Source organism: Ruegeria sp. BHSC026, from assembly GCF_059613065.1.
Map to the genome: position 1 here is coordinate 55055 of NZ_JBXWRV010000008.1, position 53414 is coordinate 108468.

The following is a 53414-nucleotide window of genomic DNA, read 5'->3' on the forward strand; positions in this document are numbered from 1 at the left end:
AGCGCGGTTTGATAGGGTTCGGCATCCGAAGTCTGATCGGCGGCATCCTGCGCCGACAGGGTGATCCTGACCGGCAGATGCGCCCAGGGGTGCTGCGAGAAATCCTCGATAAGGTCCTCGGTGAAATCGCTGCGGTCGCCGGCGATCGGCATCGGCAGAGGAACGGTGATGGCCTCGCGCGGGTCGGGCACCGTGGCCAGGCCGTAACGGCGGTCGACCGCGGCAAGGTCCAGCTCAATCCGGGCCTCGCCCGAAACCACGCCGTAATCGTCGCGTGCCGCAAAGGGAAGTTTCATCTGCCCCCCCGCCTCGGCGGTCGGCGGCGCCGCCACGTCGATCTGCGGCCGCGTGTCAGCGATAATCTGGACCGACCAGTCGCGCCCGGCCGGACCTTCGATCGACAGGCGGCCGGATTGCTCGGCGATGAAATCCTGTTCCGGCTCCGTTGCGGCCTCAGCCCCGCCGCGCGAGGTTGTTTCCGTCAGGCTGTGCGCCCCGACCGCACCGTAGAATCGCAGGGTAACATGGCTGCCTTGCGGAATAGACAGGGTCGAGCCGGACTGATCGGCCAGATACAGGGTCGGCAAGCCGGTATAGCGGGGCGGCTCGACCCAGCCTTCCCAGCTGGGACCCTGACCCGCCGTCGCGGCACCCGGCGTCATTTCCGTCACCGACCCGATACGCCAGAACGAGCCGAACACCAGCCCAACCACCAGCGCCAGCATCGCGACGAAGCGCAGGCCAAAGGGATCTCTCCGGTTCAGGTCCAGATCCGGTCGGACCGGCCCGGCCTGGGCCGCTCGCGCGGCCATACGCGCCTGATGCGCTCGCCACAGCGCCACCGAATCCGGGTCCATCGCGCCGATGGCCTGATCGTCCATCAAAGCCTGGATAGGTCGTCCGGGCAGGGTTTCGTCCAACCGGACCAGTGCCTGCGCCCGGGTTGGCAGGTGAAACCTGCGCGCGCCCCAAATCAACGTCGCACACAGCGCCACGGCGGCCATCCCGCCCGCGATCCAGACCGTTTCGACGCCGACCATGTCCTGAACGCCCAGCATCAGCAGGCCCAGAACCAGCATCAGCAATGACAGGAAAGGCCAAAAGGCCCGCAACGCCTGCTCGGCCAGCATCCCGCCATGGGTCAGCCACAGGGACGCCTTGGGAATGGGCAGGTTCGATCTGTCGGTCACGGCGGGCCTCCGGGTCAGGCCCGCGCGGTCATCGCGTCAGAGCCACTCCGGTATGGTATCGCGGTTTATGATTTCGTCAAAGGTGGGCCGTTCACGAATAACCGCAAATTGATCGCCATTCACCAGAACCTCGGGGATCAGCGGGCGGGTGTTGTATTCGCTGGCCATCACCGCGCCATAGGCACCGGCGCTGCGAAATGCGACCAGATCGCCGGGGGTCAGCGGCGGCATGTTGCGCTGCTTGGCAAAGGTGTCGCCGGTTTCGCAGACCGGGCCGACGATGTCATAGGGGCGCTGCTCGACCCCCGGTGCGGGTTCGATGACGGGGACGATGTCATGATAGGCATCGTACATGGCCGGACGGATCAAATCGTTCATCGCCCCGTCCAGTATCAGGAAATCGCGCCCTTCGCCCGACTTTACATAGATCACCTTCGACACCATCAGCCCTGCGTTACCCGCGATCAGGCGGCCCGGCTCGATCTCGATCTCGCAGCCCAGATGGCCCAGCGTTTCCTTGATCATCGCGCCGTATTCGACCGGCAGCGGCGGCGCCTCGTTCGAACGCGCATAGGGGATGCCCAGGCCGCCGCCCAGGTCCAGCCGACGGATGTCGTGGCCTTGCGCACGCAGCTGTTCTGTCAGCTCGGCGACTTTGGAATAGGCCAGGCGGAACGGCTCCAGATCGGTCAGTTGCGAGCCGATATGAACGTCGATGCCCACCACCTTCAGCCCCGGCAGGTTGGCGGCATGGGCATAGACCTCGGGTGCACGGGCGATCGGGATACCGAATTTGTTTTCGGATTTACCTGTGGCGATTTTGGCATGTGTCTTGGCATCAACGTCCGGATTCACGCGAACGGTGATCGGCGCGATCACGCCCAGTTCCTGCGCGACGGCGTTGATCACCTCCATCTCGGGTTCCGATTCGACGTTGAATTGGCGAATACCACCTGTCAGCGCGGTGCGGATCTCCTCGGCCGTCTTGCCGACGCCTGAGAACACGATCTTTTCGCCCGGCACACCCGCTGCCTTGGCCCGCAGGTACTCGCCGCCCGAAACCACGTCCATTCCAGCGCCCGCCTGCGCCAGCGTTTTCAGGATGGCCTGGTTGCTGGCCGCCTTCATCGCATAGCAGACCAGATGGTCGGTGCCCGCCAGGGCGTCGTCGAACAGGCGAAAGTGCCGCAGCAGCGTGGCCGTGGAATAGACATAGAACGGCGTTCCGACCGCCTCGGCGATGTGGGCGATCGGGACATCTTCGGCGTGCAGCGCGCCGTCGCGGTACAGAAAATGATCCATGTCTGCGCGCTTAGACCATAACGGCCCTGCGGATCAACGGGGTTTGCGGCGCGGGCAGGCAAACAGGGCCTAGCCCGGTGGCGCCACGCCGCCCCTCAGGCCGGTCTCGAGCAGGGCCAACGTGGCATCGCGCCGGGCCTCAAAGACATCTTCCCCGACCCCGAAGATCGCCAGATGGATCACCAGCCCGTCCAGCATCGCCGTCACCGCCTGCGCCGCGGCCTGCGCACTCAGGTCGCTGCGGATTTCACCCGCGCGGATCAAGGGGGCCAACTGATCCGCATAGTGATCGGCCAGCCAGGCGAAGAACCCGCCGATGATCTCGGCCGCGCGCGGGTCCTGGAAACCGGGGCCCAGCACGTCAAAGAACAGCCGCGTCGCCGCCAGGCGGTCGGCAGGCATGGACAGACGCAGCCCGGTCATGAACTGGTCCAGCGTCTGCGGGGCCGGGATGTCGCTGATGCGAGCGCGGATATCCTCGAAATACCGCCGCAGCAACGCCAGAAGCAAAGCCTCCTTGCTTTGGAAATACAGATACAGTGTGCCCTTGGCCATCGCGGCCTGGCGGGCCAAGTCCTGCATCTTTGTGGCGTGATAGCCCTGATCCAGAAAGCATGCCATGGCCGCATCCAATATGCGCCCCTGCATCTCTTCTCGATCGACGATCTTCGGCATCTTGCCCCTCAATTTTCTTACGGCTTTCTTACGGCGCGCCCCTCTTGACGCAGACTGGACGCAGCGTCACGCAATTTCAATTTTTTGATGACTACCGGGTCATTAAAGCCGTCTCCATTTATGACCCACCAGTCATTAATAGGGTCCTGTCATGGCGCACTCGTCACAAATCAACGCCGGCCCAACGCGGCCTGGGCCATTTCTGAACCCGCCTCACACACCCGAACCAGAGCTTGGGCCACGCCACGACAGGCGCGGCACCGACGCCTGTTGAACATCCCAAACGAAAGGAAAATTCATGTTGTTCACGGAACAATTCAAAGTGGCGGCCTTGCCGCTGGCCCTGATCACGGCCACCTGCAGCGGCACCGGGCGCAACACCAACCCGTTCTGGCAGCCGAGCCGGGCCCGGCTTATGCCGCTGATCTGGACCAGTGCCGCGCCCTGGCCAAGTCCCAGAACCTGTGGAACCCGGAAACTCGGTAACAGGCCCTGATCGAGGCCGGAGTCGGCGCTCTGGCCGGTCTGTCGGACGATACGGTCGGCAACGCCGAAGGCGCTTTGGCCGGTGCGGCCGTGGGATCGGCGGCGGGGGCCGTCGCTGGCGCGGCCGAAATGCGCAATACCCGGCGCGACATCTTGATCGAGTGTCTGCGCCAGCGCGGACACTCCGTGGCCGGCTGACAAACGCAGGCAACCGATCAGAAGGTCTTTGAAATCCCTGCCCGCGCGTAACCAGAAACGGACACTCCAGCCCCTGAGCGCGCGGGCTCTTCCACAGGCTGCGACCGCTGTGCGCTCGTGGACTCGCAGGCCGCCAGTACAGCAAGCGACAAGATCAGGCCGATCAGTTTCATATCTATGCCTTTTCCTCGGGTCACATGCGACATGGTGGCTGGCGCGCCGCTTTCAAGCAGATTGCGGGATCAAATCCCGAAAAACACGCTGATCGGCCCCTTGTGCAAGCCAACCCCGCCACCGACATAAGCGCCACTGGTCGAAACGCCCACATTGGCGTTCAGGGTCGGCTGGACGGGCTCTCCGTCGGCGCCGCAGGCTGCCAAAGCCAAGGCGGCCGCGATCAGGGCAATCACGCGCAAGGTTGTCATTTCAGCAACTCCTTCCAACGGGCGATCTGAGCCCGGACCTGGTCCGGGGCCGTACCACCATAGGACTGGCGCGAGTTTACCGAATTATCCACGCCAAGGACAGAATAGACATCCTGCGTGATGCCCGCGTGGACCGATTGCATGTCCTCGAGCGTCAGATCGGGCAGGTCGCAGCCCTTCTTCTCGGCCATGGCGACCAGCGATCCGGTGACGTGGTGCGCATCACGGAAGGGCAGGCCCAGCACACGCACCAGCCAGTCGGCCAGATCGGTCGCGGTGGAAAAGCCCGAGCCGGCGGCAGCGGCCAGGCTGTCGCGGTTGGCGGTCATGTCCTTGACCATGCCTTCCATTGCGGCCAGCGCCAGCATCCAGTTGTCGGCGGCGTCAAAGACCTGTTCCTTGTCTTCCTGCATGTCCTTGGAATAGGCCAGCGGTAGGCCCTTCATCACCATCATCAGCGCCGTGTTGGCACCAAAGATCCGGCCCACCTTGGCGCGGATCAGTTCAGCGGCGTCGGGGTTCTTTTTCTGAGGCATGATCGACGAGCCGGTCGAGAACCGGTCGGACAGGGTGACGAAACGGAACTGGGCCGAGGACCAGATCACCAGTTCCTCGGCAAAGCGCGACAGGTGCACCGCGCAGATCGAGGCCACCGACAAAAATTCCAGCGCGAAGTCCCGGTCGCTGACCGCATCCAGCGAGTTGGCGGCGGGCCGGTCAAAGCCCAGCGCCTGCGCCGTCATGTGCCGGTCGATCGGGAAAGACGTGCCGGCCAGCGCCGCAGCACCCAGCGGGCATTCGTTCATCCGGGCGCGCGCATCCCGCACGCGGCTGAGGTCGCGGCCGAACATCTCGACATAGGCCATCATGTGGTGGCCCCAGGTCACCGGCTGCGCGGTCTGCAGGTGGGTGAATCCGGGCATGACCCAATCGGCCCCGGCCTCGGCCTGCGCCAAAAGCGCGCGGATCAGGGCCAGCAGGCCGGATCCGGCGGCGTCCAGCTGATCGCGGACCCACAATTTGAAATCGGTCGCCACCTGGTCATTGCGGCTGCGGCCCGTGTGCAGGCGGCCTGCGGGCTCGCCGATGATCTCTTTCAGCCGCGCCTCGACATTCATGTGGATGTCTTCCAGCGCAGTCGAAAACTGGAACTCACCGCGTTCGATCTCTGACAAAACGGTGAGCAGCCCTTCCCGAATGGCCTCGGCATCACTATCACTTATGACGCCCGTGGCGGCCAGCATGGCGGCATGGGCACGCGAGCCCGCGATGTCCTGGGCCGCCATCCGTCGGTCGAACCCGATCGAGGCATTGATCGCCTCCATGATCGCGTCTGGTCCGGCGGCAAAGCGGCCGCCCCACATCTGGTTCGAGGATTGTTCGGTCATGCTGGAAAACCCGGAGTTGATATGCGCCTGTTTCGTCTGATCCCCCTTTATATGGCCCTTGCGCTGGGTGCAAATGCCGCTTTGGCCGCCGATGTCGCATCCCTTGAAGCCTTGCGCCAAGGCAGCATGAAAAAGCTGATCCTGCATTCTGAACCCAAGCCGGTCTCGATGGCGGAGTTCCAGCTTGAAAACGACAAAGGCACCGCCACGCTGGCGGATTATCGCGGCAAATACGTTGTGCTCAACTTCTGGGCCACTTGGTGCGCGCCTTGCCGCAAGGAGATGCCCCAGATCGCCGAGCTGCAGGAGGAATTCGGCGGAGACCAGTTCGAGGTTCTGACGCTGGCCACCGGGCGCAACTCGCCCGCGGGGATCAAGAAGTTCTTTGACGAAAACGGCATCACCAACCTGCCTCGCCACCAGGACCCGAAACAGGCCGTCGCCCGCGAGATGGGCATCGTCGGCCTGCCGATCACCGTGATCATCGACCCCGACGGCCAGGAAATCGCGCGGCTGATCGGCGATGCCGAATGGAACTCGGACAGCGCCAAGGCGATCATCGCGGCCCTGCTGAACCCCGAAAGATGACCACCTGACGGGCCTTTTGTGCTAGACTGGAACCGGCCTGAACAGGGCCGGTTTTTCATTGGCAACAGACAGGAGGCTGAGATGAAACCGGTGGTTTTGCTGATCGGCCGGCTGCCCAACGTGATCGGCGATGTGGCGCGGCAACTGGACCACCTTCCGATCCGGTGGCTGGGCGCGCATGATCCCGACGAGGTGCGGCGGCAACTGGACGCCGAACCGCGCATCGCCTGCGCGATCATGGGCGCGGGCCTCGATGACAAGGTGCGCGGCGAACTGGTGGGTATCATCGCGGCGCGGCGGCCGGATATCTGCATTCACCTCAAGGATCGCGCCTCAGGGCCCGAGGGGCTGGTGCCCTTCGTCGAGCGCGTTGTCCGACACGAACTGCTGGAGCCGCACGACGGCACCTGACGCAACGCCACCTTTGACAGGGCCTGACCCCGCTTGCACTCTGCCTGCGGGAGGACATCATGCCGCTGGAAATCCTGCTGGTTCTGGTGGTCGGTGGCATTGCCGGCATCACCGCACTGCTGCATCTGACAGGCAAATCGCGCCTACGCGTGCTGAGCGCAGATACCGCGCGCGCCGAATGGGTGCGCCATTTTCCCGACGACACCATCATCGACGTCACCCTGACCCATGACGGCCACGCGGCGCTGGTGCGCACCGAGACCGGGCCGGGCCTGTTGTGGTCCTTTGGCGCCGACACGGTGGCCCGCCACCTGCGCGATTTCGACTGGATCGACCACCCCGAGGGCATCGAGGTCCAGTTCCACGACTTCGCCACCCCCGGCGTCACCGTCCGCCTTGACGAAACCGAGCGCCGCCACTGGCGTCACCTGCTGGAGCCCGCATGACCGACCAGATCAGTTTTCCCGATGTCGTCCAATGGGCAGTCCCGTTCTTCATCGCCGCCATCCTGGCCGAATTTCTATGGATCGCCATGAAGGGCCGTGGCGGCCGGTATGAAACCCGCGACGCCGTGACCTCACTGATTATGGGGGCAGGCAACATCGCGTCCGGGTTCCTGCTGGGCTTCATCGCCTATGGATTCTTCATGTGGCTGTGGAAGATCACGCCCTTGGATCTGGGCACATCGATTCCGGTGATCATCCTGTGCTTTGTGCTGGATGACCTGCGCTATTACTGGGTGCACCGGTTCGGGCATCGTATCCGCTGGGTCTGGGCCAGCCATGTGAACCACCACAGCTCGCAGCACTACAACCTGACCACCGCCCTGCGGCAGACCTGGACCTATACCTTCACCTTCATGATGGTCGTGCGTGCGCCGCTGATCCTGCTGGGGTTCCACCCGGCGATGGTGCTGTTCTGCGGCAGCCTGAACCTGATCTACCAGTTCTGGATTCACACCGAGGCCATCGGCAAGATGCCCCGCTTGTTCGAGGCGGTCATGAACACCCCCAGCCACCACCGCGCCCACCACGGCCGCAACGCGCGCTATCTGGATTGCAACTATGCCGGAGTGTTCATCATCTGGGACAAGCTGTTCGGCACATTCGTCCCCGAACAGGAGGACGACCGGGTCGATTATGGCCTGGTGCACAATATCGGCACCTTCAACCCGCTGCGCGTGGCCTTTCACGAATGGGTGGCCATTTGGCGTGACGCGACCCAACCGGGCCTGACCCTGAAACAGCGGCTGGCCTATTGTTTTGCCCCGCCGGGCTACAGCCATGACGGCAGCCGCGACAGCTCCGAGCAGATCAAGGCCAAGCACCTGGCCCGCCACCCTGAAGATCGCGGAACACCCGGTTTCGAGCAATTCGATAAAAATCTGTCCAACCAACAAGCGGAACGGGCCTGATCACGCGGCGGTGATGGCAGGCCGGCCTTGAATCTCCGCCCCCCGGAACCACGTCTCCTTGGGTAAATTTGCCCAACCCGGAGGTCCCGATGACACGATTCACAGTTTGTTCGACCATCGTCGGTCTGTTGGGTCTGGCCACCGCAATGCTCAGCGCACTGGCCGCGCAACCGCTGTCGGGGCTTCTCGTTCTGGGTCTGGCCGGTATGGGGTTCGGGATGCTGGGCGCTGTCATCGGCGCCGTCGTGGCAATGCAGCCAATCACCTCGTCCACCCGCTGAAGCGGCCCGCCCTTAACCGCAAATTCACCTGTTGCACGCGAAACTGAGAGGGAACCGATTTCGGTGTCTCAGAAGGATTCGGCGCGATGGGGAAAAAGGATTTGTCAGATCTGCCGGAAGGCGCGGACAGCCCGCTGAATTCGGCCGTCTCTGCGCGCGACAGATCGGCCGTACAAATGGCGACCGAGGCGGTCAGGCACAGGCAATGCCACCTGGCCTATCAACCGGTGATGCAAGCCCGGCCGCCCCACGGGGTCGCCTTCTACGAAGGGTTCATCCGCGTTCTGGATGAAACCGGCCGGGTGATTCCCGCGCGGGAATTCATGCCGCAGGTCGAAAACACCCCGATCGGGCGCGATCTGGATTGCGTGGCGCTGGAAAAAGGCTTGCGGGCAATGGCCCGCAACCCCGAAATCCGACTGGCCATCAACATGTCCGCACGCTCGATCGGCTATGCGCGCTGGTCGCGCGTGTTGGAGCGGTTTTTGAAACGCGACCCCACCATCGGCGAACGGTTGATCCTGGAAATCTCCGAGGATTCCGCCATGCAGGTGCCGGAACTGGTGATCGACTTCATGGACCGACTGCAGGACAAGGGGGTCGCCTTCACCCTGGATGATTTCGGGGCCAGCAACTTCAGCTTCCGCCATTTCCGCGAGTTCTTTTTCGACGCCGCCAAGATTGACGGACAATTCGTGCGCGGCATCAGCACCAACCCCGACAATCAGGCGCTGGTCCGCGCCCTGATCGCCGTGGCCCGCGAATTCGAAATCCTGGTGATCGCCGAATCGGTCGAGACCCGGGAGGACGCCGAGTTCCTGATGGCCAGCGGCGTGGATTGCCTTCAGGGATTTCTGTTCGGCGCCCCGTCGGTCAAACCACCGTGGGAACAGAAAAGCGCCGAGAAAACCGCAAGTTGAGCGCCTCATGACCGCGCCAGCCCGTCCCCCGGTCGCCGTCTGAGACAAGCTGTCCGTTGCTGCACATGCAGCGTTGCGCTATTGCAGAGGGGCTGGAGCGGGGGATCACGAGGCGCTCTTGCATCGTCAGAGAGGCTCTCTGCGACCTGCGCCGTCAGATTTCCCATTAGGACCATGACGGTAAAGGAATGACTCAATGACAAACGTTGTAATCGCATCCGCCGCGCGTACGGGCGTCGGCAGTTTTGGCGGTTCGTTCGCGAACACCCCCGCACATGATCTGGGCGCGGCCGTTCTGGAAGCCGTCGTCGAACGCGCCGGGATCGATAAGGCTGAGGTGAGCGAGACCATCATGGGCCAGGTCCTGACCGCGGCACAGGGCCAGAACCCCGCCCGTCAGGCCCACATCAACGCCGGCTTGCCCACGGAAAGCGCGGCTTGGGGCATCAACCAGGTCTGCGGCTCGGGGCTGCGCGCCGTCGCACTGGGCGCTCAGCACATCCAGCTGGGCGATGCCGAGATCGTCTGCGCCGGCGGACAGGAAAACATGACCCTGTCGCCCCATGCGGCATCGCTGCGCGCAGGCCACAAGATGGGCGACATGACCTATATCGACACGATGATCCGCGACGGTCTGTGGGATGCGTTCAACGGCTACCACATGGGTCAGACCGCCGAGAACGTGGCCGAGAAGTGGCAGATCAGCCGCGACATGCAGGACGAATTCGCCGTGGCCAGCCAGAACAAGGCCGAGGCCGCGCAGAAGGCCGGCAAGTTCAAGGACGAGATCGTGCCCTTCACCATCAAGACGCGCAAGGGCGACATCGTGATGGACAGCGACGAATACATCCGCCACGGCGCCACCATCGAAGCCATGCAGAAGCTGCGCCCGGCCTTCACCAAGGACGGAACCGTGACGGCGGCAAACGCGTCCGGCCTCAATGATGGCGCGGCGGCGACCCTGCTGATGTCCGCCGACAACGCGGAAAAGCGCGGGATCGAGCCGCTGGCCCGCATCGCGTCCTACGCAACCGCCGGGCTGGACCCGTCGATCATGGGCGTCGGGCCGATCTATGCCTCGCGCAAAGCGTTGGAAAAGGCCGGCTGGTCGGTTGACGACCTGGATCTGGTCGAGGCCAACGAGGCCTTTGCCGCACAGGCCTGCGCCGTGAACAAGGACATGGGCTGGGATCCCTCGATCGTAAACGTCAACGGCGGCGCCATCGCCATCGGCCACCCGATCGGTGCGTCGGGCTGCCGGGTTCTGAACACCCTGCTGTTCGAAATGAAGCGCCGGAACGCCAAAAAGGGCCTGGCAACCTTGTGCATCGGCGGCGGCATGGGCGTTGCCATGTGCGTGGAGCGTCTCTGAGGCCGAAGCCGGGTAGCCGGCCCTGCCGTACCGCCTTTGGGGTGGCCCTTGCGATCCAACGCGCAAGGGCCACAAGGATGACGCAACCCGGCAACTCTTCTGCGGCGCGGCAATTTTCCGGAGAAAGATTATTGCGTAGCTGTAGCGGTTTTTGTAGCAACATTATCAAGCCATATTTTCAATGGAGGAGTCCTAAATGGCACGAACAGCTCTCGTAACTGGCGGCACCCGCGGCATCGGCGCGGCGATTTCCAAGGCGCTGAAGGCCGAAGGATACAATGTCGCCGCCTCGTATGCGGGGAATGACGAGGCCGCGGCCAAGTTCACCGAAGAAACCGGCATCCCCACCTACAAATGGAACGTCGCGGACTATGACGAGTCCAAGGCCGGGATCGCAAAGGTCGAAGCGGATCTGGGACCGATCGACATCGTGGTCGCCAATGCCGGCATCACCCGCGACGCGCCGTTCCACAAGATGACCCCCGAACAGTGGCACCAGGTGATCGACACCAACCTGACGGGCGTGTTCAACACCGTCCACCCCGTCTGGCCAGGAATGCGTGAGCGCAAGTTCGGCCGGGTGATCGTAATCAGTTCGATCAACGGTCAGAAGGGCCAGTTTGCCCAAGTGAACTATGCCGCCACCAAGGCGGGCGATCTGGGCATCGTCAAGTCGCTGGCCCAAGAGGGCGCAAGGGCGGGCATCACGGCCAACGCGATCTGCCCCGGCTACATCGCGACCGAGATGGTCATGGCCGTTCCGGAAAAGGTACGCGAGGCCATCATCGGCCAGATCCCAGCCGGTCGCCTGGGCGAACCGGAAGAAATCGCCCGCTGCGTGGTGTTCCTTGCTTCCGACGATTCGCAATTCATCAACGGTTCGACCATCTCGGCCAACGGGGCGCAGTTCTTCGTCTGATCGCGCTTGAAAAACGAAATCGGGCCGACCCCTTGGGCCGGCCCTTCTTATATCCCGTAAGAACGCGCGCGCTGCGCTCAGCGGGAACCCGTGACCCATTTCCAGAAACTCCGGACCAGCGCGCCACGCTCTTGATGAGCGCGCAGAATCGCCTTTTGCGCGGCAGGGTTTGTCGTCATCTCGATCATGGCGGTCCCTTTCTGATTAAATTGAACTTGACTTGCACTAAATATGACTTTTGCTCTTAAAGGGCGCAAACGAGAGTTTTTCCCATGTCGCATAAGAATTTCTGAATCGAAATGAGTGATCGCCTTCCCCCACTGACCGCCCTGCGCGCCTTTGACGCCGCTGCCCGACACATGTCCTTTGCCAAGGCCGCGGACGAGTTGAACGTCACGCCGGCAGCCTTGTCGTTTCAGATCAAGTCGCTGGAGGAACACCTGGGCCAGCCGCTGTTCCGCCGCCTGAACCGCGCGGTCGAACTGACCGAGGCCGGGCGGACTCTCGCCCCCGGCGCGGCCGAGGGCTTTGCCCGGCTGCAAGCCGCCTGGGCCGCGACGCGCCGGTTGCAGGACAACACGTCACTGACGATCACTGCGGGTCCGGCCCTGACGGCCAAGTGGCTGGCGCCGCGCCTTTATGAATTCGCCCGTGCACATCCCGAGATCGACCTGCGGTTCTCGGCCACCTTGCGCAACCTGGATTTCGACCGCGACGACGTGGATGTGGCGATCCGGTTCGGCTATGGGCAGGATGACGGACTGTATTCGGTTCCGGTGCGGCCCGAGTGGTTGACCCCGGTCATGACACCCGAACTGGCCGAGCGGTATCCGACGCCGCAAAGCTTGACCGAGGCGCCCCTGATCCATGACGACTCGATCGGTTTCCTGAACCCGCCCTGTGACTGGCCCGCGTGGTTCCGTGCGGTCGGGGTGGACTTTACGCCGACCCATGGCACGCATTTTTCAAACGCCGACCATGCCATCGACGCGGCGGTGGCGGGGATGGGCGTTGCGCTTGGGCGGCGGCCCATGATCATCAAGGACGTGATCGAGGGCCGACTGGTCACCCCGTTCAGGATCGCTATCGAAACCAAGGCCCGGTTCCGGTTCTTGTGCCGCAAGGGCGAAGAGACCCGTCCTCAGATCGCAGCCTTTCGCGATTGGTTCCTTGCGGAAATCGAAAAAACTGCGCACATATCCGACGGTTTCACAATCATCCCGGTCGAGGACATTTCCCCCGCATGACCAAGAACCGTGCCACCGCCGTCGGTTTTGTCGCCGTATTGTTGTGGGCCTTGCTGGCCCTGTTCACCGTTGGCTCGGCCCCGACTCCGCCGCTGTTGCTGAACGCGATCTGTTTCAGCATCGGCGGCACGCTGGGGCTGATCTGGGCATGGCGCAGCGGCGGGTTGACCCAGTTGCGTCAGATCAGCTGGAAGGTATTCACCTTCGGCACCTTGGGGTTGTTCGGGTATCACGCGCTGTATTTCTCGGCCCTGCGCATGGCGCCTGCGGCTGAGGCAGGTTTGATCGCCTATCTCTGGCCGCTGCTGATTGTGCTGTTTTCGGGACTGCTGCCCGGAGAAACCCTGCGCGTGGGGCATCTGCTGGGGGCCTGTCTGGGCTTTTCCGGCGCCGCGCTCATCATCACCGGCGGCGGCAGCACCGGATTTCGGGCGGAATACCTGCCCGGCTATGCGCTGGCGCTGCTGTGCGCGCTGACATGGTCGGGGTACTCCGTGCTCTCGCGGCGGTTGGGCCGGACACCCACCAGCTCGGTCGCGGTATTCTGCGTGTTGACCGCGCTTGCCTCGTGGGCGCTGCATTTCGTCCTCGAGCACACAGTTTGGCCGCAAGGCACATTGGGCTGGGCCTCGACCGTCGCGCTGGGGCTGGGGCCGGTGGGGCTGGCCTTCTATGTCTGGGATATCGGAGTCAAGCAGGGAGACATCCAAATGCTCGGCACCAGTTCTTACGCGGCGCCACTGCTGTCGACCCTAGTGCTGGTTGTGGCCGGGATCGCCGCGCCCTCGTGGACGCTGGCGATCGCGGCCGTTTTGATAACCGGCGGCGCCGCGATTGCGGCGCGGGCCAGCCTCAGGCGCTGACGGAGAGACGCTCGATCTCTTCCTTCAGCTTCAGCTTCTGTTTCTTCAGTTGGGCAATGTGGAGATCGTCAATCCCGGGCGCGCGCTGGGCTTCTTCGACCTGGAGACTGAGGCTTGCGTGCTTCTTCTTCAGTTCACTCAGATGTGCGCTAACGCTCATGGCGATCCTCCTTCTCTGTTGATCTAACTGACATGGGAAGTTGACCACATCATTTCCACCCTGTCACGCCGCAGGCGCACAGAATCTGTCACAAATCCGACAATTTCGGCTGGTCTTTGCCTAAAGCTGCCCGGGCCAGCGCAGCGGCCGCCCGTGTCGCAGGACATCGGACACCGCGGGCGCATAGCTGTCCTCGTCGCGCTCATGGCGGTCGCCTTGATGCAGAATCAGCGGCGCATGCAGGCGAAACGCAGCCCGCCCGCCTTTGCGCGCGCGCAAGATCACCAATTCGGCGGCCCGTCCTGGGCGCGGCGCCAAGGGTAGGATTTCGAGCGACCCCAGCCGATCCGTGCAGGCGGCCATAAGGTCCGGCAGGCGGTCGGCGCGTTGTATCATGTGCAGATAGCCGCGCGGCGCCAGACGACGGGCCGCGGCCTCGACCCATGCGACCAGCGGGGTTTGTTCACCCAGCGCGATGCGCCGACCGGCATCCGCGGCGGCGCTGTGCGCACCGGCACGGTAATAGGGCGGGTTCGCGATGACGTGATCGAACTGAAGCTGGCGCAGCTCGGACGGCAACTGGGCCAGATCAGCGGCGTAGGCCGACAGGGCAATGCCGTTTTCGCGTGCGTTCCGCCGGGCCAGATCCGCATAGGCCGGCTGCAATTCCACACCATTCAGGCGTAGATCAGGAACCCGGGCACCGAGGCAAAGAACCGCAGCTCCGGCCCCGCACCCCAGTTCCAGCACGGACTGGCCGGGGCTGGCCGGAACCGCCGCGGCAAGCAGAACCGGATCGACCCCGGCCCGATATCCGTCGCGCGGCTGCAAAAGGCGCAGGCGCCCGCCCAGAAAATCGTTGCAGGTCAGATCGGTATCGGCAAACGCGGTCATCGCCCCAAGGGAATGTCGTTGTCGCGCATTACGCGCTGCGCGCGCGGGAGATCTTCGGTCCGGACCATCAGCCTGCGGGGGAAGATGCCGATGCCGCCTTCGAGCACGCTCATATTTACGTCCATCTCAAAGCAGTCTATATCCTCGCCCTCAAGGAGAGCGGACGCAAAGGCCATGACGGTCGGATCGGTGCTGCGCAGAAGTTCTTTCATGGGGATGGATGTAAGGGCAAGGCGGGGCGAAAGTCGAGCCTTGTGACAGGAGTGTGATGGACATCGGCACGATCTCGAAACCGCATGAGCGACTGGCCGAGCTGCTGGCCGGCGAAATGGACGCGGTGAACACGTTGATCCGCACCCGCATGGCCTCGGAGCACGCGCCCCGCATCCCCGAGGTGACCGCGCATCTGGTTGAAGCGGGCGGCAAGCGCCTGCGCCCGATGCTGACCCTGGCTGCCGCGCGGCTGTTCGGCTATGACGGCGATCATCACATCCGCCTGGCCGCCACGGTCGAATTCATCCACACCGCCACGCTTTTGCATGACGACGTCGTGGACGAGAGCGCCCAGCGGCGCGGCCGGCCCACCGCCAACCTGCTGTGGGACAACAAGTCCAGCGTGCTGGTCGGCGACTACCTGTTTTCGCGCAGCTTCCAGTTGATGGTGGAAACCGGGTCTTTGCGGGTTCTGGACATTCTGGCCAATGCCTCGGCCACCATTGCCGAAGGCGAGGTGCTGCAGATGACCGCTGCCACCGACCTGCGCACCGACGAGAGCGTGTATCTGCAGGTTGTGCGCGGCAAGACCGCGGCGCTGTTTTCCGCGGCGACCGAGGTGGGCGGCGTGATCGCCGGCGCCTCCAAGGAGCAGGTCCGGGCGCTGTTCGCCTATGGCGACGCGCTGGGCATCGCCTTCCAGATCGCCGACGACCTGCTGGACTATCAGGGCGACAGCGAGGCCACCGGCAAGAACGTGGGCGACGATTTCCGCGAGCGCAAACTGACCCTGCCCGTCATCAAGGCGGTTGCGCAGGCCACCCCTGAGGAACGCGCCTTTTGGGAGCGCACCATCGAAAAAGGCCGCCAGCAGGATGGCGACCTGCAACACGCGCTGGGCCTGATGCGCAAATACCGCACGCTGGACGCTACCCGCGCCGATGCGCTGGGCTGGGCCGCCAAGGCCAAGGCGGCGCTGGCGGTTCTGCCCGACCATGAAATCCGCTACCTGTTGCGGGATATGGCCGACTATGTCGTGGCGCGCCTCAACTGAGCGTCACCGCCCGGCACCACCAATCCGCCTGCGCAACGCCGATCTCGTAAGCTGCGAAATGCGCGGCCTTTATCGTTGGGTACAGCGCGAAACAGGTCGACCCCGACCCGGACATCCGCGCTAGCAGCACATCCCGCGTACCTGACAACGCATCCAGTACATCCGCGATTTCCGGAGCAAGACCAATCGCTGCGGGCTGCAGGTCGTTGCGCTGCCCGCGCAGCCAGTCGGCGCAGTGTTCAGGCCCGTCAAACGCCGGCAGGTCGGCCGGCATGGCAGGATTGTCGTGCGCGGCCAAGGCCTTGAACACCGGCCCCGTGGGCACCGGCACACCGGGATTGACCAACAAGGCGGGAAGCGGCGGCAAAGCGACCGGGCTGATCCGGTCCCCGATGCCCTGCATCCGCGCCGCGCGGCCCAAGGTGCAGACCGGAACATCGGCGCCCAGGGCCAGCGCAATGTCCAGCGGGATCTCGGCGCCTTCGGGTGACAGAAGCCGCAAGGTGGCCGCCGCATCCGACGACCCGCCGCCAATTCCGCCCCCGTGCGGCAGCACCTTGTCCAGATGAACCCGCCCCCGCCAGCCCATCGCCTGCGCCGCCTTCCAGACCAGGTTTCGCGCGTCGGTCGGCACGCCTTCGGCATGTTCGCCAGACACCGAGATTGAAAGATCAGGGCCTGGCTCTAGGGTCAGCCTGTCGCCCAGATCGGCGAAAGCCGTCAGCGAATCCAGCAGGTGATAGCCATCGGCGCGTCGGCCGGTCACATGCAGGGTCAGGTTGATCTTGGCGGGTGCGAAACCCTCAATTGCCATTGGCGACCTTCAGCGGTTCGGCCCCCTCTTCGGCCAGCACAGCGTCGAGGCCGATCTCGAGCTTGCGGCGGATGCGGTCCGGGTCCGCCTCGCCATCGGTGTCTTCGGGGTCGATGAAGGACAGGGCGCGCTTCCATTGGGTCTCGGCCTCACGCAGGCGTCCGACGGCCCAGTAGACATCGCCCAGATGGTCGTTCACTACCGGATCCACCGGCATCAGCTCGACCGCGCGTTCCATGTGTCCGACCGCCTCGTCATAGCGGCCCAGCCGGAACAGCACCCAGCCCAGACTGTCGACGATATAACCGCTGTCGGGTTGGGCCGCCACGGCGCGTTGGATCATCTCAAGCGCCTCGTCCAGCTTTTCCCGCCGCTCGACCAGCGAATAGCCGAGGTAGTTGAGAACCTGCGGCTGATCCGGGTTCAGTTCCAGAGCCTTGCGGAAATCGGCCTCGGCCTTGTCCCAGTTCTTCAGTCGCTCGTGGCTGATGCCGCGCGCATAGTACAGAAACCAGTTGCCGTCGGAGTTCGCCTCGGTCAGTTCGATTGCGCGGTCATAGGCGGTGACGGCCGCGGCATAGTTCTCCTGCCGCCGCTGAAGGTCGGCCAGCGCGACGTGAACACCGGGCAGGTCGGGCTGCCGCGCGGCCAGGTTTTCCAGCACTTCGGCGGCGGCGTCGGTCTTACCCATCCGGGCAAGGACATCCGCCCGGCCCAGTTCGGCAACATGGAAATCACTGCTGGAGGGCGGCACCATCCGATAGGCGGCAACCGCCAGATCATGCTGCTCCAACTCCTCCAGCAACTCGGCGCTGAGGAGAATGGCGTCGATGTGATCGGGCCGCAGATAGGTCGCCACGCGGGAATACAAAAGGACATAATCATGCGCCGCCTCGGTGTTCAGCGCCGCGCCGACGGTAAAAAAGACCTCGGCCACGCCGTCCTGCGCCGACCGGACATGCGTGAAAGGCAGGGTTTCCTCGGCCTGCAACCGGGCTGTATAGGCCTCGATGGTCGGATCGCTGCCCGAAGCAAAGACCGTTTCAAGGAATTGCAGCGCGTCGGCGTTGCGGTCCAGTTGCGACAGAATCTCGACTCGCGCCAGTGCCGCCCGGCGCGAGAACCGCGCGACGCGCCCCTCATCGGCGCCGAAAATCGCTTCGGCGCCTTCGAAATCACCCACCGAGGCAAGCGCCAGCGCCTTGTGATACAACGCAAATTCTCGCAGCCCGTCCTGCGCGGCGACGGTATCGAACTGCTCCATGGCCTTGGTCATCTCGCCCTGGCCGATATGCGCCCAGGCCAGCATCAGCCCGTCAACCAACGGGCCCACGCCCTGGCTCTCGGGGTCGCGGGCCATAAGTTCGGCGAATTGCCCGCGTTGCACCAGATCGGCGGCGATGACCATGCGCGCAGCCTGATTGACGAAACCGTCGGCCTCCATCTCTTGCGCCAGGGGCAGGGCCCGTTCGATTTCGCCCAGGGCCACGCGGGCCAACAGGACGCTTTCCATCAACCGCTGATTCTGGGGATCGAATGCCAGCGCCCTGGTGTAGTATCTTTCGGCGGCGGCATAATCGCTTTCATAAATCGCCTGCCGGCCGGCCAGATAAGCCCCTGCACCGGTGTCCGCCACCGCCGAAACACTCAGAGACATTCCGAGAACCGCGGCCCATGCCGCACGATGCACCAGAGAAACCACCAAGAACCTGCCTTGTCTGCCTGTACCTGCAGCACAAGCTAGGGCCTTGGCCGACCAGAGGCAATGGCCCAGCGGTCACGGCTGTGCCATTGCCCCGTTTCCTGCCTACATGTTGGGATAGTTCGGACCGTCCCCACCCTGCGGCGTGGTCCAGTTGATGTTCTGGCTGGGATCCTTGATGTCGCAGGTCTTGCAGTGCACGCAGTTCTGGAAGTTGATCACGAAACGCGGCTGATCCTCGTCGCGCACGATCTCGTAGACGCCCGCCGGGCAGTACCGCTGAGCGGGTTCGTCATATTTCGGCAGGTTCACTTTCACCGGGATCTGGGGGTCGGCCAGCTTGAGGTGGCAGGGCTGGCTTTCCTCGTGGTTGGTGAAGGAAAACGCCACATTGGTCAGCCGGTCGAAGGACAGGGTGCCGTCGGGTTTCGGATAGTCGATGGGCTGATGCTTGCTGGCTTCTTCGGTGGCTTCGGCATCGGTCTTGCCGTGACCTAGCGTGCCGAACAGCGAAAAGCCCAGTGTGTTGGTCCACATGTCCAGACCACCCAGAGCCAGCGAGGCGGTCAGGCCCCATTTTGACCACATCGGCTTGACGTTGCGGACCTTTTTCAGATCGGCGCCGATGGCACCGTTGCGCACTTCGGTCTCGTAATCGGTCAACTCGTCGCCGCCGCGGCCGGCCTTGATGGCCTCGAACGCGGCCTCGGCGGCTGCCTTGCCCGACAGCATCGCGTTGTGGTTGCCCTTGATCCGCGGCACGTTGACCATGCCCGCCGAACAGCCCAGCAGAGCTACGCCCGGCGCCACCAGCTTCGGCATCGACTGGTACCCGCCCTCGGTGATCGCGCGGGCGCCATAGGCCACGCGCTTGCCGCCTTTCAGCAGGTCGGCCACCATCGGGTGATGCTTGAACCGCTGGAATTCCATGTAGGGAAACAGGTGCGGGTTCTTGTAGTTCAGGTGCACCACGAAGCCCACATAGACCTGGTTGTTTTCCAGGTGATAGATGAACGACCCGCCCCCGGCATTGCCGCCCAGCGGCCAGCCCATCGTGTGGGTGACGCTGCCTTCCTTGTGCTTGGCGGGGTCGATCTCCCAGATTTCCTTCATGCCGATGCCGTATTTCTGCGGCTCTTTCCCGGCCTGCAGGTCATATTTGGCGATCACTTCCTTGGACAGCGACCCGCGCACCCCTTCCGACAGGAAGACGTATTTGCCGTGCAGTTCCATCCCCGGTTCGGTGTTGGGGCCATATGATCCGTCAGGCTCCAGCCCGAACACGCCGGCCACGACACCCTTGACCTCGCCATTGTCGCCATAGACCAGTTCTGAACAGGCCATGCCGGGGAAGATCTCGACGCCCAGCGCCTCGGCCTGTTCGGCCATCCATCGGCAGACATTGCCCATCGAGACGATGTAGTTGCCGTGATTGTTCATCAGCGGCGGCATCGGCCAGTTCGGGATGCGCAGTTGGCCGGCCTCGCCCAACATATAGAAATTGTCTTCGCGCACGGGCACGTTCAGCGGCGCACCCTTTTCCTTCCAGTCGGGGATCAGCGCATCCAGGCCGCACGGGTCCAGCACCGCGCCCGACAGGATATGCGCGCCCACTTCCGAGCCCTTTTCCAGCACGACCACGTTTAGGTCGGCGTCCAGCTGTTTCAGACGAATGGCCGCAGACAGGCCCGCGGGGCCTGCGCCCACGATCACCACGTCGTATTCCATCGCTTCGCGTTCAATTTCGGCCATCGTGGGCTCCTCCGCTAACTATCCGAATTGGCGCCCGGGGCGCGGGCTCGGCGAAATTTTGTTTCCCGGCTGATTACCTGCTGGAAAAGACCTTGGTCAATCAAAACACGGCGTAACATTGCTGCAATGCGGCAGATCAGCCCTCGGGCGCGTCACCCATCAGGTACCTGGGACCGCTACCATAGGTTTTTGCCCGGTCGTCGGGGTTGTAGAGCGCGCATTTCGGCAGGCTCAGGCAGCCGCAGCCGATGCAGCCGTCCAGATTGTCACGCAGACGCAGCAGAGTGTCGATTCGCTGATCCAGATGCGCGCGCAGGCCAAGGCTGATCTTTTTCCAATCCGCAGGTGTAGGCGTGCGGTTGTCGGGCAGCCCGGCCAGAACCTCGCGGATTTCAGGCAGGGTCAGGCCGAACTGCTGGGCGATCATAACGAAACTCAGCCGACGGATGTCGGCGCGCTGGTACCGCCGCTGACCGCCCGGATTGCGCCAGGGGGAAATCAGCCCCTGCGCCTCGTAATAGCGGATGGCGGATACCGCCAACCCCGTGCGGCGCGCCAGCGCGCCGATGGAAAGGCCCTCGGATGCGGGCATGATCTCCTCCCGAAAAAATCTCTTGAGCTAAAGTTAGGTTTAGGAATTACGGTGAGTCGAAACAAGCCTGAACATGAAAAGGAGACCCCATGATGGCGACGCTGGAACACACGAACTTCACCGTCCGCAACCCGCAGGCGACCGCCGCCTGGATGCAGGACGTATTCGGATGGAAGACCCGCTGGGAGGGCCCGGCGATCGCGGGCGGCTATACCGTGCATGTGGGCAGCGCGCATACCTATCTGGCGCTTTACGCCCCGGCCGACCCGAAACCGTCGGGCGAAAGCAGCTATGACACCATCGGCGGGCTGAACCATGTGGGCGTGCTGGTCGAGGACATCGACGCAACTGAAGCCAAGGTCCGCGCCGCGGGCTTCGAGCCGCACAACCACGCCGACTATGAACCCGGTCGCCGGTTCTATTTCGACGACGACAACGGCATTGAATTCGAGGTCGTTCAATATGATTGAGATGCTCTGGTTCGGCGCCGAGGCGCATCGTTGGAAACGCGGTGATCTGCTGGAGCATCGGCACAATCGGAAACCCCCACCACCCCGACGGCGTTAAGTTGCGGATTGCAGAGGCCAAACCCCTTGGCCTCTTGCATTTCACGCCATATTTGGGTCAGGTAATTGCCAACCGATCTTTCGCCCCGACGCTGGTCTCATGCGGCGGGGCGACTCAATTTGTGCGTGGAAAAAAGAAGATATGGAAAAGATCCCGATGACGCCCGCGGGCTTTGCCGCGCTCGAGGCAGAGCTCAAGCAACTCAAGTCCGTTGAACGCCCCGCGATCATCGAGGCCATCGCCTCGGCGCGCGAACTGGGCGACCTGAAGGAAAACGCAGAATACCACTCGGCCCGCGAAAAACAGGGCTTCATCGAAGGCCGCATCAAGGAACTGGAAGGCGTTCTGTCGCTGGCGGACGTGATCGATCCGACCAAACTGTCGGGCGCGATCAAGTTCGGTGCCAAGGTCACGCTGGTGGACGAGGACACCGACGAGGAAAAGACTTGGCAGATCGTGGGAGAGCACGAGGCCAATATCGAAAAGGGCCTGCTGAACATCAAATCGCCCATCGCCCGTGCCCTGATCGGCAAGGAAGAAGGCGACAGCGTCGAAGTGCGCACCCCCGGCGGCGTGCGCTCGTACGAAGTGCTGAGCATCCACTACGCCTGATCGGAGCGCGCCATGTCGGGCCAAGACCCTGATCCGGACAGCAAACGGCCCACCTGGCTGGGCATCTATGACCGTCCGGGCCGCCCCAGCGTCACCGGGATCGAGATTGCGGCCGCGGCCCTCAGCCTGATCTGGCTGGTGGTGGCCGTGGTCTTTCTGGTGCTGCCCGAGCAGACGCAGGCCGGCAGTTTCATCGTGATGCTGCTGGCGGTGTTCATGCCGGTGGCGATGATCTGGGTAGGGGCGCTGGCCATGCGCGCGAGCCGCATCATGCGCGAAGAAAGCGCCCGGCTGCAGACCGCGATCGACGCGATCCGCCAGGCGTACGTATCGCAGCAACAGCGGTCGGCCAGCACCTACGAACCCGCGGTGGCCCGGAAACTGGATGAAATCGCTGCGGCTGCCCGGCACACCCAAAGCACGCTGGCCACGTTCTCCAGCAAGCGGCGGGATCTTGCGCCGCAGGCAAGACCTGCTGCGCCCTCGGGCCAGACCTCGTTGGAACTGGGCACCCCGGCCGAAGAGTTAGCGACTCCTCTGCCCACCGACATTTTCATCCGGGCGCTGAACTTTCCCGAAACCGCCGAGGACACCGAAGGCTTCAACGCCCTGCGCCGCGCCATGAAAGACCGCAAGACCGCGCAACTGGTGCAGGCCGCCGAGGACGTGCTGACCCTGCTCAGCCAGGAAGGCATCTACATGGACGACCTGCACCCCGACATGGCCCGCCCCGAGGTCTGGCGGCAGTTCGCCAAGGGCGAACGGGGACGTGCGGTCGCCGCGTTGGGCGGTATCCGCGACCGGTCGTGCCTGGCGCTGACCTCGGCGCGGATGAAGCAGGACCCGATCTTTCGCGATGCGGTGCATCACTTCCTGCGCCGCTTCGACACCATGATCGTCGAGTTCGAACCTCAGGCCAGCGACGCCGACCTGACCGCTTTGGGCGACACGCGCACGGCGCGCGCCTTCATGCTGCTGGGCCGGGTGGCCGGAACCTTCGACTAGCCACCGTCCGGCACCACCCACCGCATTTTCGTGGCCGAACTGAAGCCGAACAGGTGTTTGAACGGGCCGGTACGGTCCTGCCCGATCGCCTGAAGCCCTTCGCGCTCGTACAGGATCCGCGCGCGCGAGTTGGTGTCGATCACGTCCAGTTGCACCTCGTGCATGCCCAGCCTCTGTGCCTCGTCCTTGATCGCCCGCAGCAGCAGGGTCCCGACACCCTGCCCGCGCGCCTCGGTCGCCACGCATATGCCATCCATCTGGAACACGCCCGGCTTCAGGTCGCGTTCCAGAACGCTCAGGAACAGGCCCCGCCACAGGGCGCCGAACAAGCCATAGACCCGGGCCAGATCCGCCAGCCCGCCCTGCGTCAGCCCGCCGTCGCGGGTTTTGTACCCGGCCAGCCCCAGCATCCGCCCATCCGCATCCCGCGCCACCGGAGCGAAATCGGGGTTCAGCGCCCGTTCGAAAAACGCCAGGCCGCGCGCATCCGGCCCCATGACGCGCGACAGTTTGCCCGAGAATGCCTGCCAGAACAGCGCGGCCGCCCGCGCGCGCTCATCAGGGGAAAACCCGCACGAGACAGAAACCGTCACAGGCCGAAACTGCCATAGGGTATGAAACGCACAGGGTCTCCGGGCTGGATGTCCAGCGGGCCGTCCGGCAGTTCGACCAGCCCTTCGGCCCAGCTGAGCCCGCTGATGCGACCCGACCCTTCCGATTGAAACACCTCGACCCGGCCGTCGCGGACCCGGGCACGCAGGTATTCTCGGCGGCCCGGTTTCTTGCGCTTGGCGAATCCGGCGGGCAGGTCAAAGCCCTGCGGCTGCCGCCACCCCTCGCCCGCCATCAGGCCCAGCGCGGGCCGGGCAAAGATCAGCGTGCAGACCATCGCCGCCACCGGGTTGCCCGGCAGGCCGAACACCGGCGTGCCCTGCCACAGGCCCAGCGCCAGCGGGCGGCCCGGTTTCAGCGCAATGCGCCATTCCTGCAAGGCCCCCGCCGCGCGCAGCAGGGCCGACACATGATCCTCATCCCCCGCCGAAGCGCCGCCGCTGGTCAGGATCGCGTCAGTCTGTTGCGCGGCCTGGTCCAGCCGGTCCCGCAGCGCGGCCCGGTCGTCGCCCACGCGGCCCAGATCGACCGGCACAAAACCCATCCGTTGCAGCATCGCCAACAGCATCGGGCGGTTCGCATCATAGATCTGGCCCGGCCCCGCGGCCTGACCCGGATCACGCAATTCATCGCCGGTGGACAGAACCCCCACGCGCAAGGGCGTGCGGACCGGGACCTCGGCCACGCCCACCGCCGACAGCAGCGCCAGATCGGCAGGCGTCAGGCGTCGCCCGCCAGGCAGAGCCAAGGCCCCGGCCTGCACGTCTTCGCCCGCCTTGCGCGTGTTGGCGCCAGCCTTCAAAGGCCCGTTGAAGGCGATGTGGCCGTCCTGCACGGTCACGTCCTCTTCCAGAATGACGGTATCCACCCCCTCGGGCACCTGCGCGCCGGTCAGAACGCGCAGCGCCTGCCCCTCCTGCACGGCCCCCGCAAACGGCACGCCCGCCGCCGCGCGTCCCTCGGCCAGCGGCAGGACATGCGGGCCCTCGGGCCGACCACCGGCAAAACCGTACCCGTCCACCGCCGTGTTGGGCAGCGGCGGATTCGACCGTTGTGCGATCACGTCCTGCGCAAGTACGCGCCCGCAGGCTTGACCAACGGGCAGGGTCTCGACGCCGGCCACCGGGTGCAACCGGTCGCGCAGCAGGGCCAGCGCGTCATCGACCGGGGTCCATTCGACCCCCGGCGGCAGGGCGAAACAGTCGTTTTTCAGCGGTGGAGGCGCGATCTTCGGCATGGTCCGGTCCTCGGGCATGGTCAGGGGCTTGGCCGCCGCCCCAAGCCGACCTCGGCCAGGATGAAATCGGCAATGGCAGGCGTGTCGTTCAGATCGAAGACCGGACGGTCCAGATCCAGCGGCGTGTCGCTGGCCACCGCGCGGATCGTCGGATCGTCAGCGGCGATCAGCGGGTTTCCGGGCTGGGCGCGAAAAGCCTCGACCTTGGGGTGGCGCGCGCGCTTGTACCCCTCGACCAACACCAGATCGACCGGGGACAGGCGCGCCAGAAGGTCGTCCAACGGCGGCTCGGGCGCGCCGCGCAGCTCTTGCATCACGGCGATGCGGCGGCTGGATGCCAGCAGAACCTCGGATGCCCCGGCGGTTCGGTGGCGATGGCTGTCGGTGCCCGGCTGGTCCACGTCAACCGCGTGGTGAGCGTGTTTGACGGTCGAGACACTGAACCCGCGCCCGGTGATCTCGGCCACCAGCCGCTCGACCAGCCCGGTCTTGCCCGCATTCTTCCAGCCGGTAACGCCGTAGACCCTCATGCCCGCTCCAACAGGTGCTGCGCCCGGATCAGATCTGCGGGCGTGTTGACGTTGAAGAACGGATCGAACGGGTCGGCCGGAAACAGCGCCTCGCGCCCGTCATGGCGGTCGGTCCACAGGACCACCTTGCGCAACCCGTCCGTCAGAGCCGCGCGCAGATCGTCGCGCAGAGCCACGGGCCACAGGCCAAAGGTCGGGTGCCGGTTGACCCGGCGGCCACCGCCGGATTTCAGCGCCTCGTCACCGGTGCGCGGCGTGGTGGCCAGAACCAGCGGATGAGCCTGCCCCTGCGCCGCCAGCATCAGCCGGTCGACCAGATCGCGCGGGAAGAACGGCGTGTCGGCGGCAGCGGTGACGATACAATCAGCGCCCTGCCCCGCCGCCCAATCCAACCCGGCCAGCACACCCGCCAAGGGACCAGCGTAACCCGCGATGCTGTCCGGCAGGACCGGCAGGCCAAGATCAGCAAAGCGTGCCGGATCGCCATTGGCGTTCAGCGCCAGCCCGGGCACCTGCGGCACCAGCCGGTCGATCACATGCGCCAACAAGCTTTGCCCGCCCAGTTGCAGCAACCCCTTGTCGCCGCCGCCCATCCGCGTGGCCAGACCCCCCGCCAGTATGACGCCGAGGGGGCGTGATGCTTCAACTCCCATTGGCACTTTTCCTTCGGTGCTTCGGGTCCTCGACCGGCACGCTGGCCGGGTCCGCGTCGCGCAGCAGCCGGTCCTCGCCCGACAGGCACACAAAGCGCTGGCCGCGCATCCGGCCGATCAGGGTCAGGCCGACCTCGCGCGCGATTTCGACGCCCCAGGCCGTAAAGCCCGATCGCGAGGCCAGAACCGGGATGCCCATCATCGCCGTCTTGATCACCATCTCCGAGGTCAGCCGCCCGGTGGTGTACAGGATCTTGTCGCCGGCCGCCTCGCCTTCGGACAGCATCCAGCCGGCGATCTTGTCCACCGCGTTGTGGCGGCCCACGTCCTCCATATAGACCAGCGGGCGACTCTCGCGACACAGAACCGTGCCGTGGATCGCCCCGGCCTGCAGGTACAGCGATGGCGTGCGGTTGATCTTGGCCGCCAGATCATACAGCCACGAGGTGCGCACCTGAACCTGCGGCAGGCGCACGCCTTCCAGCCCCTCCATCATGTCGCCGAACACCGTGCCCACCGCGCAGCCGCTGGTGCGGGTCTTTTTCTTCAGCTTGTCCTCGTACGAGGTTTCGCGGGCGGTGCGCACCACCACGGTCTCCAGATCGTCATCGTAATCGACGCGCGTGATCTCGTCATCGGGGCGCAACATGCCCTGGTTGCGCAAAAATCCCAGCGCCAGATATTCGGGGTAATCGCCGATGGTCATTGCGGTCACGATCTCTTGCGAATTGAGGAAGATCGTCAGCGGGCGCTCTTCGACAACCGAGATACGGCTGACCTCGCCATTCTGGTCCACCCCCTCGACCGCGCGGGTCAACCGCGCCGCGCCCGGATCGGGGGCGATGATGTATTCCGACAGATCGACTTCAGTGGCCAATTGCAACCCTCTCTCTGACCCGCTACTGCTGCGCAGACCACCATAGGATCTAGCCATGGCAACCTCCACATCCAAGTCATACTATTGGCAGGGTTTTCGCGACGGGACCCCGTTCGTCTTCGTGGCGGTGCCTTTCGGGACCCTATTCGGCGTCTTCGCGACCGAGGCCGGGCTGAACATCGTGCAGACCATGGCCTTTACTTCAACCGTGTTCGCGGGGGCCGCGCAGTTCGCCGCCCTGCAACTGCTGCAGGACGGAACGCCCACCGCGATCATCCTGATCTCGGCCCTGGCGGTGAATCTGCGGATGGCGATGTACTCGGCCTCGCTGACGCCCTATCTGGGCGCGGCGCCGCTGTGGCAACGCGCCTGCGCCGCCTATCTGACGGTGGACCAGTCCTATGCCTGCTCGATCGTGCAGTTCGAGAAGGAACCAGGCATGACCGTCGCCCAGCGCATGGCGTATTTCGTCGGCTCGGTCACGCCGATCACGCCGCTTTGGATACTGGCCACCTATCTGGGCGCGGTTCTGGGCACGCGAATTCCCGAAAGCTGGGCGCTGGATTTCGCTCTGCCGATCACCTTTCTGGCGATGATCGGCCCGATGATGCGCACCCCGGCTCATGTGATCGCCGCGCTGGTGGCCATCATCGTGTCGCTACTGTGCGCAGGGGTGCCGTACAATCTGGGCCTGCTGATCGCAGGCTGCGCGGGCATGGTGGCCGGGGCGCAGGCCGAGGTGATGCTGGAACGTAGAAAGGCCCTGCCATGAGCGCGCCCGATCCGATCACCATCTGGACCATCATCCTCGGGCTGGCGATCGGTAGCTACGGCTTGCGTTTCGTCTTCATCGGCCTGATCGGAGACCGGCCGATGCCGCCTTGGCTGCTGCGGCATCTGCGCTATACCGCGGCGGCAATTCTGCCGGCGCTGATTGCGCCGCTGGTGGTCTGGCCGACCGCAACGGGTGGCCAGCCCGACCTGCCCCGTATGTCGGCCGCGGTGGTCGCGCTGAGCGTGGGCCTGATCACCCGAAACGTGCTGGCCGCGATCTTTGCCGGGGCCGGCACGCTGTACGGGATGCTCTACCTACTGGGCTGAGGCCGTCTCAAGCTGGTTGAGCAGCGCATTGTTCGCGGCCAACCCGGCCTGCAGATCGGCGCTGTCATTTTCCCGGTATTCCGTCGTGACGACCCCTGGAATCTGTCCGAACTGATCGGACAGCTTGACCGGATAGAAAGTGGTCTTGATCTGTTCGAACCCTGGCACCTGCTGCAGCAGCCGCGCGGCCGAGTGGGCGCAGTAGGCCCCCGGAACCGGACCCAACTGTTTGGCCACTTGATAGGCGATCTCGGCCTGCTGGGGCGTCACCTGGATGGTCTGGATGCGCGCATAATGCGTCTCACGCGCGTGCGAACTGCGATAGGCGCGCTCGACCGCGGGGGTGATGCCATAAAGAACGTCATCCTTGATCGGCACCACATCGGCACGGAATGACCCGGCCGGGTCGAAGATCACCCGCTCGCTGGCGCTGATCATCAGCGACGTGTGCGCTCCGGCCCCCGTGCGCGTGTTGATCATCGTGTAGAGGGTCAAGGTCGGCGGACCCGAATCGCGGTACGACCGCGCCACTATCTCGGCCGGATCGGCCTGAGGGCGTTGCGAGCCAGTACAGCCCGCCACCGCAACCGCCAGCAGGGAGGCGATCAGAATCCGCAACATGCCGATCTTTTCTGGATCAGGCCGCGAAGATCGCGAGGAACAGAAGAACGAAGAAGATCACCGCCACCGACCAGGTGGTGAACTTGACGAAACCGTTGAAAGTTTTGCTCTGTTCGGTGATGTCCATCTCGCCGTGCTTGTAGTCAGCCATGTGTCCAAGAATCCCAATTCGCGTGTTTGCCCGTTTGGATAAATGATATTTTCGGCCGTGTCACGACGTCAATCGCGCGCAGTTGGACCATCTTGATCCTGCCCCGACGGTTCTCCGGCAAATATTGAACAGTCCGGGTAGCCAAACCCCCAGCGCCACGGCAGTCCGGTGCAGGGCCCGCCGCCGAAACGCACCGCCATATACATCGCCTCGGCCGTGATCGACATGGCCGAAATCACCTGTTGGGGCGTCATGTCATAGCGGGCGGCATAGTCCTGGGCCTGATCGGCCCCGAAATCCTTGACGCATTGGCGCAAGGCCCGGTCGGCGGCGAGGCGCGCGTCATAGCTGGCCTCGGGCGTCACCGCCCCGCCCGCATCGTGATAGGCACGGTCATGTGTCACGCAGCAGGATTCCCACGGCGGGTGTGCCTCGTAGACCGCGGCGAAGCTGGGAAAAGTGTCCGCGACCAATCGCCAGCTGGCCGACATACCGCCCGAACAGCCGTCGCTTTCGAACGGCGTCAGCGAATGACCCACCGATTGAGAGATCAAGGCCCGGTGCGCCGGCAGTTCCACACCGCGCATCACGTCTTGCGCGGCAACGGGCAGGGCCAGGCAGGCCAGAAGCGGCCACAGCTTACGGGCTTTCATCGCGCATCGCCTCGGTATCGACCGACAGGCCAAAGGTCGTGGCCAACCACAGCAGCAGCCGCTCGCCAGGTTCCATTTCGGAGCGGACACGCAGCACCTCACGCGCCATGGCAGGGCGGTCGGTGATCAGACCATCGACTCCCATCGAGGCCATCGACGACATCTGCAGCGGGTCATTCACCGTCCAGACATATATATCCTTGCCTGCATCATGGACCGAGCGGATCAGCCCGGGCGTGACCATCCCGGCATTCACCGCGACGAAATCGCCCTCCAGCCCGGTCAGATCGCCCACCGCCGTGGCGGCCAGAACGCCGGCGCGCCAGTCCGGGCGCAACGCCTTCATCTTCTGCACCGCCGGGTATTTGAGCGACATGGTGGCGATGTCCTGCTCCATCCCAAATTCTTCGACGATGGCGGCCACGCGGTTTTCCAGGTCCATGTCATGGCCATAGTATTTCAGTTCGATGATGACCTTGGATTTACCATTCGCAGCTTGAAGAACCTCGCGCAGGGTCGGAGTGCGCTGATCGGCATATTCAGGCCCGAACCAACTGCCGATGTCGATCTGCGCCACATCCTCTATCGTGGCATCCCAGACCTTCAGATTGACCCCGCCCAGCTTCATGAAGTCGCTGTCATGGGCCACGATCACCTCGCCGTCGGCGCTTTCCTGTACGTCGATCTCGACCCAGTCGGCCCCGTCTTCGATAGCCTTCAGGACCGAGGCCATCGTGTTTTCCGGCCGCAGCGCCGCCGCGCCCCGGTGGCCGATCACGTCGGCATGATCGGGCGCCGATACCCGGTCCAGCACGTCCTGGCTGAACCAGATACCGGCCAGCAGGGCGGCGACGGCGGCGGTGACGGTCACCAAAACCGGGGCACGCAGGTTTCCGGCTTCGGAATGAGGAAGCTCTGCCGCCCGCGGTTCAAAAAACGCATCCAGCAGAACCGCCAGCGCGCCCAGCGCCACCGCCGCCAGCACCAACCCGCCCAGAGACCACAGCCCGGCCACCAGCAGGCTGAGCGTCAGGGCAAACCGCAGGTTCGTGCCCTGTTCGAGAGGTACAAGGTGGAACAACAGGCTGGCCACGGCGGCAATCAGCGCGGCGATCGCCAAACGTACGACCAGCCACAGCGCCAGGTCGATCTTCAACCGGCCGCGCTTGCCCTCCATTCGCCGGGCACTTTCGGTAAAGGCCCCTGAAGGGGCAACGCCCTCGAACAGCACCAGATGCAGGGCCAGCGCCCAGGCCGACAGGCGGCGGATCAGCACCCAAGCCAACGCCAGCACCACGAGTCCGATCAGCGAGACGGCCACCCGGAAAGCGGGCGGGTGAAAGGTCAAGTAATAGTTGATGTCGTATTCGGTCAGCGTCCACCACGCGATCAGGCACGCGACCGCCACGAAGGGCACCGCCAGGACAAGAACGCGCAGAATGAAGCGCACCGCGAAGGAAAACAGCGACGGCAGGCGCGACAGGATCAACCGCAAGGCCGACCCGCCCGCCCGCCATGGGTCACTGTCGCCGATCCTGAGCGATCCGGCCATGACCGAAAAGACGAACACCTCGGCCAGCAGGAACAGGCCCAGAATGACCACCGCCGCCACGAAACCAACCGGCGACAGTATGAACATCGCGATGTCCTGATCGGTCAGCGCTGTTTGATCGGACATCATCACCGCCAGGTTCACGGTGAAAGCGACACCGGGTGCGATCAGCGCGATCAGCAGCAGCCGCACCGCCAGATAGATGGGGACAAAGGTCCGGCGCCGGGCCCAGGCCCCGCGATAGGCATCTGTTACGGTTGAGAAATGTGACACGCCGGCCCCCCTTCGAATGCTGAATTCATTCAAGGCCGCGCAGATGCGAATTGCAAGCGTGACGCTCAGCCTTCCTCGAGCTTGGCCGCCAGGCGGAAGCCGATGCGGGTGGCGGGCTTGTCCTCGACCGTTTTGGGCAGGGCGCGCAGCATGACGTTCAGCTGGCTGACATGCTGCACCAGCTGGGTGCGTGCGCCCGAACCGTCCGAGCCGTAGAAAGTGATCACGTCGGGGTCGAAATATCCCATCCCCTCGATCCGCATCACGCCGGCGTCACCGCCGGTAAAGCCCATGGCGACCTCGTGATCGGCATCCAGCGTTTCTTCGAAATTCTGGATGTACAGGATCAGCCGCTCATACGCCCATTGGGCGGGGCTTTTGCTGTCGACCGGCCGGCGCAGGGGTTCGGGCAGATCCTTGGTGCCCGACGTGCTGTCCGGGTCGGCATGCACCTCATAAAACCGGGGCAGAGCCGCCGCTTCGGCGGCCTCGGCCGAGGTTTCGATCTTGTCCTGCATCGTCTCAACCTTTGCGCTGATACACCCATGCGCCGTCCTCACGGCGCGCCCGGGTCACGGCTCCAGTGTGATAAAGATGGTTCAGATGCGCAACCGCCTCGACCAGAGCAAGACCGTATTCACCTTCACGGATGGGACGTTTGAACAGGGGCACAAAACAGTCCGACGCCGCCTTGGGCGCGTTCAGATCGTCCAGCAGGCGTGCAAGAGCGCTGTGATGGTTCTCGATTAGTTGTTTCATGCGGATCGGCAGGCCGACAAAGGGCAGCTTGTGCCCCGGCAACACCAACTGATCGGGCCGCGCCAACTGTTGCAGGCGCTCGCAGGCTTCCAGCCAGTCAGCCACCGGGTCGGCCATCGGTTCGGTGGCATAGACGCCCAGGTTCGGGCTAATCGAGCTGAGGATCTGGTCGCCCGAGATCACCAGATTGTCGTCGCGGCTCCAGAACGTGGCGTGTTCGGGGGCATGACCATTGCCCATATGCACGTCCCAATCACGCCCGCCCATGCGGATCACGTCGCCCTGCTTGATGCGGACAAAGCCCAGAGGCATCGGATAGACCGTGTCGGCAAAATTGAAAGGCCGCTCGGACATGCGCTTGGCCAGGATCTCGGGGGCCATGCCGGCGCTGCGGTAGAAGTCGAGCGTCTCTTCCGGCCAGCTCTCCTGCACGTCCAGCGTCAGCATTCGCGCAAACAGCCATGCAGTGCGGCTCGAGACCAGATCGGCGCCGTGCTCCGACTGAAACCACCCGGCATTTCCGACGTGGTCGGGGTGGTGATGCGTGACCACCACCCGGGTCACCGGTTTGCCCGCAAGCGGCCCGGCCATAAGGTCGGACCACAGCCCGCGCGTCTTTTTCGATGATATCCCGGTGTCGATCACCGTCCAGCCATCGCCGTCATCCAGCGCGTAGACATTGATGTGGTCCAGCGCCATTGGCAGCGGCAGGCGCATCCACAGCACGCCCTCGGCAATCTCGGTGGCCTGTCCAGGCGCGGGCGGCTCGGGCCAGGGATGGCGAAACGCCGGAGGCCGCGCGCCGTCCATCATGCGGCCAGTTCGTCAGCGCTGAGCTCGAACAGATCGCCGGCTCCTATCTGCGCCTGATCCAGCAGGCCCGCGTATTCCGGCAGGCGCGCGGTGATATAGTACCGCGCCAGCTTGGCGCGCGGACCATCCGGATCGGCCAAAGCGGCGATCAGGTGGTAATGCGCACCCAGCACGCGGGCAAAGGCATTCAGATAGGCCACGGCCCCGGCAAAGCGGTTGTTCATGTCCTCTTGCGACACCAGCCACTCGGTCGCCTCGCGCAGGGATTCGGTCGCCTCCCATACCGGGCCGGCCAGCTCGGGCACGGTGGCGCGGGCGCGCTCGGCATGATCTTCGATCTCGTCCAGCAGGCGGGCGGCGGCTTCGCCCCCGTCCATCATCTTGCGGCCAACAAGGTCCATGGCCTGAATGCCGTTGGTCCCCTCGTAGATCGCGGTGACGCGAACATCGCGGTAATACTGTGCGGCGCCGGTTTCCTCGATATATCCCATGCCGCCATGCACCTGCAGGCCGGTCTCGGACACGCGCATGCCGGTCTGGGTGCCGAAAGCCTTGCAGATCGGGGTCAGCAGGGCCGCCCGCGCGGCCCAGTCGGCGTTGCCGGTGGCCTTGGCCATGTCGATGGCCGCGGCATTGGCCAGCATGATCGCACGGGCGGCGAACAGGTCGGCCCGCATGTCCATCAGCATCCGGCGCACATCGGCATGATCGATGATCGTGCCCGAGGGCGTCTTGCCCTGCTTGCGTTCCAGAGCATAGGCCAGCGCGTGCTGATAGGCGCCCTCGGCCGCGCCCACGCCCTGACCGCCGACGCCGAGGCGCGCGTTGTTCATCATCGTGAACATGGCGGCCATGCCCTTGTGCTCCTGGCCAACCAGCCAGCCCTTGGCGCCGTCATACTGCATCACGCAGGTGGGCGAGCCATGCAGGCCCATCTTGTGTTCCAGCGACACCACCTTCAGGTCATTCGCCACGCCCGGATTGCCGTTATCATCGGGGATGAACTTGGGCACCAGGAACAGGGAAATCCCCTTGGTCCCCGGCGCGCCATCGGGCAGACGGGCCAGAACCAGGTGGCAGACATTCTCGCAGAAGTCATTGTCGCCCCACGAGATGTAGATCTTCTGCCCGGTCACCGAATAGGTGCCATCGCCGTTGGGTTCGGCCCTGGAGGTCAGCGCGCCCACATCCGACCCGGCCTGCGGTTCGGTCAGGTTCATCGTACCCGACCATTCGCCCGACATCAGCTTGGGCAGGTACAGCGCCTTGAGTTCCTCGCTGGCGTGGTGTTCCAGCGCCTCGATCTGACCCTGACTCATCAGCGGGGCCAGTTGCAGCGACAGGCAGGCGGCGCTCATCATCTCGTTCACCGCGGTGGTCACGGTCATGGGCAGGCCCATGCCGCCGTATTCCGGATCACCGCTCATGCCGATCCAACCACCCTCGGCGATGGCTTTCCAGCCATCGGCATAGCCCGGCGAGGTCCGCAGAACCCCGTTTTCCAGCCGCGCGGGGTGCAGATCGCCGGGGCGCTGCAGCGGGGCCATCACCTCTTCGCACATCTTGCCGGCCTCGGTCAGGATGGCGCTGACCACGTCCGGGGTGGCCTCGGCGAATTTCTCGGTCGCGGCGACGTCCTTGAAGCCCACGACGTGGCCCAAAAGAAACTCGTAATCGGAAATAGGCGCGCGATATGGCATGGTTTCCCCCGGAAATCCTGTGTTGGTCGCATTGTCGGGCTTGGCTTCCACGGCCCGCGTCGGTATTCATCCAAGCTTGTTCGATTACCTATCCGTCCGCCTGTTGCAAGCAACCAAAACGCCGCGTCACCAGCCATGAGCTTCCAGAACACGCAGAGTCTGACCGCCGATGCCGCCGGAATCGCCGACGCTGCCGAGTTGCTGCGCCAGGGCCGGCTGGTCGCCTTTCCGACCGAGACGGTCTATGGGCTGGGTGCTGATGCCCGCAACGGCAACGCGGTCGCGGCGATCTATGCCGCCAAGGGCCGGCCCAGCTTCAACCCGCTGATCGCCCATGTCGCCTCGGTCGAGGCTGCGCAGCGCCACGTGGAGTGGTCGGATCAGGCCCAGCGGCTTGCGGATGCCTTCTGGCCCGGCCCACTGACGCTGGTGCTGCCGCTGCGGGCGGGGCACGGGGTGTCGTCGCTGGTGACGGCGGGGCTGGACACGCTGGCCGTTCGGGTGCCGGCCCACCCCACCGCACAGGCGCTGCTGCGCGCGGTCGACGGACCCGTGGCTGCGCCGTCGGCCAACCCATCGGGGCGGATCAGCCCAACCACCGCGGCCCATGTACGCGAAGGTCTGGACGGGCGCATTGCCGCGATCCTGGATGATGGCCCCTGTGCCGTAGGCCTGGAATCGACCATCGTCGGGCTGGCTGGCGCACCGGCCCTGCTGCGCCCGGGCGGTGTCGCCGCCGAGCAGATCGAAGCCGTTCTGGGCACGAAGCTGAGCCATCACAAGCCCGGTGACCTGCTGACCGCACCGGGCCAGTTGCAGTCGCACTACGCCCCGGACGCCGCTGTTCGACTGAACGCCGAACAGCGCCGAGGGGACGAGGTGCTGCTGGGCTTCGGGCCGGTGGCCTGCGATCTGAACCTGTCGGAACGGGGCGACCTGCTCGAGGCTGCCGCGAACCTGTTCGCCTATCTGCACAAACTGGACAAATCCGGGCGTCCGATCGCGGTCAGCCCGATCCCCGGCCACGGCTTGGGCGCCGCAATCAACGACCGCCTGCGCCGCGCCGCCGCCCCGCGCAATTCCTGATCAGGCCCGCCCGGCGCTGGCCGACAGAGTCAGCGGATCGACCCCCAGCGTAGCCAGTGCGGCCTCCCACTTGTCATCGTCGGGCAGATCAAAGACCAGTTTCGAGGTCGCCTCGGCGGTCAGCCAGCCATTCAGGCCGATCTCTTCTTCCAGCTGCCCCGGCCCCCAGCCGGAATAGCCCAGCATCAGCATCGCGTTCAGCGGCCCCTTGCCCGCGGCGATATCCTCGAGCACGTCCAGCGTGGCGGTCATGCTGAAATCGCCGGCCACATGCAGCGAATGCAGGTTCGCGTCATAGTCGGAACTGTGCAGAACGAACCCGCGCGACAGCTCGACCGGGCCGCCGAAATGCACCAGGCGCTCGCCCACGATCGGGATCTGACAGGGGATGTTCAACTGGCCCAGCAACGTCTTGACCCGCAGGTCCGACGGCTTGTTCACGATCAGACCCATCGCGCCATCCTCGCCATGGCTGCAGATGTAGACCACCGAGTGGTCAAAGCGGGGATCGCCCATTCCGGGCATCGCGATCAACAGTTTTCCGGTCAGATCCATCGGTTGAAGACTCTTTCTTCGTATTCTCCCACAATGGCCCCGCGTGCCCCGGATTGGCAAGGGATCACGCCAGATTTCGCAGCTTTGCCGCAGGTGACCGGAACGTGACTTGGCAAACCGGGCCACAACACGCATGTATGAACCATGACCAGCATGTTCAAATCCCTTGCCACGATCCTGTCGACCTGCCTTTTTCTGGCCGCGCCGGTCCGGGCGCAGGGCGTGGACGACATCGTGCAACTCGACATCCTGGATGGAGGGCTGTCGCAGGACGGCACCTATCTGGGCGCTCTGCGCCTGCGGCTCGAGGATGGCTGGAAGACCTATTGGCGCGCGCCCGGCGATTCCGGCATTCCCCCTCAGTTCGACTGGGGCCGGTCTGACAATGTCGGCGCGGTGTCCGTCATCTGGCCCGCACCCGAGGTATTCGACCAGAACGGCCTGAAATCGATCGGCTACGCCAGGCAGGTCGTGCTGCCGATCAAGATCACGCCCAAGACCGCCGGCCAGCCGGTTCGGCTGAGGGGCGAGGTCGATCTGGGCGTCTGCAAGGACGTGTGCATTCCGACCACGCTGGGCTTTGACCACGCGCTGGACGCGGGCGCGCCTCGCAATCCCGCCATTGCCGCGGCATTGGCACAGAGGCCCTATTCCGAGCGCGAAGCCGGCGTATCGTCCGCCACCTGCCACCTGAAACCCACGGCGGATGGCCTGTCGGTGCAGGTCAGGATCTCGATGCCGCCGGCCGGCGGTGCCGAAGTGGCGGTGATCGAACCGGGCAACCCCGCGCTGTGGGTATCACCGGCCGAAACCATCCGGCAGGGCGGCACCCTGATTGCCTCGGCCGAGGTGGTCAGCGCCGACGGCAGGCCCTTTGCTCTGGACCGGTCCAACCTGCGGATCACGGTTCTGGGCGCGCGCCACGCAGTCGACATCCGCGGCTGCAGCGCCGGTTGACCCTATGAGCCGGTTCCCCCGAATCGGCGCCCTGGCCGTGGTGGTGCAGGACGGGCAGGTGCTGCTGGTACAGCGCAGCAAGACCCCAGATGCGGGGCTTTGGGGATTTCCCGGTGGGCATGTGGAGTGGGGCGAGACCGTCCTGCAGGCCGCAGCCCGCGAGTTGCTAGAGGAAACCGGCGTGACCGCCAGCCCGCAGCACTATCTGGGCAACCTGGACCTGTTGCACCGAGACGAGACCGGGCAAGTCCGCGCGCACTACCTGCTGGTGGGGGTGGCCTGCCGGTTCGAGTCGGGCACGCCCAAGGCCGGCGACGACGCGCTCGACGCGGCCTGGTTTCCCACCGAACGTATCCTGAGCGGCGCCCTGCCGATGAGCGCGCGCGTGCCGGAGCTGCTGATTCAGGCCCTCGCCCGGGCCGAGAACCGCGCATAGAGCAGGCTCGACACCAGCATCCCGACGACCAGAATGACCACGGCTCCTGCCGCAAAGGCACCCAGCCCCATGCGCAGGATCGCAGGCCCGTCAGGCCCGCCGTAAAAGCCCGCGACAACCCCGGCCGGGGCGCCCGCAACCAACGGCCAGACCATCGTGACCATCATCCACATCAGCATCGCGGCACCGGTACCCATGGCCGAGGCGCGCACCACCCGGTCCGGCGCGCGCAGCGCCCTGCGCATCGCGGTCATGGGGCGGGCAACGTCATTCAGTATGGCCAGCAGCGCCGGCACCAGCAACAGAACCAGAACCATGCCGAACGCCAGCCCATAGACCAGCGTGATCACCGTCGGCTTGAGGAACTGAGCCTGTTGCGACCCTTCGTAAAGCAGTGGGGTCAGCCCCAGAACCGTAGTCAGCGTGGTCAGCATCACGGGCCGCAGACGGTCGGCCGTGCCTTCGATGATCGACGGCACCAGCCCGCGCTCCTGCCGGTACTGGTCGATGGTCGTGACCAGCACGATCGAGTCGTTGATGATGATCCCGGTCATGCCCAGCAACCCCACCACAGTGAACATGCTGAGCGGAACATCCCAGATGTAGTGACCCCAGATCGTGCCCACCAGGCCGAAGGGGATGATCGACATCACCACCAGCGGTCGGGTCCAGCTGGCGAAGACCCAGGCTAGCACAAGGTAGATCCCGGTCAGGCACAGGATCAGCCCGGTTCGGGCCTCGGCCAGGAATTCGTTTTCCTGTTCGCTCAGGCCGGCCATGCGCCAGTCGACCTGTTTGTCGGCGGCGATCTTCGGTAGAATCTCGTCGTGCATGGCGCGGGCGATTTCCGCAGCGCGGGCCGGGTCATCCTCGGAGATGTCGCCCTTGACCGTCACCACCCGCAGCCCGTTTTCCCGGCGTACCGTCGAGAACCCCGACTTGCGCTGAACCGAAACGATGTCGGCCAACGGCACATAGACACCCTCGGGCGAACGCATCAGGGTGCGTTCCAGAAAATCGGCCGTCAGTTCGCCTTCTGGCAGCTCGACCCGGATCTCGGCACTGCGGGGTCCGTCAGGGAAGGTCGCGGCCTCGATCCCGTTCAGGCGGTAGCGCAACACCCGGCCCAGGGTCTCGATGCGAAAGCCCAGCGCCTCGCCCTGGGCCGTCAGATCCAGAATGAACTCTTCCTTGTCATAGGCCAGGTTGTCTTCAAGCGCCGAAACCTCGGGGTATTTCGACAGCTCGGCTTGCAGCGCCTCGGACGCAGCCTTCAGCGTGCTCACGTCGGCGCCATAGAACTGTACGTCGATCGCATCGCCCCCTGGACCCGAACGCCAGCCCCGGAAGCTGAGCAACTCGACCTTTGGGTGGCGCGGCGCGAATTCCTGCAGCTCGCCCACGAATTCGAAACTGGAATAGGGGCGCAGGTCGGCGTCGATCAATTCGATCGAGATGCCACCCAGCAGATCGCTGTCCTTGCCCTGCGCGGCCGACAGGCCATAGCCGGCGCTGCCGCCGACCTCGGCCAGAACATAATCGATGGGGTTGCGGCCATGGCGTTCTTCGTAGATCCGACCCAGTTCCTCGGTCGCGCGCTGCAGCATGTGCATCATTTCCAAGGTATCCGCGCGGGTGGCGCCCTCGGCCATGATGAAATTGCCGGTGACCGAGCCGCGCTCGGGGGCGTTGAAGAACCGCCAGGTCACGTCGCCCCGGATGAACAGCGCGATCTGGCTGGCCAAGATGGCGACCATCAGCGCCACCACCACATAACGCGCCCAGATGGCCCAGGCGACCAGCGGGCGGAACAGATGGTCGCGCACCCAGCGAAAGCCCCGGTTCACCACCCGGTTGGGCCAGTCGTACCAGTGTTCCTTCGCCGAATGCGCAATGGCGTGGGACATGTGGTTGGGCAGGATCAAAAAGCATTCGACCAGCGAGGCGGCCAGCACCGCGATCACGGTAAAGGGAATGTCGCGGATCAGCTCGCCGAACCGGCCGCCGATAACGGTCAGGCCGAAAAAGGCGATCACCGTCGTGACGGTGGCGGCAAGGACTGGCATCGCCATGTGCCGGGCCGCGCGTTCAGCGGCAACCACCGGTGGCTCGCCCAGGCGGCGGGCGCGGAAATCGGCATGTTCGCCCACGACGATCGCGTCATCGACCACGATGCCCAGCGTGATGATCAACCCGAACAACGAGACCATGTTGATCGACAGCCCGCCGATATACATCAAGGCGATGGCGGCCGACATGGCCACCGGAATGCCTGCGGCCACCCAGAAGGCAATGCGGGCGTTCAGGAACAGAAACAGCAGGCCCACCACCAGGCCCAGCCCCATCAGGCCGTTGTCGATCAGGATGTCCAGCCGGTCGGTGATGGCCTGCGCGCGGGTACGGATCAGGTCGATCGTGATGCCTTCGGGCAGGGTGGCCTGCATCTCGGCCACCACGTCTTCGACCGTGTGCTGAATGCCGATCGCGTCGCCCAGGTTCGACCGGTCCACGCGGATCGACATGGCCGGGTTCTCGCCCACGAAATAGCTGCGGTTACGGGTCACCCCCTCGAGCCGGATTCGCGCCACGTCGCGCACCACCAGCTTGGACCCATCGGGATAGTTGCGCAGCACGATGCCCTCGATCTGTTCGGGGCTGCGCTTTTCGATCCCGGTGCGGATCCGGGCATTGGCCCCAGACACATCGCCCGCGGGGTTGACGGTGACTTCGGCGGCAATGGCGGCGGCGATCTCGGACATCGTGATGTCGCGGGCGATCAACTGCGCGGTGGGAACCTCGACCACGATGCGGGGTGCGGCCAGCCCCCGGATCGTGGTACGGGTCACGCCGGCCGCGAACAGGCGGTTGATCAACTCGTCCGTTAGCCGGGCCAGCTGCTCGGCCTCAACGGGGCCGGTGATGACCACATCCGTCACCCGATCGCTCCATGCTGACCGCCGGATCGAGGGCTCTTCGGCGTCCTCGGGCAGGTTGGTGACGCTGTCGATGGCGGTGCGCACGTCTTCGATCGCGCGGGCCATGTCCCAGTTCGGTTCGAATTCCAGGGCGATGTTCGCGGTTCCCTCGCGCGAAGTCGCTTCGGTGGTGGCGACGCCATCGATCCCCTTTAGCGCGGGTTCTAGGATCTGGACGATGCCACTGTCCATGTCCTCGGGACCGGCGCCGTCCCATTCGACGTCGATTTCCACCCATTGCATCACGACATCGGGAAAGAACTGCGCCCGCATGTTCGGGGCCGCGGCCGCCCCAAGGACCAGCATCACCACCAGCAAAAGGTTGGCCACGGTCCGGTGCCGGGTGAAATAGCTCAGCAGGCCGCCGGCCGCATCCGGGATCCCGCGCATCATCGCGCTAGCCCCCCGTCCGGGTTTCCAGGCGCTGCACCAGTGACGCAGGCACCTTCGAGGCGGCCAACTGGTTCAGCACCCGGGTCTTGACCTCTTGCGGCATACGCTCACTGGCCTCGACTTGGGCCACCAGCCGCGCGCGCTGTTCGTCGCTAAGCTCGACCATGTCGGGGTCGGCGGCCGCGCTGTCCTCGATGCGGACGGGGCGCACCCGGACACCGGCGCCTAGCAGCGGCGTGCGCGCCACCACCACTTCGCGCCCGGCAAGGCCCGCCCCGCGCAACAGAACCGCGTCACCCTGTCGGCGCACCAGCTCGACAGGTAGAACCGCAAGGCGGTCCTCGCCCTCGAGCACAAGCACCGTGCCCTGCGCATCCAGCGCCGAGGCCGGCAGGCGCACCACGTTTTCCAACGGCTGTTCCTGCACCGAGACGGTGACGAAATCGCCCGGCTTGAACCCCGTCGTCTGATCCAGCCGCGCAAAGATCAAACGCCCGGTCTGGCCTTCGCCAGCCGAGCCGCTGTCACGGCTGATGCGTCCGGTGGCGACCAGATCGGTCCCCGTCACCTCGAGCGAGACCGTGACCGGCGCCGTGATCAGCGCGCCCCGCTCGTCCAGCAGGCGCACATATTGCGCGGTGGACACCCGGAACGCGACCTCGAGCGCCTGCGGATCCACCAGTTCGGCCAGCTTTTCGTTCGCGGTCACCAACCCGCCCTCGACCAGCGACACACCCGAAAGCGTGCCGTCGAACCCGGCCCGGATCGTCATGTCATCGACATCGCGTTCGGCCGAGTCCAAGGCGATCTGGGCGCGCGCCAGAAGCGTGGTCGCCTGATCGACCCGCGACTCGGCCTGGGCCAGCGCGATCCGGCGCGACAGAACCGTCTGGCGGGCCGAGGCGGCAGCCAGTTCCGCCTCTTCGACGCTGGCCGTTGCCCCGACCCCGCGCTCCAGCAGATCCTTCTGGCGTTGCAAGGCCCGTTCGCGCAGGTCGGATTGCGCCTGCGCGGCGCGCAGTTCGTCCTGCGCCAAAAGCAGCGCGCGTTCCGCGTCGCGCTGTTCGAACTGCGCATCCAGCAGATCCGATCGCGCCCGTTCAAGCACGGCCAACGCATCGGCGGGGTCCAGTTGCACCAGAACCTCGCCGGCGCGGACTTCGCCACCCTCTTCGAAATTCTCCGCCAGGCTGATCACGCGCCCGCCAAGCGCAGCCCGCAACTCCAGCCGGCGGCGGCTCTGGACCTGTCCGAAAGCCTCGAGATACGGGGTGGCCGTCGTCACCTCGGCCTTCTGGACGGTGACGGCAAACACCCGTTCGCGCGGGGGCGGCGGGTCGGAATCGCGGGTCATCACCTCTTGCACGGCACCGGTGATCAGTTGCGCGGCCACCAGCAGCAACGCCAACATCAGCGACGCCAGAAAGATACCGACAAGGCTTTGCCGCAGAAATCGCATCGATCATTCACTCCGGTCGCAGCAGGCTGCCATGCACACGAACCTAGCCTGACAGCAAAAAATGCCAAGCCACAAGGCAGTTAACCCACCTGAAACGCACGACCAGTCTACTTCCGTCGCAGATGTTCGTCCAATCTGGGCATGATTTCCACGAAATTGCAGGGGCGGTGGCGGTAATCCAGCTGTTTTTCGAGGATCCCGTCCCACGCATCCTTGCAGGCACCGGGGCTGCCCGGCAAGGCGAACAGATAGGTCCCGCCCGCCACGCCGCCCGTGGCCCGCGACTGCACCGCCGAGGTGCCTATCTTTTCCATCGAGATCAGGGTGAAAACGGTTCCGAAGGCCTCGATTTCCTTTTCGTAGACATCGCGGTGCGCCTCGACCGTGACGTCGCGCCCGGTCAGCCCCGTTCCGCCGGTCGAGATGACCACGTCGATCCGGGGGTCGGCGACCCAGGCGCGCAGCTGGTCGGCGATCTGGTCGCGTTCGTCCCGGATGATCTTGCGGTCGGCCAGGATGTGACCGGCGCGTTCGATCCGGTCGACCAGCGTCTGGCCCGACCGGTCCTCGGCCATGGACCGGGTGTCCGACACGGTCAGAACGGCGATGCGGACAGGGATGAACTCGATCGTTTCGTCGATGCGGGACATGGGTTCAGGTCCTTTCCATGACGGCCAGCCGCACCGCGAGCGCCGTGAAGACGCCGCCGCTGACCCAGCCCAGAATGCGCGAGGTGCGCGGGCTGGAGACCAGCACCCGCCCGGCTCCGCCGGCAAAGGCCCCAACCAAGCCGTTTACCACCAGCCCGCCGACGGCGATGATCGCGCCCAACGTCAGGAACTGCAGCAGGACCGACCCGCTGTCGGGCGAGACGAATTGCGGGATGAAGGCCAGCACGAACAGGATCACCTTGGGGTTGGTCAGGTTCACCAGCATCCCGTCGCGAAAGGCGAAACGCGTGGGCCGGGCCGGTGTCTCGGCCAAGATCGCCCCGTTGCGGATCGCGCCCCAGGCCAGATACAGCAGATACCCGACGCCCATCCAGCGGATCACGTCGAACAACCATGGCAGCGCCGCAACCGCCGCGCCCAAGCCCAGCCCGGCCAGCAGAACATGCACCATCAGACCCGCCGACACCCCGGCGCTGGCCACGACCGCCGGGCGCGCGCCCGAACGCAGACCCTGCCCAAAACAGAACATCATGTCGGCCCCGGGCGTGAGGTTCAGCGCCAGGGCCGCCGGAACGAATGCCAGCAGCGTGGTGGCTTCAATCATGTCTCGACCTCGAACCAGTTGACCTTGGGGCCCAGGTTGGCCACCTGCGTGCGGCCGATCCTGCCGCGTGCGCCCCAGCTGTCGTGGATATGCCCGCAAAAGTTGAATTCGGGCTGAATCCGTTCGATCGCATCGCGCACCGCGACCGAGCCGACGGACAGTCCCTGCGATGTGACATCCCCGCAGGATTTAGGCGGCGAATGGGTGATCAGGATATCGGCCCCGTCGCAGCGGTTCAGCAGTTCTTCGGCCTCGGCCTCGGTCAGATCGCAGGACCAGTCTCCGAAGGGCGTGACCGGCACGCCATAGCCCAGCCCGAACAGTTCAACGCCGTCCAACGTCATGCCCGACCCGTGCAGCACATGCACGCCGTCCGGCGCGGCCCGGGCCAGTTCCTCGGCGCTTTCGGCATTGCCGGGCACCAGAACCATTGGCGCCGAGATGCCCGACAGCATCTCCATCGCCTGATCCAGCCCTTGCCGCCCGTTGCAGTAATCTCCGGCCCCGATCACCAGATCCGTGTCCGCGCTGGCCGCTACCAGTTCGGCCGCCCTGTTGCGGGCCAAGTGCAGGTCGGAAAAGGCCAGTATCTTCATCTATTGCCCTCCAGAAACGCGCGCAGTTCCAACAGATCGGCCCAGGCCTGACGCTTGGCATGGGGTTGGCGCAACAGATAGGCCGGGTGCAGCATCGGCAGGACCGGCAGGTTCAGCGCCTGATCCCACTGACCGCGCAGCCGCGTGATGCCGCGTTTGCCCAGTACTGCCTGACAGCTGATGTTGCCCATCACCACCAGAACCTTCGGCTTGGCCAGGGCCACGTGCCGCTCCAGAAACGGCTGCATCATGGCAATCTCGTCCGGCCGAGGGTCCCTGTTTTGCGGCGGGCGCCAGGGCAGGACATTGGTGATGTAGACGTTTTGGGCGCGGTCCATATCGATCGCGGCCAGCATCCGATCCAGCAACTGCCCGGCGCGGCCGACGAATGGCTTGCCCACGCGGTCCTCATCACGGCCCGGAGCCTCGCCGACGATCATGACAGGCGCACCGGCGGTGCCGTCGGCAAAGACCAGGTGCCGCGCGCCGCGCTTCAGGTCGCAATGAGCGAACGCCTCCATCGCCGCGCGCAGTTGATCCAGAGACGATGCGGCCGCAGCCGACTTTTTCGCCTCGGCCACCGGGTCCAGCGCAACCGGCTTCTGCGGCGCGGCCTGAGGCGTAGCAGGTTTCCGCGCCTTGGGCGTCGTGTCCGGCAGGGCATAGCGATCGATCGGGGTGTCGACGATCGCGTCGGTCACACCCAGTTCGACCTGCCATTCCAGCAGGGCGCGCGCGGTAAAAGGATCAAGGGCCGATTCCATGCTCATCAATCTAACCAGCTTTGCGAGAAGGGAAAGCGAATTGGCCTTGCCTTGACCCGTTGCCCGGCCGACCATGGCCCTGTCATGGTCCGAATGCTGAAACTCCTGTTGATTGCCCTGTTCGTCCTGCCGACAGGCACGGCCTTGGCCCAGTCGTTTCTCGATGATCGCGGACAATGCCGCGCGGGCCAGTTCCAGTGCGGTCTGAAATGCTGCTCGGTCGGCCAACGCTGCAGCTTTGACGGGTTCTGCATTCAGGCCGGGGGCACCTATTGCGGCGGCGGGCGGTCCTGCGGACCGTTCGAGAAATGCGTGGCCGGGGGCACCCGATGTGCACCGGCAGGGGCGAACAAATGCGCCTCGCGGCTGGATTGCCCGGGCGGGACCTTTTGCAACGGGCGCGGCGAATGCGAGCGCAGTTCGCCAGACTTCGACCCCTCACCGAAACCGGCAACGCCCTGCGACGACGGGCGGACCTGCGCACCCGGCTCGACCTGCCTGCCCGGCGGAGGTTGCACCCGCCCCGGCTGGTACCTGTGCGAAGAGACCGGATCGCAATGCCGCACCGGGTTCAAATGCTCGGCCAATCAAGGCTGCGTGCCCAGAAAGGCCGTCGATTGCGGATACGGCAAGTGGTGCAAACCCGGCGAGCGGTGCCTGCCCGAAGGCGGATGCGAGAAACTGCAAGATGGGGACTGAGTCCAGTTGCCCCGGCGCGCTGCGCTTTCTATAAGCGGCGCGACTGTCAGACAGGAGCCCGGCCCATGCGTTTCGCCCATCGTCACCTACTTGGCATCGAGCATCTGTCCCAATCCGACATCACCGCCATTCTGGACCTGGCCGAAAAATACGTCGATCTAAACCGGCAATCGGCCAAGCACTCGGACGTTCTGGCGGGGCTGACCCAGATCAACATGTTCTTCGAAAACTCGACCCGCACGCAGGCCAGTTTCGAACTTGCGGGCAAGCGTCTGGGCGCGGATGTGATGAACATGGCGATGCAGGCCAGCTCGATCAAAAAGGGCGAGACCCTGATCGACACGGCGATGACGCTGAACGCGATGCATCCCGACCTGCTGGTGGTGCGGCATCCGCATTCGGGCGCGGTGGATCTGCTGGCCCAGAAGGTCAACTGCGCGGTGCTGAACGCCGGTGACGGGCGGCACGAACACCCAACGCAGGCGCTGCTGGATGCGCTGACCATCCGACGGGCCAAGGGGCGGCTGCACCGGTTGAACGTGGCGATCTGCGGGGATGTCGCCCATTCCCGCGTGGCGCGGTCAAACCTGATCCTGCTGGGCAAGATGGAAAACCGCATCCGCCTGATCGGCCCACCGACGCTGGTGCCCGCGCAATTCGCCGAATTCGGGGCCGAGATCTATGACGACATGACTGAAGGCCTGCGCGACGTGGACGTTGTGATGATGCTGCGCCTTCAGAAAGAGCGGATGGATGGTGGGTTCATCCCGTCGGAACGGGAATACTATCACCGCTATGGCCTGGACGCCGCCAAGCTGGCGCTGGCCAAGCCGGACGCCATCGTGATGCATCCCGGCCCGATGAACCGCGGCGTCGAGATCGACGGGACGCTGGCCGATGACATCAACCGCTCGGTCATCCAGGAACAGGTCGAGATGGGCGTCGCCGTGCGCATGGCCGCGATGGAGTTGCTGGCCCGCAACTTAAAGGAGGCGGCATGAGAGATCTGACCCTATCCGCTGGCGAGCGCGGCGTGATCCGCCTGTTCGCGCTGGACATGCGCCCCGAAGAAGCGAAGTTCCTGCGCGAACCTGGCGCGGCCGATCAGGTCCTTGGGGTCTCGGGGCTGGACCCCGAGCAGATCGACGTCTTTTCGGTGTCCGACCTCGAGGATCTGGGCCTCTACGGCTATCTCAGCGAGGGCTGCGGCGTCTCCGAGGACCAGCTGGACCGGGCCAAGCTGGAGTCGGTCGACGGCTGGGTTCTGGTGCTGCGCAGCGCCGCTCTGGGTGGGCGCGCGGTCACATTGGACCCCGACCCGCGCCTGCGCCTGATCGGCCTTTACACCGAAGAGGCCACGAACTGGACCGGCGGCACTATCGCGACCGAAAGCGCGAGGCCGTACTCGGCCGCGCCGAACCCGGTTTCGAGCGGGCAACCCCGCCGGACGGGATCGGCCATACTTGCCCTGATCATACTGCTGGTCATCGGAGGTGCTCTGTGGCTGATCCTGTGATCTTTGCGCCGGACAAGGGCGCCTATGTCCGCACCAACGCCTGGCTGGCCGCGGGCGCGATGGCGGGCGCGATGTCCGTGCTGTGGCTGATCGGCAATCCCTATGTCTGGACCGGCGCCCCGGCCGGTCTGGCGGCGGTGGGCGTCCGGGCGTGGTACCTGGCGTCGGAGGAACTGGCGACCAACTGGCAGATGACCAACACCACCCTGACCGGCCCCGGCGGACGCAGCGTGCCGCTGAAGCAGATCGCGACCGTGAATATCATGGGCAGCTTCGTGCAGATCGTCACCAAGGGCGGCGACAAGCACCTGATCAAGTACCAGGCCGACCCGGTCGCCACCAAAGCCGCGATTGAAAGGGCAATGGCATGACCAACCTGATCTTCACCAACGCCCGCCTTATCGACCCCGAAGCCGGAACCGACGCGCTGGGCTGGCTGCACGTGGCCGATGGACGGATCGTGGCCAGCGGGGGCGGTTCGGCGCCCGCAGCGGACGCGCAGATGATCGATTGCGGCGGTCAGTGTCTGGCCCCCGGAATCGTCGATATCGGCGTCAAGGTCTGCGAGCCGGGCGAGCGACACAAGGAAAGCTACAAATCCGCGGGCCTTGCCGCCGCGGCCGGTGGCGTGACCACAATGGTCACCCGACCCGACACCCTGCCTGCGATCGACACGCCGGAAACGCTCGAATTCGTCACCCGCCGCGCCCAGGCCGATACGCCCGTCAACGTGCTGCCCATGGCCGCCCTGACCAAGGGCCGCGACGGGCGCGAAATGACCGAGATCGGGTTTCTGATGGATGCGGGTGCGGTGGCCTTTACCGACTGCGACCATGTGGTGGCCGATACCAAGGTGTTTTCCCGCGCACTGACCTATGCCCGGGCCTGCGGCGCGCTGGTCATCGCCCACCCGCAGGACCCTGGCCTGAGCCACGGGGCCGCCGCCACCAGCGGCAAGTTCGCCGCCTTGCGCGGTCTGCCAGCCGTTTCGCCTATGGCCGAACGCATGGGGCTGGACCGCGACATCGCCTTGCTGGAAATGACCGGCGCCGCCTATCACGCCGATCAGATCACCACGGCCCGCGCCCTGCCCGCGCTGGAGCGGGCCAAGCGCAACGGGCTGGACATCACCGCCGGCACCTCGATCCATCACCTGACACTGAACGAACTGGACGTGGCGGACTATCGCACCTTCTTCAAGGTCAAGCCGCCGCTGCGCTCCGAGGATGACCGGCAGGCGGTGATCGAGGCCGTGCGCTCCGGCCTGATCGACACGATCAGTTCGATGCACACGCCGCAGGACGAGGAAAGCAAACGGTTGCCGTTCGAAGAGGCGGCCTCGGGCGCGGTGGCGTTGGAAACCCTGCTGCCGGCTGCGCTGCGCCTGTATCATGCCGATCAACTGGACCTTCCGACCCTGTTCCGGGCCATGGCGCTGAACCCGGCGAAACGACTGGGGCTGGACTGCGGCCGCCTGAGCGCGGGCGCCCCGGCCGATCTGGTGCTGTTTAACCCGGATGTGCCCTTCGTGCTGGACCGGTTCACGCTGAAATCGAAATCGCAGAACACGCCGTTTGACGGGCAGCGGATGCAGGGTAAGGTCACCGCAACCTACGTTGCAGGCAAAGAAATCTACCGGAGACCCTGATGCCCCCTCTCGACAGCACGACGACCCAACTGATCATCTGGGCCGCGATCGGATACCTGATGGGGTCCATCCCCTTCGGTATGCTTGTCGCGCGCCTGATGGGGTTGGGCAACCTGCGCAAGATCGGATCGGGCAATATCGGCGCCACGAATGTTCTGCGCACCGGGAACAAAGCGGCGGCCGCGCTGACCCTGCTGTTCGATGCGGGCAAAGGCGCGCTGGCGGTTCTTCTGGCTCGGGCGCTGGCTGGCGAGGACGCAGCGCAGATCGCGGCGCTGTCGGCTTTCGTCGGCCATTGCTACCCGGTCTGGCTGGGCTTCAAGGGCGGCAAGGGTGTGGCCACCTTTCTGGGTCTCTGGTTGGCGCTGGACTGGCGGGTCGGCGTTGCTTGCTGCCTGACCTGGCTGGTGGCGGCGGCGATCTGGCGGATTTCATCCATCGGTGCCCTTGCGGCGGCGGCGCTGTCGACCATCTGGATCACCCTGCTGACCAACGGCGCCACCTTTGCCCTTGGCGCGGTGCTGACGCTGTTGATCTACTGGCGGCACCGTGAAAACCTGGCCCGCATCAAGGCCGGAACCGAACCCAAGATCGGCAAATCCTAGCGCCGTCTGCCCGTCCACGGCCCAATCACGTTTGATTGCTTTGAACGTGATCGGCGCCTTTCCCACCTGAGGTGTCGTGACACCCGATCACCGGGCGCACGATACGCAATTTCGGAGCCGGAACACCCGCGCGTGGACATGCCGGGCTGGCCCGATCAGGAAAGGTGGAACCATGAACAAGATCAAATCCCTGTTGGGCGGCGTGGCGCTGTCGGTCGCAATAGCAAGCTCGGCCCTCGCGGCCGGGGTCGAAATCAACGCCTCGTCGACCGGTCTGGCCATGCAGGGCTATGACCCGGTGGCCTATTTCACCGAAGGTGAGGCGACCAAGGGCAGCTACAAGATCACGGCCCTGCACAATGACGCGCTGTACCGCTTCGCGACCGAGGAACACAAGGCAGCCTTCGAGGCCAACCCCGAGGCATATCTGCCGGCCTATGGCGGCTATTGCGCATTCGGGGCCGCGATGGGCTTCAAGTTCGACGGGGATCCGACCTATTGGAAGATCGTCGACAACAAGCTGTACCTGAACCTGTCGGAAGACATCCAGCAACGCTGGGAAGGCGACATTCCCGGCTTTATCGAAAAAGCCAGCGCAAACTGGGAAACCATCGCCGACAAGGATCCGGCCGAACTGCAGCAATAATCCGCTGACACCCCGGCGGCAGTTCGCCTCTGCCGCCGGGCGTTGCTTGAAAGCCGTGTGCGCAGGTCCATTTATTTTCAATGAAGCCAGCACATTTCTTCCCCAAAAGGGGGCGTCATATGGCCCGAGCGTCAGACCAGATTGATCCACGGCCGGCGACCGGCCGTATACGATTTCACGGACCGCCGGCGACCTGTGGCCGCGGCACATCATTTGACTGAAAGGAACGAAGATGACGGGAAAATTGGCACTTCTTTCTACGGTTGCGACCTTGGCTGCCAGCACCGCGATGGCGCAATCCTCGGGCGATTGGACCGGTTTCTACGGCGGCGCGCAGATCGGCTATGCCGATATTGGCACCAGCCTGTCCGGGGTCGATGGCGACGGCGTGATCGGCGGTATCATCCTGGGCTACGACTATGATCTGGGCGATTGGGTCGTCGGCGGCGGCTTCGACTATGACTGGTCGGATGTGGATCTGTCGGGGGCCGCGACGGTCGAGGATGTCTGGCGACTGAAAGCCCGTGCCGGCTACAAGGTTAACCCGCAGGGCCTGCTGTACGGCGTGGCCGGGTACGCCGAGGCCAGTACAGACACACTGGGCAGCGACGACGGCTGGTTCATCGGCGCAGGCTATGAACAGATCATCGCTCCGAACGTCTCGATCGCGGGCGAAATCCTGTACCACGAATTCGACAATTTCAATTCGACCGGCGTGGACGTGGACGCCACGACGTTCCAGATCCGCGCGGCCTACCGGTTCTGACCCCTCCCCCTAAATCGAAAGGCCCGGCCAGATGCGCCGGGCCTTTTTCATGGCAGCAGGATCGTGCTGCCGGTGGTCTTGCGCGCCTCGAGCGCGCGATGCGCCTCGGCCACTTCATCCAGCGCAAACCGCTGGTCGATGTGGATCTTGACCTCGGCGCCGGTGACCTTGTTGAACAACCGGCGGGCCATTGCCTGACAAACCGCGTGGTCGGCGATGTGGGAGAACAGCGTTGGGCGGGTGATCTTCAGAGATCCTTTCTTCGCCAGAATGCCGATGTCGAATAGCGGCACCGGGCCGGAGGCATTCCCGAACGAGATCATCATACCCAGCGGCTTGAGGCAGTTCAGCGACCCGTTGAACGTGTCGGCCCCGATCGAATCCATCACCACATCGACACCTTTGCCGCCGGTGATTTCGGCCACGCGGGATTCGAAATCTTCGGTGCGATAGTTGATGCAATGGGTCGCACCGTTGAACATCGCCAACCGGCACTTGTCGTCGGTGCCCGCGGTCCCGATCAGCTTGATGCCTTCGGACTTGGCCCACTGACAGGCGATCAGGCCCACGCCCCCGGCAGCGGCGTGGAACAGGACCGTGTCGCCCCGCTTGAGCGGCGTGGTGCGGTGGAACAGATATTCGACCGTCAACCCCTTGAGCATCATGGCCGCCGCCGTCTCGAATGAAATCCCGCCCGGCAGCGGGCAGACTTGGGCCGCCGGCATCACCCGCGCCTCGCAATAGGCGCCCGGCGGCATGGCGGCATAGGCCGCGCGCTGGCCGGGTTGCAGATGGGTCACCCCCTCGCCCACGGCCTCGATGACGCCGGCGCCCTCCATGCCCAGCGCATGCGGCAGGTCTAGCGGATACAGGCCCGAACGTTGGTAGACATCGATGAAATTCAACCCGCAGGCATGGTGCCGGATCAGAACCTCCCCCGGCCCGGGATCGCGCAGAGGCCTGTCCTCGATCTTCAGAACCTCGGGGCCGCCGGTTTCATGGATGACTACGTTACGCGCCGATTGCTGCATGCTCACCTCCTGAAAACTGCTGCCAAGCTAACATGCCTGCGCCACAGGGCAATCACCCGATCTCGGAACAGTGAAGTGCATGACTGCCGGAATGTGGTAAATTGAAATAGGGCGTTGCCGGGTCATCCGGCCACGGGCAACCCGATGCCGGATGCATTCCGCGGCGCGAATGGGCCAAGGAAAGGGATCAAGATGGCAAAAACGATCGGCAATCCAGTCAGTTGGGCCGCCCGCAATCTGGGTGCGACCACCGAGCATATCGCGGAAAACGTCACAGGTATCGGCAGCGCGGACATCCGGCACCTGCCGCAGGTGCGCAGGCTGACCCTGCAGGACCTGCGAGCCTGCCTGAAGGCCGGGTACGAGGATTTCAAGGCGGGCCGCGCCGACGCGATCTTCATCGTCCTGATCTATCCGATCGCCGGGCTGGTGATGTTCGGGCTTGGCATGCAGGCCGAAATGGCGCCCCTGCTGGCCCCGCTGATCGCGGGCTTTGCCCTGATCGGCCCGGTGGCGGCACTTGGCCTGTACGAAATCAGCCGCCGACGAGAACAGGGGCACGAAGTGCATTGGCTGGACGCGTTCGGCGTGTTCCGCTCGCCGTCACTGGGCGCGATCCTGGCGCTGGGCTTCTACCTGGTGATGTTGCTGCTGGTGTGGCTGGCGGCGGCGCATGCGATCTTCTTGCACACGATGGGGCCACAAGCGCCAACGGCGCTGGGCCCGTTCCTGACGCAGGCCGTCACCACAAGCGCGGGCTGGACCATGATCCTGGCCGGTACCCTGGTGGGCTTTTGCTTTGCGCTGGTTGCGCTGGCCATCAGCGTGGTCAGCTTTCCCCTGCTTCTGGACAGAAAGGTCGGCCTACCGGTGGCCGTCGTCACCTCGGTCCGGGTACTGCGGCGCAACCCCAGGGTCATTTTGACCTGGGGATGCATCGTGGCCGCATTTCTGGTGCTTGGTGCGCTTCCGCTGATGCTGGGGCTGATCGTGGTGATCCCGGTTCTGGGTCACGCCACCTGGCACCTGTACCGCCGGGCCGTCGCCTGAGGCACGCGGGGCTGCCGCCCTCAGCCCGAAACCTTCAAAACGATCTTGCCGATATGGCCCGAGCTTTCCATCCGCGCATGCGCGGCCGCCGCTTCGGCCAAATCGAACTCGCTGTCCATGACCGGCGCAACCTTGCCCGCCTCCAGCAGCGGCCAGACCGCCTCGCGCAGGTCCTGCGCGATCCGGGCCTTGGCCAGGTCGCTTTGCGGGCGCAGGGTGCTGCCGGTCAGGGTCAGACGCTTGACCATCATCAGGGCAAAGTTCAATTCGGCCACCGGCCCCTGCAGAAAGGCGATCTGGACCAGCCGCCCATCCTCGGCCAGCGCCTTGACGTTGCGGGGGATATAGTCGCCGCCCACCATGTCGAGGATCAGGTCGGCC

The 53414-nt window shown here is 64.8% G+C and carries 62 protein-coding genes (2 of these 62 running past the window's edge); 28 read left to right on the plus strand and 34 right to left on the minus strand.

The genetic code is table 11. The features are described 5' to 3' along the window. The 6 genes from AC2FME_RS11760 to argH form a co-directional block, all read right to left on the minus strand. Nucleotides 1-1190 carry the beginning of a TIGR02302 family protein gene (locus AC2FME_RS11760; RefSeq protein WP_496683255.1) on the minus strand. The gene continues 1348 nt to the left of window position 1, outside the view, so only the first 1190 of its 2538 coding nucleotides appear in the window; the start codon lies at nt 1188-1190; its stop codon lies off the left edge, out of view. 36 nt (nt 1191-1226) lie between these two features. Further along, nucleotides 1227-2492 (minus strand): diaminopimelate decarboxylase, encoded by a 1266-nt coding sequence (gene lysA, locus AC2FME_RS11765; protein WP_496683256.1) that lies wholly within the window; start codon nt 2490-2492, stop codon nt 1227-1229. 69 nt (nt 2493-2561) lie between these two features. After that, nucleotides 2562-3167, minus strand: a complete 606-nt coding sequence (locus tag AC2FME_RS11770; protein WP_496800518.1) for a TetR/AcrR family transcriptional regulator — start codon at nt 3165-3167, stop codon at nt 2562-2564. Between the two features lie 213 nt (nt 3168-3380). Then, the gene (locus AC2FME_RS11775; RefSeq protein WP_496688023.1) at nt 3381-3836 is read right to left on the minus strand and encodes a hypothetical protein; all 456 of its coding nucleotides are present in this window, start codon (nt 3834-3836) and stop codon (nt 3381-3383) included. A gap of 257 nt (nt 3837-4093) precedes the next feature. Then, nucleotides 4094-4276 (minus strand): hypothetical protein, encoded by a 183-nt coding sequence (locus tag AC2FME_RS11780; RefSeq protein ID WP_496800519.1) that lies wholly within the window; start codon nt 4274-4276, stop codon nt 4094-4096. After that, nucleotides 4273-5664 carry an argininosuccinate lyase gene (argH, locus tag AC2FME_RS11785; RefSeq protein ID WP_496800520.1) on the minus strand — a complete coding sequence of 464 codons (1392 nt, stop codon included), beginning with the start codon at nt 5662-5664 and terminating at the stop codon, nt 4273-4275. Before argH ends, AC2FME_RS11780 begins: the two co-directional genes overlap by 4 nt. Before the next feature lie 21 nt (nt 5665-5685). Here argH and AC2FME_RS11790 point away from each other — a divergent pair, with 21 nt between their 5' ends. From AC2FME_RS11790 to yddG, 10 genes are all read left to right on the plus strand, one after another. Next, nucleotides 5686-6252, plus strand: coding sequence for a TlpA disulfide reductase family protein (locus tag AC2FME_RS11790; protein WP_496800521.1), 567 nt, complete (start codon nt 5686-5688; stop codon nt 6250-6252). Nucleotides 6253-6333: 81 nt separating this feature from the next. Then, nucleotides 6334-6663 carry a hypothetical protein gene (locus AC2FME_RS11795; protein ID WP_496682976.1) on the plus strand — a complete coding sequence of 110 codons (330 nt, stop codon included), beginning with the start codon at nt 6334-6336 and terminating at the stop codon, nt 6661-6663. Between the two features lie 59 nt (nt 6664-6722). Continuing rightward, nucleotides 6723-7109, plus strand: a complete 387-nt coding sequence (locus AC2FME_RS11800; RefSeq protein WP_496682978.1) for a hypothetical protein — start codon at nt 6723-6725, stop codon at nt 7107-7109. Further along, a complete protein-coding gene (locus AC2FME_RS11805; protein WP_496800522.1) occupies nt 7106-8077 on the plus strand; it encodes a sterol desaturase family protein in 972 nt (323 codons plus the stop codon). The genes AC2FME_RS11800 and AC2FME_RS11805 overlap by 4 nt, the downstream gene beginning before the upstream one ends. 89 nt (nt 8078-8166) lie before the next feature. Further along, complete coding sequence (locus AC2FME_RS11810; protein WP_496682982.1) at nt 8167-8358, plus strand: hypothetical protein; 192 nt, start codon at nt 8167-8169, stop codon at nt 8356-8358. 86 nt (nt 8359-8444) lie between these two features. Next, the gene (locus AC2FME_RS11815) at nt 8445-9278 is read left to right on the plus strand and encodes an EAL domain-containing protein (protein ID WP_496688011.1); all 834 of its coding nucleotides are present in this window, start codon (nt 8445-8447) and stop codon (nt 9276-9278) included. Between the two features lie 196 nt (nt 9279-9474). After that, nucleotides 9475-10650, plus strand: a complete 1176-nt coding sequence (locus AC2FME_RS11820; protein ID WP_496682987.1) for an acetyl-CoA C-acetyltransferase — start codon at nt 9475-9477, stop codon at nt 10648-10650. 196 nt (nt 10651-10846) lie between these two features. Next, the gene (phbB, locus tag AC2FME_RS11825) at nt 10847-11569 is read left to right on the plus strand and encodes an acetoacetyl-CoA reductase (protein ID WP_496682989.1); all 723 of its coding nucleotides are present in this window, start codon (nt 10847-10849) and stop codon (nt 11567-11569) included. 299 nt (nt 11570-11868) lie between these two features. Beyond that, entirely contained in the window at nt 11869-12816 is a 948-nt protein-coding gene (locus AC2FME_RS11830; RefSeq protein WP_496682990.1) for a transcriptional regulator GcvA, read from the plus strand. Beyond that, a complete protein-coding gene (yddG, locus tag AC2FME_RS11835) occupies nt 12813-13679 on the plus strand; it encodes an aromatic amino acid exporter YddG (RefSeq protein WP_496800523.1) in 867 nt (288 codons plus the stop codon). Before AC2FME_RS11830 ends, yddG begins: the two co-directional genes overlap by 4 nt. Here the strand turns inward: yddG and AC2FME_RS11840 are convergent. From AC2FME_RS11840 to AC2FME_RS11850, 3 genes are all read right to left on the minus strand, one after another. After that, nucleotides 13669-13839, minus strand: coding sequence for a YdcH family protein (locus tag AC2FME_RS11840; protein ID WP_496682994.1), 171 nt, complete (start codon nt 13837-13839; stop codon nt 13669-13671). The genes yddG and AC2FME_RS11840 overlap by 11 nt on opposite strands. A 120-nt stretch (nt 13840-13959) precedes the next feature. Continuing rightward, the gene (locus AC2FME_RS11845) at nt 13960-14733 is read right to left on the minus strand and encodes a tRNA1(Val) (adenine(37)-N6)-methyltransferase (protein WP_496800524.1); all 774 of its coding nucleotides are present in this window, start codon (nt 14731-14733) and stop codon (nt 13960-13962) included. Then, on the minus strand, nt 14730-14945 hold the full coding sequence (locus tag AC2FME_RS11850; protein WP_496800525.1) for a putative signal transducing protein: 216 nt from the start codon (nt 14943-14945) through the stop codon (nt 14730-14732). Before AC2FME_RS11850 ends, AC2FME_RS11845 begins: the two co-directional genes overlap by 4 nt. A 56-nt stretch (nt 14946-15001) precedes the next feature. Between AC2FME_RS11850 and AC2FME_RS11855 the strand changes: the two genes are divergently transcribed. Further along, the gene (locus tag AC2FME_RS11855) at nt 15002-16000 is read left to right on the plus strand and encodes a polyprenyl synthetase family protein (protein ID WP_496800526.1); all 999 of its coding nucleotides are present in this window, start codon (nt 15002-15004) and stop codon (nt 15998-16000) included. On the opposite strand, the gene AC2FME_RS11860 is transcribed toward AC2FME_RS11855, so the two are convergent. The 4 genes from AC2FME_RS11860 to soxR all read right to left on the minus strand — a co-directional run bounded on the left by AC2FME_RS11860 (nt 15993) and on the right by soxR (nt 20860). Beyond that, complete coding sequence (locus AC2FME_RS11860; RefSeq protein ID WP_496741542.1) at nt 15993-16814, minus strand: 4-(cytidine 5'-diphospho)-2-C-methyl-D-erythritol kinase; 822 nt, start codon at nt 16812-16814, stop codon at nt 15993-15995. The two genes, AC2FME_RS11855 and AC2FME_RS11860, sit on opposite strands and share 8 nt — an antisense overlap. Then, nucleotides 16804-18471 carry a tetratricopeptide repeat protein gene (locus AC2FME_RS11865; protein WP_496796710.1) on the minus strand — a complete coding sequence of 556 codons (1668 nt, stop codon included), beginning with the start codon at nt 18469-18471 and terminating at the stop codon, nt 16804-16806. The genes AC2FME_RS11860 and AC2FME_RS11865 overlap by 11 nt, the downstream gene beginning before the upstream one ends. A 150-nt stretch (nt 18472-18621) precedes the next feature. After that, entirely contained in the window at nt 18622-20268 is a 1647-nt protein-coding gene (locus AC2FME_RS11870) for an electron transfer flavoprotein-ubiquinone oxidoreductase (protein ID WP_496687996.1), read from the minus strand. A 136-nt stretch (nt 20269-20404) separates the two neighbouring features. Beyond that, the gene (gene soxR / locus AC2FME_RS11875; protein WP_496683011.1) at nt 20405-20860 is read right to left on the minus strand and encodes a redox-sensitive transcriptional activator SoxR; all 456 of its coding nucleotides are present in this window, start codon (nt 20858-20860) and stop codon (nt 20405-20407) included. A gap of 89 nt (nt 20861-20949) precedes the next feature. Between soxR and AC2FME_RS11880 the strand changes: the two genes are divergently transcribed. From AC2FME_RS11880 to AC2FME_RS11890, 3 genes are all read left to right on the plus strand, one after another. Continuing rightward, nucleotides 20950-21330 (plus strand): VOC family protein, encoded by a 381-nt coding sequence (locus tag AC2FME_RS11880; RefSeq protein ID WP_496683014.1) that lies wholly within the window; start codon nt 20950-20952, stop codon nt 21328-21330. Nucleotides 21331-21568: 238 nt separating this feature from the next. Beyond that, nucleotides 21569-22039 (plus strand): transcription elongation factor GreA, encoded by a 471-nt coding sequence (gene greA, locus AC2FME_RS11885; RefSeq protein ID WP_496683017.1) that lies wholly within the window; start codon nt 21569-21571, stop codon nt 22037-22039. Nucleotides 22040-22051: 12 nt separating this feature from the next. Further along, on the plus strand, nt 22052-23044 hold the full coding sequence (locus AC2FME_RS11890) for a hypothetical protein (protein WP_496800527.1): 993 nt from the start codon (nt 22052-22054) through the stop codon (nt 23042-23044). Here AC2FME_RS11890 and AC2FME_RS11895 read toward each other — a convergent pair. From AC2FME_RS11895 to AC2FME_RS11915, 5 genes are read right to left on the minus strand one after another with little or no spacing between them, the layout of a single operon-like run. Next, nucleotides 23041-23637 carry a GNAT family N-acetyltransferase gene (locus AC2FME_RS11895; RefSeq protein ID WP_496800528.1) on the minus strand — a complete coding sequence of 199 codons (597 nt, stop codon included), beginning with the start codon at nt 23635-23637 and terminating at the stop codon, nt 23041-23043. The genes AC2FME_RS11890 and AC2FME_RS11895 overlap by 4 nt on opposite strands. Beyond that, nucleotides 23634-24893: a molybdopterin-binding protein gene (locus AC2FME_RS11900; protein ID WP_496800529.1), complete on the minus strand. Its 1260-nt coding sequence runs from the start codon at nt 24891-24893 to the stop codon at nt 23634-23636. The genes AC2FME_RS11895 and AC2FME_RS11900 overlap by 4 nt, the downstream gene beginning before the upstream one ends. A 20-nt stretch (nt 24894-24913) precedes the next feature. Further along, nucleotides 24914-25423, minus strand: coding sequence for a molybdopterin-guanine dinucleotide biosynthesis protein B (gene mobB, locus AC2FME_RS11905; RefSeq protein ID WP_496800530.1), 510 nt, complete (start codon nt 25421-25423; stop codon nt 24914-24916). Then, nucleotides 25420-26076, minus strand: a complete 657-nt coding sequence (gene mobA, locus AC2FME_RS11910) for a molybdenum cofactor guanylyltransferase MobA (RefSeq protein WP_496800531.1) — start codon at nt 26074-26076, stop codon at nt 25420-25422. The genes mobB and mobA overlap by 4 nt, the downstream gene beginning before the upstream one ends. Further along, nucleotides 26066-27010 carry a formate dehydrogenase accessory sulfurtransferase FdhD gene (locus AC2FME_RS11915; protein ID WP_496741528.1) on the minus strand — a complete coding sequence of 315 codons (945 nt, stop codon included), beginning with the start codon at nt 27008-27010 and terminating at the stop codon, nt 26066-26068. The genes mobA and AC2FME_RS11915 overlap by 11 nt, the downstream gene beginning before the upstream one ends. On the opposite strand from AC2FME_RS11915, the gene AC2FME_RS11920 reads away from it, so the two are divergent. Continuing rightward, complete coding sequence (locus AC2FME_RS11920; protein WP_496800532.1) at nt 27009-27725, plus strand: AzlC family ABC transporter permease; 717 nt, start codon at nt 27009-27011, stop codon at nt 27723-27725. The two genes, AC2FME_RS11915 and AC2FME_RS11920, sit on opposite strands and share 2 nt — an antisense overlap. Then, nucleotides 27722-28054, plus strand: a complete 333-nt coding sequence (locus AC2FME_RS11925; RefSeq protein ID WP_496683035.1) for an AzlD domain-containing protein — start codon at nt 27722-27724, stop codon at nt 28052-28054. Before AC2FME_RS11920 ends, AC2FME_RS11925 begins: the two co-directional genes overlap by 4 nt. Here AC2FME_RS11925 and AC2FME_RS11930 read toward each other — a convergent pair. The 7 genes from AC2FME_RS11930 to AC2FME_RS11960 form a co-directional block, all read right to left on the minus strand. Further along, nucleotides 28043-28675 (minus strand): hypothetical protein, encoded by a 633-nt coding sequence (locus tag AC2FME_RS11930; RefSeq protein WP_496683037.1) that lies wholly within the window; start codon nt 28673-28675, stop codon nt 28043-28045. The two genes, AC2FME_RS11925 and AC2FME_RS11930, sit on opposite strands and share 12 nt — an antisense overlap. Before the next feature lie 16 nt (nt 28676-28691). Further along, complete coding sequence (locus tag AC2FME_RS11935; RefSeq protein ID WP_496683040.1) at nt 28692-28826, minus strand: aa3-type cytochrome c oxidase subunit IV; 135 nt, start codon at nt 28824-28826, stop codon at nt 28692-28694. 68 nt (nt 28827-28894) lie between these two features. Beyond that, nucleotides 28895-29479 (minus strand): hypothetical protein, encoded by a 585-nt coding sequence (locus tag AC2FME_RS11940; protein ID WP_496800533.1) that lies wholly within the window; start codon nt 29477-29479, stop codon nt 28895-28897. Continuing rightward, entirely contained in the window at nt 29466-31304 is a 1839-nt protein-coding gene (locus AC2FME_RS11945) for a glycerophosphodiester phosphodiesterase family protein (protein ID WP_496800534.1), read from the minus strand. The genes AC2FME_RS11940 and AC2FME_RS11945 overlap by 14 nt, the downstream gene beginning before the upstream one ends. Nucleotides 31305-31369: 65 nt before the next feature. Continuing rightward, complete coding sequence (locus tag AC2FME_RS11950) at nt 31370-31822, minus strand: DUF6173 family protein (protein WP_496800535.1); 453 nt, start codon at nt 31820-31822, stop codon at nt 31370-31372. A 4-nt stretch (nt 31823-31826) separates the two neighbouring features. Continuing rightward, nucleotides 31827-32873 carry an MBL fold metallo-hydrolase gene (locus AC2FME_RS11955; protein WP_496800555.1) on the minus strand — a complete coding sequence of 349 codons (1047 nt, stop codon included), beginning with the start codon at nt 32871-32873 and terminating at the stop codon, nt 31827-31829. After that, nucleotides 32873-34576 (minus strand): acyl-CoA dehydrogenase, encoded by a 1704-nt coding sequence (locus AC2FME_RS11960; RefSeq protein ID WP_496800536.1) that lies wholly within the window; start codon nt 34574-34576, stop codon nt 32873-32875. Before AC2FME_RS11960 ends, AC2FME_RS11955 begins: the two co-directional genes overlap by 1 nt. Nucleotides 34577-34711: 135 nt before the next feature. Here AC2FME_RS11960 and AC2FME_RS11965 point away from each other — a divergent pair, with 135 nt between their 5' ends. Next, nucleotides 34712-35662, plus strand: coding sequence for an L-threonylcarbamoyladenylate synthase (locus AC2FME_RS11965; protein ID WP_496800537.1), 951 nt, complete (start codon nt 34712-34714; stop codon nt 35660-35662). On the opposite strand, the gene AC2FME_RS11970 is transcribed toward AC2FME_RS11965, so the two are convergent. Then, on the minus strand, nt 35663-36217 hold the full coding sequence (locus AC2FME_RS11970) for a YqgE/AlgH family protein (protein WP_490359821.1): 555 nt from the start codon (nt 36215-36217) through the stop codon (nt 35663-35665). Nucleotides 36218-36361: 144 nt separating this feature from the next. Here AC2FME_RS11970 and AC2FME_RS11975 point away from each other — a divergent pair, with 144 nt between their 5' ends. Further along, nucleotides 36362-37174 carry a protein-disulfide reductase DsbD domain-containing protein gene (locus AC2FME_RS11975; RefSeq protein ID WP_496800538.1) on the plus strand — a complete coding sequence of 271 codons (813 nt, stop codon included), beginning with the start codon at nt 36362-36364 and terminating at the stop codon, nt 37172-37174. A gap of 4 nt (nt 37175-37178) precedes the next feature. Next, nucleotides 37179-37610: an NUDIX hydrolase gene (locus AC2FME_RS11980; RefSeq protein ID WP_496683059.1), complete on the plus strand. Its 432-nt coding sequence runs from the start codon at nt 37179-37181 to the stop codon at nt 37608-37610. Here the strand turns inward: AC2FME_RS11980 and AC2FME_RS11985 are convergent. The 6 genes from AC2FME_RS11985 to AC2FME_RS12010 form a co-directional block, all read right to left on the minus strand. Further along, on the minus strand, nt 37577-40978 hold the full coding sequence (locus AC2FME_RS11985) for an efflux RND transporter permease subunit (protein ID WP_496800539.1): 3402 nt from the start codon (nt 40976-40978) through the stop codon (nt 37577-37579). The two genes, AC2FME_RS11980 and AC2FME_RS11985, sit on opposite strands and share 34 nt — an antisense overlap. A 4-nt stretch (nt 40979-40982) precedes the next feature. After that, nucleotides 40983-42437: an efflux RND transporter periplasmic adaptor subunit gene (locus AC2FME_RS11990; protein WP_496687657.1), complete on the minus strand. Its 1455-nt coding sequence runs from the start codon at nt 42435-42437 to the stop codon at nt 40983-40985. 107 nt (nt 42438-42544) lie between these two features. Further along, entirely contained in the window at nt 42545-43087 is a 543-nt protein-coding gene (moaB, locus tag AC2FME_RS11995; RefSeq protein WP_496684345.1) for a molybdenum cofactor biosynthesis protein B, read from the minus strand. Nucleotides 43088-43091: 4 nt separating this feature from the next. Then, the gene (locus AC2FME_RS12000; protein ID WP_496800540.1) at nt 43092-43712 is read right to left on the minus strand and encodes a LysE family translocator; all 621 of its coding nucleotides are present in this window, start codon (nt 43710-43712) and stop codon (nt 43092-43094) included. Beyond that, a complete protein-coding gene (locus AC2FME_RS12005) occupies nt 43709-44308 on the minus strand; it encodes a metallophosphoesterase family protein (RefSeq protein ID WP_496684340.1) in 600 nt (199 codons plus the stop codon). The genes AC2FME_RS12000 and AC2FME_RS12005 overlap by 4 nt, the downstream gene beginning before the upstream one ends. After that, nucleotides 44305-45072, minus strand: coding sequence for a uracil-DNA glycosylase (locus AC2FME_RS12010; protein ID WP_496687649.1), 768 nt, complete (start codon nt 45070-45072; stop codon nt 44305-44307). The genes AC2FME_RS12005 and AC2FME_RS12010 overlap by 4 nt, the downstream gene beginning before the upstream one ends. A 93-nt stretch (nt 45073-45165) precedes the next feature. Here AC2FME_RS12010 and AC2FME_RS12015 point away from each other — a divergent pair, with 93 nt between their 5' ends. The 8 genes from AC2FME_RS12015 (at nt 45166) to AC2FME_RS12050 (ending at nt 50952) form a co-directional block, all read left to right on the plus strand. After that, nucleotides 45166-45771, plus strand: coding sequence for a scavenger receptor class F, member 2 (locus tag AC2FME_RS12015; protein ID WP_496800541.1), 606 nt, complete (start codon nt 45166-45168; stop codon nt 45769-45771). Nucleotides 45772-45836: 65 nt separating this feature from the next. Continuing rightward, complete coding sequence (locus AC2FME_RS12020) at nt 45837-46772, plus strand: aspartate carbamoyltransferase catalytic subunit (RefSeq protein ID WP_005979082.1); 936 nt, start codon at nt 45837-45839, stop codon at nt 46770-46772. After that, on the plus strand, nt 46769-47287 hold the full coding sequence (locus tag AC2FME_RS12025) for a hypothetical protein (RefSeq protein WP_496800542.1): 519 nt from the start codon (nt 46769-46771) through the stop codon (nt 47285-47287). Before AC2FME_RS12020 ends, AC2FME_RS12025 begins: the two co-directional genes overlap by 4 nt. Continuing rightward, nucleotides 47272-47658, plus strand: a complete 387-nt coding sequence (locus AC2FME_RS12030) for a hypothetical protein (RefSeq protein ID WP_496800543.1) — start codon at nt 47272-47274, stop codon at nt 47656-47658. Before AC2FME_RS12025 ends, AC2FME_RS12030 begins: the two co-directional genes overlap by 16 nt. Further along, entirely contained in the window at nt 47655-48935 is a 1281-nt protein-coding gene (gene pyrC, locus AC2FME_RS12035; RefSeq protein WP_496741504.1) for a dihydroorotase, read from the plus strand. The genes AC2FME_RS12030 and pyrC overlap by 4 nt, the downstream gene beginning before the upstream one ends. After that, entirely contained in the window at nt 48935-49540 is a 606-nt protein-coding gene (plsY, locus tag AC2FME_RS12040) for a glycerol-3-phosphate 1-O-acyltransferase PlsY (RefSeq protein ID WP_496796692.1), read from the plus strand. Before pyrC ends, plsY begins: the two co-directional genes overlap by 1 nt. A gap of 172 nt (nt 49541-49712) precedes the next feature. Beyond that, complete coding sequence (locus tag AC2FME_RS12045; protein ID WP_496741500.1) at nt 49713-50186, plus strand: YHS domain-containing (seleno)protein; 474 nt, start codon at nt 49713-49715, stop codon at nt 50184-50186. Between the two features lie 232 nt (nt 50187-50418). Continuing rightward, nucleotides 50419-50952 carry an outer membrane protein gene (locus tag AC2FME_RS12050; protein WP_496800544.1) on the plus strand — a complete coding sequence of 178 codons (534 nt, stop codon included), beginning with the start codon at nt 50419-50421 and terminating at the stop codon, nt 50950-50952. A 47-nt stretch (nt 50953-50999) separates the two neighbouring features. Here the strand turns inward: AC2FME_RS12050 and AC2FME_RS12055 are convergent, their stop codons facing one another. Further along, nucleotides 51000-51983: a quinone oxidoreductase family protein gene (locus AC2FME_RS12055; RefSeq protein WP_496800545.1), complete on the minus strand. Its 984-nt coding sequence runs from the start codon at nt 51981-51983 to the stop codon at nt 51000-51002. A 192-nt stretch (nt 51984-52175) separates the two neighbouring features. Here AC2FME_RS12055 and AC2FME_RS12060 point away from each other — a divergent pair, with 192 nt between their 5' ends. Then, on the plus strand, nt 52176-53033 hold the full coding sequence (locus AC2FME_RS12060) for a DUF2189 domain-containing protein (RefSeq protein WP_496800546.1): 858 nt from the start codon (nt 52176-52178) through the stop codon (nt 53031-53033). 20 nt (nt 53034-53053) lie between these two features. On the opposite strand, the gene AC2FME_RS12065 is transcribed toward AC2FME_RS12060, so the two are convergent. Further along, nucleotides 53054-53414, minus strand: partial view of an NAD(P)H-quinone oxidoreductase gene (locus AC2FME_RS12065; protein ID WP_496800547.1) — the 3' portion only. 626 nt of this gene lie beyond the right edge of the window; 361 of the gene's 987 nt are visible here — the last part of the coding sequence; the start codon falls outside the window, past its right edge; the stop codon is at nt 53054-53056.

What these genes read in the sequence shown, in the direction of transcription:
- AC2FME_RS11990 (WP_496687657.1), bottom strand. Translation starts at nt 42,437, where the DNA reads ATGCGATTTCTGCGGCAAAGCCTTGTCGGTATCTTTCTGGCGTCGCTG.
- AC2FME_RS12025 (WP_496800542.1), top strand. Translation starts at nt 46,769, where the DNA reads ATGAGAGATCTGACCCTATCCGCTGGCGAGCGCGGCGTGATCCGCCTG.
- AC2FME_RS12045 (WP_496741500.1), top strand. Translation starts at nt 49,713, where the DNA reads ATGAACAAGATCAAATCCCTGTTGGGCGGCGTGGCGCTGTCGGTCGCA.
- AC2FME_RS12015 (WP_496800541.1), top strand. Translation starts at nt 45,166, where the DNA reads ATGCTGAAACTCCTGTTGATTGCCCTGTTCGTCCTGCCGACAGGCACG.
- AC2FME_RS11955 (WP_496800555.1), bottom strand. Translation starts at nt 32,873, where the DNA reads ATGGACGGCGCGCGGCCTCCGGCGTTTCGCCATCCCTGGCCCGAGCCG.
- AC2FME_RS11810 (WP_496682982.1), top strand. Translation starts at nt 8,167, where the DNA reads ATGACACGATTCACAGTTTGTTCGACCATCGTCGGTCTGTTGGGTCTG.
- AC2FME_RS11830 (WP_496682990.1), top strand. Translation starts at nt 11,869, where the DNA reads ATGAGTGATCGCCTTCCCCCACTGACCGCCCTGCGCGCCTTTGACGCC.
- lysA (WP_496683256.1), bottom strand. Translation starts at nt 2,492, where the DNA reads ATGGATCATTTTCTGTACCGCGACGGCGCGCTGCACGCCGAAGATGTC.
- mobB (WP_496800530.1), bottom strand. Translation starts at nt 25,423, where the DNA reads ATGAGGGTCTACGGCGTTACCGGCTGGAAGAATGCGGGCAAGACCGGG.
- AC2FME_RS11845 (WP_496800524.1), bottom strand. Translation starts at nt 14,733, where the DNA reads ATGACCGCGTTTGCCGATACCGATCTGACCTGCAACGATTTTCTGGGC.
- AC2FME_RS12005 (WP_496684340.1), bottom strand. Translation starts at nt 44,308, where the DNA reads ATGAAGATACTGGCCTTTTCCGACCTGCACTTGGCCCGCAACAGGGCG.
- AC2FME_RS11805 (WP_496800522.1), top strand. Translation starts at nt 7,106, where the DNA reads ATGACCGACCAGATCAGTTTTCCCGATGTCGTCCAATGGGCAGTCCCG.
- AC2FME_RS11790 (WP_496800521.1), top strand. Translation starts at nt 5,686, where the DNA reads ATGCGCCTGTTTCGTCTGATCCCCCTTTATATGGCCCTTGCGCTGGGT.
- AC2FME_RS11815 (WP_496688011.1), top strand. Translation starts at nt 8,445, where the DNA reads ATGGGGAAAAAGGATTTGTCAGATCTGCCGGAAGGCGCGGACAGCCCG.
- AC2FME_RS11780 (WP_496800519.1), bottom strand. Translation starts at nt 4,276, where the DNA reads ATGACAACCTTGCGCGTGATTGCCCTGATCGCGGCCGCCTTGGCTTTG.
- AC2FME_RS11925 (WP_496683035.1), top strand. Translation starts at nt 27,722, where the DNA reads ATGAGCGCGCCCGATCCGATCACCATCTGGACCATCATCCTCGGGCTG.
- AC2FME_RS11865 (WP_496796710.1), bottom strand. Translation starts at nt 18,471, where the DNA reads ATGTCTCTGAGTGTTTCGGCGGTGGCGGACACCGGTGCAGGGGCTTAT.
- AC2FME_RS11880 (WP_496683014.1), top strand. Translation starts at nt 20,950, where the DNA reads ATGATGGCGACGCTGGAACACACGAACTTCACCGTCCGCAACCCGCAG.
- AC2FME_RS11960 (WP_496800536.1), bottom strand. Translation starts at nt 34,576, where the DNA reads ATGCCATATCGCGCGCCTATTTCCGATTACGAGTTTCTTTTGGGCCAC.
- pyrC (WP_496741504.1), top strand. Translation starts at nt 47,655, where the DNA reads ATGACCAACCTGATCTTCACCAACGCCCGCCTTATCGACCCCGAAGCC.
- soxR (WP_496683011.1), bottom strand. Translation starts at nt 20,860, where the DNA reads ATGCCCGCATCCGAGGGCCTTTCCATCGGCGCGCTGGCGCGCCGCACG.
- AC2FME_RS12050 (WP_496800544.1), top strand. Translation starts at nt 50,419, where the DNA reads ATGACGGGAAAATTGGCACTTCTTTCTACGGTTGCGACCTTGGCTGCC.
- phbB (WP_496682989.1), top strand. Translation starts at nt 10,847, where the DNA reads ATGGCACGAACAGCTCTCGTAACTGGCGGCACCCGCGGCATCGGCGCG.
- plsY (WP_496796692.1), top strand. Translation starts at nt 48,935, where the DNA reads ATGCCCCCTCTCGACAGCACGACGACCCAACTGATCATCTGGGCCGCG.
- AC2FME_RS11795 (WP_496682976.1), top strand. Translation starts at nt 6,334, where the DNA reads ATGAAACCGGTGGTTTTGCTGATCGGCCGGCTGCCCAACGTGATCGGC.
- argH (WP_496800520.1), bottom strand. Translation starts at nt 5,664, where the DNA reads ATGACCGAACAATCCTCGAACCAGATGTGGGGCGGCCGCTTTGCCGCC.
- AC2FME_RS11855 (WP_496800526.1), top strand. Translation starts at nt 15,002, where the DNA reads ATGGACATCGGCACGATCTCGAAACCGCATGAGCGACTGGCCGAGCTG.
- AC2FME_RS11940 (WP_496800533.1), bottom strand. Translation starts at nt 29,479, where the DNA reads ATGAAAGCCCGTAAGCTGTGGCCGCTTCTGGCCTGCCTGGCCCTGCCC.
- AC2FME_RS11860 (WP_496741542.1), bottom strand. Translation starts at nt 16,814, where the DNA reads ATGGCAATTGAGGGTTTCGCACCCGCCAAGATCAACCTGACCCTGCAT.
- AC2FME_RS11850 (WP_496800525.1), bottom strand. Translation starts at nt 14,945, where the DNA reads ATGAAAGAACTTCTGCGCAGCACCGATCCGACCGTCATGGCCTTTGCG.
- AC2FME_RS11900 (WP_496800529.1), bottom strand. Translation starts at nt 24,893, where the DNA reads ATGCCGAAGATCGCGCCTCCACCGCTGAAAAACGACTGTTTCGCCCTG.
- moaB (WP_496684345.1), bottom strand. Translation starts at nt 43,087, where the DNA reads ATGTCCCGCATCGACGAAACGATCGAGTTCATCCCTGTCCGCATCGCC.
- AC2FME_RS11975 (WP_496800538.1), top strand. Translation starts at nt 36,362, where the DNA reads ATGACCAGCATGTTCAAATCCCTTGCCACGATCCTGTCGACCTGCCTT.
- AC2FME_RS11870 (WP_496687996.1), bottom strand. Translation starts at nt 20,268, where the DNA reads ATGGCCGAAATTGAACGCGAAGCGATGGAATACGACGTGGTGATCGTG.
- AC2FME_RS11770 (WP_496800518.1), bottom strand. Translation starts at nt 3,167, where the DNA reads ATGCCGAAGATCGTCGATCGAGAAGAGATGCAGGGGCGCATATTGGAT.
- AC2FME_RS11915 (WP_496741528.1), bottom strand. Translation starts at nt 27,010, where the DNA reads ATGGCTAGATCCTATGGTGGTCTGCGCAGCAGTAGCGGGTCAGAGAGA.
- AC2FME_RS12055 (WP_496800545.1), bottom strand. Translation starts at nt 51,983, where the DNA reads ATGCAGCAATCGGCGCGTAACGTAGTCATCCATGAAACCGGCGGCCCC.
- AC2FME_RS11935 (WP_496683040.1), bottom strand. Translation starts at nt 28,826, where the DNA reads ATGGCTGACTACAAGCACGGCGAGATGGACATCACCGAACAGAGCAAA.
- AC2FME_RS11950 (WP_496800535.1), bottom strand. Translation starts at nt 31,822, where the DNA reads ATGCAGGACAAGATCGAAACCTCGGCCGAGGCCGCCGAAGCGGCGGCT.
- AC2FME_RS11965 (WP_496800537.1), top strand. Translation starts at nt 34,712, where the DNA reads ATGAGCTTCCAGAACACGCAGAGTCTGACCGCCGATGCCGCCGGAATC.
- AC2FME_RS12060 (WP_496800546.1), top strand. Translation starts at nt 52,176, where the DNA reads ATGGCAAAAACGATCGGCAATCCAGTCAGTTGGGCCGCCCGCAATCTG.
- AC2FME_RS11930 (WP_496683037.1), bottom strand. Translation starts at nt 28,675, where the DNA reads ATGTTGCGGATTCTGATCGCCTCCCTGCTGGCGGTTGCGGTGGCGGGC.
- AC2FME_RS12010 (WP_496687649.1), bottom strand. Translation starts at nt 45,072, where the DNA reads ATGGAATCGGCCCTTGATCCTTTTACCGCGCGCGCCCTGCTGGAATGG.
- AC2FME_RS11985 (WP_496800539.1), bottom strand. Translation starts at nt 40,978, where the DNA reads ATGATGCGCGGGATCCCGGATGCGGCCGGCGGCCTGCTGAGCTATTTC.
- AC2FME_RS11840 (WP_496682994.1), bottom strand. Translation starts at nt 13,839, where the DNA reads ATGAGCGTTAGCGCACATCTGAGTGAACTGAAGAAGAAGCACGCAAGC.
- AC2FME_RS12020 (WP_005979082.1), top strand. Translation starts at nt 45,837, where the DNA reads ATGCGTTTCGCCCATCGTCACCTACTTGGCATCGAGCATCTGTCCCAA.
- AC2FME_RS11980 (WP_496683059.1), top strand. Translation starts at nt 37,179, where the DNA reads ATGAGCCGGTTCCCCCGAATCGGCGCCCTGGCCGTGGTGGTGCAGGAC.
- AC2FME_RS11890 (WP_496800527.1), top strand. Translation starts at nt 22,052, where the DNA reads ATGTCGGGCCAAGACCCTGATCCGGACAGCAAACGGCCCACCTGGCTG.
- AC2FME_RS11920 (WP_496800532.1), top strand. Translation starts at nt 27,009, where the DNA reads ATGGCAACCTCCACATCCAAGTCATACTATTGGCAGGGTTTTCGCGAC.
- greA (WP_496683017.1), top strand. Translation starts at nt 21,569, where the DNA reads ATGGAAAAGATCCCGATGACGCCCGCGGGCTTTGCCGCGCTCGAGGCA.
- AC2FME_RS11800 (WP_496682978.1), top strand. Translation starts at nt 6,723, where the DNA reads ATGCCGCTGGAAATCCTGCTGGTTCTGGTGGTCGGTGGCATTGCCGGC.
- AC2FME_RS11820 (WP_496682987.1), top strand. Translation starts at nt 9,475, where the DNA reads ATGACAAACGTTGTAATCGCATCCGCCGCGCGTACGGGCGTCGGCAGT.
- yddG (WP_496800523.1), top strand. Translation starts at nt 12,813, where the DNA reads ATGACCAAGAACCGTGCCACCGCCGTCGGTTTTGTCGCCGTATTGTTG.
- AC2FME_RS12000 (WP_496800540.1), bottom strand. Translation starts at nt 43,712, where the DNA reads ATGATTGAAGCCACCACGCTGCTGGCATTCGTTCCGGCGGCCCTGGCG.
- mobA (WP_496800531.1), bottom strand. Translation starts at nt 26,076, where the DNA reads ATGGGAGTTGAAGCATCACGCCCCCTCGGCGTCATACTGGCGGGGGGT.
- AC2FME_RS11970 (WP_490359821.1), bottom strand. Translation starts at nt 36,217, where the DNA reads ATGGATCTGACCGGAAAACTGTTGATCGCGATGCCCGGAATGGGCGAT.